Origin of the sequence: Plesiocystis pacifica SIR-1, assembly GCF_000170895.1 — a bacterium.
GTDB lineage: Bacteria > Myxococcota_A > Polyangia > Nannocystales > Nannocystaceae > Plesiocystis > Plesiocystis pacifica.
Genome location: NZ_ABCS01000035.1, coordinates 1 through 57671 on the forward strand (window position 1 = coordinate 1; position 57671 = coordinate 57671).

At 69.6% G+C, this 57671-nt stretch carries 45 protein-coding genes (1 of these 45 running past the window's edge); 27 read left to right on the top strand and 18 right to left on the bottom strand.

Going from position 1 to position 57671, the window contains the following annotated elements; translation table 11 throughout:
* Positions 1 to 20: 20 nt before the first annotated feature.
* The 3 genes from PPSIR1_RS18775 to erpA all read right to left on the bottom strand — a co-directional run bounded on the left by PPSIR1_RS18775 (position 21) and on the right by erpA (position 2087).
* Positions 21 to 911 (bottom strand): hypothetical protein, encoded by an 891-nt coding sequence (locus PPSIR1_RS18775; protein ID WP_157595705.1) that lies wholly within the window; start codon positions 909 to 911, stop codon positions 21 to 23.
* Positions 912 to 1086: 175 nt separating this feature from the next.
* Entirely contained in the window at positions 1087 to 1677 is a 591-nt protein-coding gene (locus PPSIR1_RS18780) for an NUDIX hydrolase (protein ID WP_006972700.1), read from the bottom strand.
* 5 nt (positions 1678 to 1682) lie between these two features.
* Complete coding sequence (erpA, locus tag PPSIR1_RS18785) at positions 1683 to 2087, bottom strand: iron-sulfur cluster insertion protein ErpA (protein WP_006972701.1); 405 nt, start codon at positions 2085 to 2087, stop codon at positions 1683 to 1685.
* Positions 2088 to 2526: 439 nt separating this feature from the next.
* Here erpA and PPSIR1_RS18790 point away from each other — a divergent pair, with 439 nt between their 5' ends.
* The 3 genes from PPSIR1_RS18790 to PPSIR1_RS18800 all read left to right on the top strand — a co-directional run bounded on the left by PPSIR1_RS18790 (position 2527) and on the right by PPSIR1_RS18800 (position 6738).
* Positions 2527 to 3963 carry a hypothetical protein gene (locus PPSIR1_RS18790; RefSeq protein ID WP_006972702.1) on the top strand — a complete coding sequence of 479 codons (1437 nt, stop codon included), beginning with the start codon at positions 2527 to 2529 and terminating at the stop codon, positions 3961 to 3963.
* Positions 3964 to 4059: 96 nt separating this feature from the next.
* Positions 4060 to 5661, top strand: coding sequence for an IgGFc-binding protein (locus tag PPSIR1_RS18795; RefSeq protein ID WP_086001486.1), 1602 nt, complete (start codon positions 4060 to 4062; stop codon positions 5659 to 5661).
* Positions 5662 to 5724: 63 nt separating this feature from the next.
* A complete protein-coding gene (locus tag PPSIR1_RS18800) occupies positions 5725 to 6738 on the top strand; it encodes a CE1 family esterase (protein WP_086001471.1) in 1014 nt (337 codons plus the stop codon).
* Positions 6739 to 6757: 19 nt separating this feature from the next.
* Here the strand turns inward: PPSIR1_RS18800 and PPSIR1_RS18805 are convergent, their stop codons facing one another.
* From PPSIR1_RS18805 to PPSIR1_RS18815, 3 genes are all read right to left on the bottom strand, one after another.
* Positions 6758 to 8152 carry a DUF1552 domain-containing protein gene (locus tag PPSIR1_RS18805; protein ID WP_006972705.1) on the bottom strand — a complete coding sequence of 465 codons (1395 nt, stop codon included), beginning with the start codon at positions 8150 to 8152 and terminating at the stop codon, positions 6758 to 6760.
* On the bottom strand, positions 8149 to 9771 hold the full coding sequence (locus PPSIR1_RS18810; RefSeq protein WP_006972706.1) for a DUF1592 domain-containing protein: 1623 nt from the start codon (positions 9769 to 9771) through the stop codon (positions 8149 to 8151). The genes PPSIR1_RS18805 and PPSIR1_RS18810 overlap by 4 nt, the downstream gene beginning before the upstream one ends.
* A 388-nt stretch (positions 9772 to 10159) precedes the next feature.
* Positions 10160 to 11461 carry an alkaline phosphatase family protein gene (locus tag PPSIR1_RS18815; RefSeq protein ID WP_045116298.1) on the bottom strand — a complete coding sequence of 434 codons (1302 nt, stop codon included), beginning with the start codon at positions 11459 to 11461 and terminating at the stop codon, positions 10160 to 10162.
* A 111-nt stretch (positions 11462 to 11572) separates the two neighbouring features.
* Here PPSIR1_RS18815 and PPSIR1_RS49410 point away from each other — a divergent pair, with 111 nt between their 5' ends.
* From PPSIR1_RS49410 to PPSIR1_RS18855, 8 genes are all read left to right on the top strand, one after another.
* The gene (locus PPSIR1_RS49410; protein WP_198154546.1) at positions 11573 to 12541 is read left to right on the top strand and encodes a hypothetical protein; all 969 of its coding nucleotides are present in this window, start codon (positions 11573 to 11575) and stop codon (positions 12539 to 12541) included.
* Positions 12542 to 12551: 10 nt separating this feature from the next.
* A complete protein-coding gene (truD, locus tag PPSIR1_RS18825) occupies positions 12552 to 13679 on the top strand; it encodes a tRNA pseudouridine(13) synthase TruD (protein WP_006972709.1) in 1128 nt (375 codons plus the stop codon).
* Between the two features lie 196 nt (positions 13680 to 13875).
* Positions 13876 to 14541 (top strand): MotA/TolQ/ExbB proton channel family protein, encoded by a 666-nt coding sequence (locus tag PPSIR1_RS18830; protein ID WP_006972710.1) that lies wholly within the window; start codon positions 13876 to 13878, stop codon positions 14539 to 14541.
* Positions 14541 to 14990: an ExbD/TolR family protein gene (locus PPSIR1_RS18835; protein WP_006972711.1), complete on the top strand. Its 450-nt coding sequence runs from the start codon at positions 14541 to 14543 to the stop codon at positions 14988 to 14990. The genes PPSIR1_RS18830 and PPSIR1_RS18835 overlap by 1 nt, the downstream gene beginning before the upstream one ends.
* Positions 14991 to 14997: 7 nt before the next feature.
* Positions 14998 to 15930, top strand: a complete 933-nt coding sequence (locus PPSIR1_RS49415) for a TonB family protein (protein WP_006972712.1) — start codon at positions 14998 to 15000, stop codon at positions 15928 to 15930.
* Between the two features lie 9 nt (positions 15931 to 15939).
* Entirely contained in the window at positions 15940 to 18750 is a 2811-nt protein-coding gene (locus PPSIR1_RS18845) for a TonB family protein (protein ID WP_157595707.1), read from the top strand.
* A 4-nt stretch (positions 18751 to 18754) separates the two neighbouring features.
* Positions 18755 to 19930, top strand: coding sequence for a hypothetical protein (locus tag PPSIR1_RS18850; protein ID WP_157595708.1), 1176 nt, complete (start codon positions 18755 to 18757; stop codon positions 19928 to 19930).
* 61 nt (positions 19931 to 19991) lie between these two features.
* The gene (locus tag PPSIR1_RS18855; RefSeq protein WP_006972715.1) at positions 19992 to 20588 is read left to right on the top strand and encodes a hypothetical protein; all 597 of its coding nucleotides are present in this window, start codon (positions 19992 to 19994) and stop codon (positions 20586 to 20588) included.
* 13 nt (positions 20589 to 20601) lie between these two features.
* On the opposite strand, the gene sppA is transcribed toward PPSIR1_RS18855, so the two are convergent.
* Positions 20602 to 22653 carry a signal peptide peptidase SppA gene (gene sppA / locus PPSIR1_RS18860; RefSeq protein ID WP_006972716.1) on the bottom strand — a complete coding sequence of 684 codons (2052 nt, stop codon included), beginning with the start codon at positions 22651 to 22653 and terminating at the stop codon, positions 20602 to 20604.
* Between the two features lie 145 nt (positions 22654 to 22798).
* Between sppA and PPSIR1_RS18865 the strand changes: the two genes are divergently transcribed.
* Entirely contained in the window at positions 22799 to 23365 is a 567-nt protein-coding gene (locus tag PPSIR1_RS18865; RefSeq protein WP_045116300.1) for a hypothetical protein, read from the top strand.
* On the opposite strand, the gene PPSIR1_RS18870 is transcribed toward PPSIR1_RS18865, so the two are convergent.
* From PPSIR1_RS18870 to PPSIR1_RS18880, 3 genes are read right to left on the bottom strand one after another with little or no spacing between them, the layout of a single operon-like run.
* Positions 23362 to 24186, bottom strand: a complete 825-nt coding sequence (locus PPSIR1_RS18870; RefSeq protein ID WP_045116301.1) for a nucleotidyl cyclase domain-containing protein — start codon at positions 24184 to 24186, stop codon at positions 23362 to 23364. The two genes, PPSIR1_RS18865 and PPSIR1_RS18870, sit on opposite strands and share 4 nt — an antisense overlap.
* A gap of 41 nt (positions 24187 to 24227) precedes the next feature.
* Positions 24228 to 25850, bottom strand: coding sequence for an MFS transporter (locus PPSIR1_RS18875; RefSeq protein WP_006972719.1), 1623 nt, complete (start codon positions 25848 to 25850; stop codon positions 24228 to 24230).
* 46 nt (positions 25851 to 25896) lie between these two features.
* Complete coding sequence (locus tag PPSIR1_RS18880) at positions 25897 to 27327, bottom strand: hypothetical protein (RefSeq protein WP_006972720.1); 1431 nt, start codon at positions 27325 to 27327, stop codon at positions 25897 to 25899.
* Positions 27328 to 27650: 323 nt separating this feature from the next.
* On the opposite strand from PPSIR1_RS18880, the gene PPSIR1_RS18885 reads away from it, so the two are divergent.
* Together PPSIR1_RS18885 and PPSIR1_RS18890 are read left to right on the top strand one after the other, a co-directional pair.
* On the top strand, positions 27651 to 29201 hold the full coding sequence (locus tag PPSIR1_RS18885) for an SLC13 family permease (protein ID WP_045116309.1): 1551 nt from the start codon (positions 27651 to 27653) through the stop codon (positions 29199 to 29201).
* A 234-nt stretch (positions 29202 to 29435) separates the two neighbouring features.
* Entirely contained in the window at positions 29436 to 31163 is a 1728-nt protein-coding gene (locus tag PPSIR1_RS18890) for a thiamine pyrophosphate-binding protein (protein ID WP_198154547.1), read from the top strand.
* Positions 31164 to 31247: 84 nt separating this feature from the next.
* Here PPSIR1_RS18890 and PPSIR1_RS18895 read toward each other — a convergent pair whose 3' ends face one another.
* The 4 genes from PPSIR1_RS18895 to PPSIR1_RS18910 form a co-directional block, all read right to left on the bottom strand.
* A complete protein-coding gene (locus PPSIR1_RS18895; protein WP_006972723.1) occupies positions 31248 to 35684 on the bottom strand; it encodes an ATP-binding protein in 4437 nt (1478 codons plus the stop codon).
* Positions 35685 to 35775: 91 nt separating this feature from the next.
* A complete protein-coding gene (locus PPSIR1_RS18900; RefSeq protein WP_006972724.1) occupies positions 35776 to 36648 on the bottom strand; it encodes a sensor histidine kinase in 873 nt (290 codons plus the stop codon).
* Positions 36649 to 37119: 471 nt separating this feature from the next.
* Positions 37120 to 38262, bottom strand: coding sequence for an NAD-dependent epimerase/dehydratase family protein (locus PPSIR1_RS18905; RefSeq protein ID WP_086001480.1), 1143 nt, complete (start codon positions 38260 to 38262; stop codon positions 37120 to 37122).
* Complete coding sequence (locus PPSIR1_RS18910) at positions 38255 to 39481, bottom strand: GNAT family N-acetyltransferase (protein WP_006972726.1); 1227 nt, start codon at positions 39479 to 39481, stop codon at positions 38255 to 38257. The genes PPSIR1_RS18905 and PPSIR1_RS18910 overlap by 8 nt, the downstream gene beginning before the upstream one ends.
* A 553-nt stretch (positions 39482 to 40034) precedes the next feature.
* Here PPSIR1_RS18910 and PPSIR1_RS18915 point away from each other — a divergent pair.
* From PPSIR1_RS18915 to ychF, 11 genes are all read left to right on the top strand, one after another.
* On the top strand, positions 40035 to 41594 hold the full coding sequence (locus PPSIR1_RS18915) for an aminotransferase class I/II-fold pyridoxal phosphate-dependent enzyme (RefSeq protein WP_006972727.1): 1560 nt from the start codon (positions 40035 to 40037) through the stop codon (positions 41592 to 41594).
* Complete coding sequence (locus PPSIR1_RS18920) at positions 41591 to 42571, top strand: ACP S-malonyltransferase (RefSeq protein ID WP_006972728.1); 981 nt, start codon at positions 41591 to 41593, stop codon at positions 42569 to 42571. The genes PPSIR1_RS18915 and PPSIR1_RS18920 overlap by 4 nt, the downstream gene beginning before the upstream one ends.
* Positions 42556 to 43101: a 3-hydroxyacyl-ACP dehydratase FabZ family protein gene (locus PPSIR1_RS18925; protein ID WP_006972729.1), complete on the top strand. Its 546-nt coding sequence runs from the start codon at positions 42556 to 42558 to the stop codon at positions 43099 to 43101. Before PPSIR1_RS18920 ends, PPSIR1_RS18925 begins: the two co-directional genes overlap by 16 nt.
* Before the next feature lie 49 nt (positions 43102 to 43150).
* Positions 43151 to 44452: a beta-ketoacyl-[acyl-carrier-protein] synthase family protein gene (locus PPSIR1_RS18930; protein WP_006972730.1), complete on the top strand. Its 1302-nt coding sequence runs from the start codon at positions 43151 to 43153 to the stop codon at positions 44450 to 44452.
* Positions 44453 to 44459: 7 nt separating this feature from the next.
* Positions 44460 to 45215 (top strand): SDR family oxidoreductase, encoded by a 756-nt coding sequence (locus tag PPSIR1_RS18935; RefSeq protein WP_006972731.1) that lies wholly within the window; start codon positions 44460 to 44462, stop codon positions 45213 to 45215.
* Positions 45216 to 45238: 23 nt separating this feature from the next.
* A complete protein-coding gene (locus PPSIR1_RS18940) occupies positions 45239 to 46501 on the top strand; it encodes a hydroxymethylglutaryl-CoA synthase family protein (RefSeq protein ID WP_006972732.1) in 1263 nt (420 codons plus the stop codon).
* A 3-nt stretch (positions 46502 to 46504) separates the two neighbouring features.
* Positions 46505 to 47305 (top strand): enoyl-CoA hydratase/isomerase family protein, encoded by an 801-nt coding sequence (locus tag PPSIR1_RS18945; RefSeq protein WP_086001481.1) that lies wholly within the window; start codon positions 46505 to 46507, stop codon positions 47303 to 47305.
* Positions 47302 to 48117 (top strand): polyketide synthase, encoded by an 816-nt coding sequence (locus PPSIR1_RS18950; RefSeq protein WP_006972734.1) that lies wholly within the window; start codon positions 47302 to 47304, stop codon positions 48115 to 48117. The genes PPSIR1_RS18945 and PPSIR1_RS18950 overlap by 4 nt, the downstream gene beginning before the upstream one ends.
* Positions 48118 to 48142: 25 nt before the next feature.
* Complete coding sequence (locus PPSIR1_RS18955) at positions 48143 to 49855, top strand: SDR family oxidoreductase (RefSeq protein ID WP_006972735.1); 1713 nt, start codon at positions 48143 to 48145, stop codon at positions 49853 to 49855.
* A gap of 114 nt (positions 49856 to 49969) precedes the next feature.
* Positions 49970 to 50233 carry a phosphopantetheine-binding protein gene (locus tag PPSIR1_RS18960; RefSeq protein WP_006972736.1) on the top strand — a complete coding sequence of 88 codons (264 nt, stop codon included), beginning with the start codon at positions 49970 to 49972 and terminating at the stop codon, positions 50231 to 50233.
* Between the two features lie 125 nt (positions 50234 to 50358).
* Positions 50359 to 51459, top strand: coding sequence for a redox-regulated ATPase YchF (ychF, locus tag PPSIR1_RS18965; protein WP_006972737.1), 1101 nt, complete (start codon positions 50359 to 50361; stop codon positions 51457 to 51459).
* A gap of 389 nt (positions 51460 to 51848) precedes the next feature.
* On the opposite strand, the gene PPSIR1_RS18975 is transcribed toward ychF, so the two are convergent.
* The 4 genes from PPSIR1_RS18975 to PPSIR1_RS18990 form a co-directional block, all read right to left on the bottom strand.
* The gene (locus PPSIR1_RS18975; protein ID WP_006972739.1) at positions 51849 to 52292 is read right to left on the bottom strand and encodes a hypothetical protein; all 444 of its coding nucleotides are present in this window, start codon (positions 52290 to 52292) and stop codon (positions 51849 to 51851) included.
* Positions 52289 to 54868 carry an alanine:cation symporter family protein gene (locus PPSIR1_RS18980; protein WP_045116303.1) on the bottom strand — a complete coding sequence of 860 codons (2580 nt, stop codon included), beginning with the start codon at positions 54866 to 54868 and terminating at the stop codon, positions 52289 to 52291. Before PPSIR1_RS18980 ends, PPSIR1_RS18975 begins: the two co-directional genes overlap by 4 nt.
* 101 nt (positions 54869 to 54969) lie before the next feature.
* Complete coding sequence (ribA, locus tag PPSIR1_RS18985) at positions 54970 to 55572, bottom strand: GTP cyclohydrolase II (RefSeq protein ID WP_157595709.1); 603 nt, start codon at positions 55570 to 55572, stop codon at positions 54970 to 54972.
* Position 55573: 1 nt separating this feature from the next.
* Positions 55574 to 56308, bottom strand: a complete 735-nt coding sequence (locus PPSIR1_RS18990; protein WP_006972742.1) for a Fic family protein — start codon at positions 56306 to 56308, stop codon at positions 55574 to 55576.
* Positions 56309 to 56538: 230 nt separating this feature from the next.
* Here PPSIR1_RS18990 and rsmH point away from each other — a divergent pair, with 230 nt between their 5' ends.
* Together rsmH and PPSIR1_RS19000 are read left to right on the top strand one after the other, a co-directional pair.
* Entirely contained in the window at positions 56539 to 57513 is a 975-nt protein-coding gene (gene rsmH, locus PPSIR1_RS18995) for a 16S rRNA (cytosine(1402)-N(4))-methyltransferase RsmH (protein ID WP_086001488.1), read from the top strand.
* A gap of 29 nt (positions 57514 to 57542) precedes the next feature.
* Positions 57543 to 57671 carry the start of a hypothetical protein gene (locus PPSIR1_RS19000; protein ID WP_006972744.1) on the top strand. Its footprint extends 435 nt past the window's final position, so only the first 129 of its 564 coding nucleotides appear in the window; the start codon lies at positions 57543 to 57545; its stop codon lies beyond the right edge, outside the window.

Genomic DNA, 57671 nt, shown 5'->3' on the forward strand with positions numbered 1-57671 from the left:
GCGCCGGTCGATACACACGCTCAGTTTGGCGCGTCGGTGGTGTTGGTGATCCAGACCTCGCTGATCGCGATGCTCTCGCGGTAGCCGAGGGTCAGGGTGTGCGCGCCGGCGTCCCAGTCGGCCGTCCACGGATCCTGCTCGTACTCGCAGGGCCCGCCGTTTTGCTGGTCGCGCCAGTTGAGCTCGACCCACTCGTAGGTCGACTGCTGCGGTCCGCCGGTGCAGTCGAGCTCGAAGATGGCGTCGGGGTTGGGCTCGCCGTCGAGCTGGGCGAAGTAGGAGTCGTCTTGGCCCTGCTCCCAGCCGCGGACCCAGATGTGCCAGGTGTCGTCGCAGGGGATGTCGATGGTCCAGGTCGCGGTCGCGTCGTTGGTCTGCTGGTCCCAAGCGAGGATCTCGCCCTCGCCGAGCATGCTCGTCTCTTCGGTCCAGCCGTCGAGCTCGGCGGAGTAGAGCTCGACCTCGATGAACTCGTCGCCCATGCAAGCCCCGCCGCCGCCGCCGGTCGTGGTGGTCTCGCCCTCTTCGGTGGTGCCCTCCTCGGTGGTGCCCTCCTCGGTGGTGCCCTCCTCGGTGGTCTCGCCGGCGTCCGGATCCGCCTCGGTGCAGGTCCCGCCCTCGCACATCAGGCCCGGGTCACAGCCGCCGCCGGGGGTGCAGGGGCAGCCCTCGGCGCCCACGGGGCAGCCCTCGTCCTCGCTGCTGCTGGAGTCGGAGCTCGTCGTCTCGCCGCCGCCAGAGCTCGAGCTCTCCTCGCCGACCTCGTCGCCGACGGTGTCTCCGTCTCCAGCGGTGTCCCCGGCGGTCTCGCTGCCGCCCTCGGCCTCGGTGGTGTCGTCGCTACATCCAAGGCTCAGGCTGAGGCAGAGGACAGAAGGAATGATTGCAATTGAAGTGTGGCGCAGAAACATGATGAATACGAGCTCGTGCTGTTGCCAATCCAAGCTGGGGGGCCTGGGTGTCGATCGCGGGCGACGATACAGCAAAGCCGTACTGCGGGCGTGGCCCGTCAACACGTACTGAAAAGCGAGAGAGCCCTGCTACGCAGCCTTCCAGGCCGCGCGGCGTGCTCGCAACGCACGCAGCTCACGCACCTTGGATGCGGGTGATCAAGTCCCAGACCATCCGCGCCGTGGCGCCCCATAGCGGGGGTTTGCCAATGGCGTACTCGTGCAGGTCGTAGCGCCGGCCTTCCCACATCGCCGAGCCGCGGCTGCGGTAGACGCGGGGATCCATGAGCTCGGCCATGGACGGGGTCAGCAAGCGCGCGACCTCCGGGCTGGTCTGCTCCGGCTCCCAGGTCGTGCGCACGCGTCCCACGAAGGGAACGATCAGGTAGCCCGTCGGCGTGGGCACGGGGCTGAGCCGGCCGGCCACCTGGACGTGCTCGCGGGGCAGGCCGACCTCCTCCCACGCTTCGCGCAGCGCGGTGTCGAGGAGGTCGCGGTCTTCGTCCTCGGGCTTGCCCCCGGGGAAGGCGAGCTGGCCCGCGTGTTGGCGCAGCCGGCTCGAGCGCTCGATCAGCACCAGCTGCGGATCGTGGGCCTGCGTTCCGGCCTCGCCCTCGAGCAGCAGGCCAATGACCGCGGCGAAGCGCAGCGAGCCCGGATCGGGGAGCGACTCGTGGACGCCGTCGAGGCGTCGACCAAAGTCCGTCGGGAGCAGAGGCTCGAGCACGGAGCTCAGACGGAGAAGCTGCTTCCGCAGCCGCAGCTACCCGTGGTGTTCGGGTTCTCGAACTTGAAGCCGGCGCCCTGCAGCCCCTCGACGTAGTCGATGGTCGTGCCCATGAGGTACATGAAGCTCATCTGATCGCAGACCAGCTTGACGTTGTTGCTCTCGAACACGTTGTCGCCCTCGGCCTGCTCGTCGAAGAACAGGTCGTACTGGAAGCCAGCGCAGCCGCCACCGATGACCTTGACGCGCAGGGCGTAGCTGTCCTCGATGTCCTCGGCCTGGCGGATCTCGACGACCTTCTCCGCGGCGTTGGCCGTCATGTTGAGCGGCCCTGCCATGGTCATGCCGGCCGACGCGTCCGCCAGTGCGCTGTTGGTCTCGGTGCTGGTCTCGGTGCTGGTCTCGGACATCGTGTTTCTCTTCTCACGTGCGCGGGAGAGTCGAGCCTCGCCCTCGGGCTCCGTCGGGCTGGCCTCGATGCGCTGTTGGACGGCCCGGAATTGGTGAGAGCATGGGCCCCAGCGGCATCGGGGTCAACTAGCCAAATAGCGGAAATTCGCCCGCAGAGCCGGTCAAAACGGACCTTTGGGGAAGTCTAGGGGAGGTTGCGGATCGGGCGCGGAGTGGGCTCGATGGTTTCGCTCATGGGCTGCTTTGCGCTGTCTTCGCGCCGCTGGAGCTTGGGTTTTCGGCGGATTTATCGGTTTGACAGCGCGGACGGCGTCCGCCTAGGGTGAAGCGGCTCAGGCGTCGCGAGAGCCCGTCGGCGCCGGCAGTTCCCTGGATCTGGAGACGACTCCCCCGATGTACCGGCTACGAATTCCCGCGATTGCGCTCCTCCTGTCCGCGATGACCCTCAGCGCCTGTGGCGAGAGCCGCGAGGAGGCCATGCGCCGCCAGATGGGCTACGGCGACGACGAGGGCAACCCCGCCGACGCGGTGCCCAAGATCCCCGCCGATCCCATGCGCGACAAGCTCGCGCCCCTGCTCAACGAGCTCTACGCCGCCGACTCGCTCCCCGACGTGCGGGAGGGGGAGGTCGAGGGCGAGGGCAACTACTCGATCAGCAACCCCGGCGTCCTGGCCATCGTCGAGCTCCGCGCTGGCCTCTCGGACGGCGATCGGGCGAAAGCGATCATCGTCGGCGTGGCCGAGGCCGACGCCTTCGCCGTGCGCAACGACGCCGAGAAGTACTTCCCCGAGCAGCTCAACTCCATCAAGTACTCCTTCGGCGAGGACCAGCGCGATCTCATCCGCTCGGTCTACGCCGACCTGCGCCTGCTCGAGTTCTTCGCCTCGGAGCGCTACGACGCCGCCGTGGCCAAGCTCGACGGCGACCTGGCCGCGGCCGCCAACGAGCTCGAGGCCGACTACACCGGGCGCAAGGACGAGATCTGGGCCAAGTGGATGGGCGTCAAGATGTACGCCCGCCGCGTGGTCGCCTACGACCAGCCCTTCAAGCCCCTGCTCCGCGGCCTGCGCAAGCAGTTCGGCATGAAGGAGCCCGAGAAGATCACCTGGGAGGCCGCCCACGACGCGCCCTTCAAGGGCTGGGCGTCGCAGATCGACAAGGACGAAGAGCTGTTCAAGATGGTCAACAACGTGGCCGATCTCCAGGCGCAGACGGAGTTCCGCCTGGACACCCACGCGCGCTGGGCGATGGAGGGCTCGGACATGATCCCGGCCGCGGCCAAGGACGTGGAGATCGACGAGGAGGTCGGCTACGGCCTGCACCGCGAGGACCTCGGCGGCGGCTACCAGGAGATCACCTTCATCTTCAGCAAGAAGCTCAAGGGCAACAAGCTCAAGGAGGCCTACCTCCGCTCGCTGATCTACCGCCAGGTGTTCTCGGATTTTGCGACTCTGTCGGCCGCTGGCGGCGACTTCGAGGGCGGGCAGGTGCCCGACGAGAACGATCCCGACTACGCCTACTGCGCCTCGCGCATGGCCCTCGACGGGATGATCAACGACTTCAGCGACGACAAGCCGCTGCTCAAGGGCCTCGAGGCCCAGCAGACCGACGAGGACAAGCTCGTCACCGAGGCCGTCGAGTGCATCCTGGTGCGCATCGACGAGGGCATCAACCGCGGCTATCCCGGCGACGAAGCGCGTCCCCCGGCCCCGGCCACGCGCAACGCCTTCTTCCAGATGCTCGCGCGCTTCACGAAGGTCGACGTCAACCTCGACAACATGCGCAAAGATACGGAGAAGTCCCAGGATGTCCTCGACGCCGAGGCCTTCCTCAAGGACTTCGACGACGAGCGCAAAAAAGAGATGCGCCAGTAGCTCGGCCAGTCGCTCGGCGCAGCGCGCCGCGCACGGAAGGCCTCGTACGGTGACGTACGGGGCTTTTCTCGGTTTTCGGGGCGTATGATGTCGCCCATGCATCGTCGCTTGTTTGGCTCGCTCTCGCTCGCTCTCGTCTCCCTGTCGGCTTCGGCGTGCGGGGACTCGGGGGGCGAGGGCGACGACGAGCTGGGCATGTCGACGACCCTGGGCACGACGGAGTCGGGCATCGGTACGGAGGACTCGGGCACGAGCTCCTCGACCGGCGACGGGGAGGACAGCGAGGCGGGCTCGACCACGGACGCGGGCGAGGAGGAGGATCAGGGAGAGGACCGCGGCGAGGGTCCCAAGTTCGACCTCGGGGGGGTCCCCGACGGCGGCGCCGAGGGAGGCCCCGTGCTCCCGCCCATCCCCGAGAACTGCGCCCAGGCCCTGCTGGTCGAGAGCACCGTGGGCTGCTCCTTCCACGCCAACAAGATGCAGAACTTCATCGAGGAGCCGACCTCGCTGGTGGTCGGCAACGTCTCGGAAGATCAGACCGCCACGGTCCAGCTCTACCAGGGCGTGGGCGGCAACGAGCAGGCCGTCGGCGGCCCCGTGTCGGTGGCCCCGGGCCAGGCCCACGAGTTCGTGCTCAACAGCCCGACCCAGCCCGGGGACGTGTCCGTGCTGCGCGTGGGCGGGGCCTTTAGGGTCGAGTCGGACGTGCCCCTGGTCGCCTACCAGCACTCGCCGATCGACGCCGAGGCCCACAACGACTCCTCGATGCTGATCCCCGACGCGGCCCTCGGCCAAAACTACATCGTCGCCGCCTACGACACGAACATCGGCAGCGACTACTCCTACTTCGCCGTGGTCGGGATCCACGACGGCACCGTCGTCGAGTGGAGCACCCCCGAGGGCACGCAGGCAGGGTCGGGGGTCCCGGCGGTCAACGGCGGCGGCTCGGCCATGGTCACCGTCAACCACTTCGACATGCTGCAGGTGACCTCGGGCACCGACGTGTCCGGCACGGTGATCACCACGAGCGAGCCGGCCTGGGTCGTGGGCGCGGTGCCCTGCGTCAACGTGCCGCAGAACATCACCTTTTGCGACCACATCGAGGAGCAGATGCTGCCCCTGGACTACTGGGGTCAGGAGTACGTCGGCGCCCACGCCCCGCAGCGCGGCAGCGAGGACTACTACTGGCGGGTCTACGCTGGCGACGACGCCGTGACCATCTCCACCGATCCGCCCCAGCCCGGCACGCCGGTGACCCTCGACCAGGGCGAGTGGGTCGAGTTCTCGACCACCGAGAGCTTCATGTTCACCGGGGACGGGCCGTTCATGCCCGTGCAGTACCTCGAGGGTCAAAACGGCGGCGCGGGCACGGGCGACCCGGCCTCCTATCAGATGGTGCCGACGGAGCAGTACCTGCCCCGCTACGTGTTCGTGACCGGCACGGGCTACAACCTCAACTACGCCCAGATCATCCGGCCCATCGGCGGCGCGGACGTGTTCGTGGATGGGCAGCTGGTGACCGGTTATGAGGTCGTGGGTAACTTCGAGGTCGCGGACTTTCCGATCACCGAGGGCGCGCACCTGGCCGAGAGCGATCAGGCCTTTGGGCTCTTGCAGATCGGCTACACCAACGTGACCTCCTACGCCTACCCGGGCGGCCTGCGGCTGGCGACGATCAACCCGCAGCCCCAGGGCTAGTTTTCATCGTCGTCCTTGGGCGATCCGTTGCCCCCGAGGGAGGGTTGCGCGCACCATCGGAGCATGCGTGCGCGTCCGAGTTCGTGGTCCCTCCTGGCTTGTCTGCTGTGCGCGCCTGTGTTGACGGCGTGCCCCGGCGCGTCGGAGGACGAGGGCGGCGACGAGGCGGGCAGCGAGACCAGCGGCGAGGTGGGCGAGGACACGGACACCGAGGTCGGCGAGAGCTCGGAGTCGGGCGAGAGCGACGAGACGAGCTCGGAGGAGTCTTCGTCGGACGGGGAGTCTTCGGAGTCGACCGAGTCGGAGTCGACCGAGTCGGAGGAGTCGAGCGAAGCAGAGTCGAGCGGCACGGGCGGGAGCTCGGGCTGCGGGGCCGCGCCAAACGTGGGCTCGAGCGTGGAGGTCGGCGGCGAGGAGCGGACCTTCGTGCTCGCCCTGCCGGACAACTACGACCCCGATCAGGCCTACCCCCTCGTCTACGCCATCCACGGCCTCGGCGGCAGCGGCTCCCTGGCGTCGAACTACTTCGGCCTCGCGGGGGTCATCGGCGACGACGCGATCGTGGTCTACCCTGACGGCCTCCCGCTCCCCGAGTTCGGCAACCAGCCCGGCTGGAACCTCATGCCCCAGGGCAACGACGTGGCCTTCTTCGACGCCCTCCACGAGGCCCTCACGACGCAGCTGTGCGTCGACGAGGACCGGGTGTTCGCCACGGGCCACAGCTTCGGCGGCTACATGTCGAACTCGCTGGGCTGCTATCGAGGCGATCGCTTCGCGGCCATCGCCCCGGTCGCGGGGGGCGGGCCCTTCTTCGGCGCCTGCGACGGGCCGATGGCGGTGTGGATCACCCACGGCAGCGCCGACGATGTCGTCGAGCTGTCCGAGGGCCTGAACTCCCGAGACACCTGGGCCGAGCTCAACGGCTGCGACGACGGCTTCGGCGACGTCCCGCCCGATGGTTGCGTGTCCTACGCGGGCTGCGAGGCCGCGCTGCACTGGTGCGAGCATCCGGGGGGCCACGAGTGGCCGGCCTTCGCCCCGGCGGCGATCTGGGCCTTCTTCGAGGCCCAGGGCTGACGCCTGATCGGGGTCGGCTTCAGGCGAGGATCGCCGACAGCGGCGTGTTCGAGTAGCCCAGCGTCCCGCCGACCTCGGTCGCCTCGGGGCACACGGTCTGCAGGCAGCTCAGGAGCACGTCCGAGGTGTTCTGCGCCGAGGGCGAGCGGTAGTGGATGCCCGGGTAGGCGAGCGCGCCCCCGCCGCCCCCCGCGACGATCAGCGGCAGGTCGAAGGTGCTGTGGGCGAGGCCGGAGGCGCAGTCGCTGCTGAGCAGCAGGCAGCTGTTGTCGAGGATGTTGCCGGCCCCCTCGGGGATGTCGCGCAGGGCGACGAGCCACTCGGCGAAGCGCGCCATGGCGTAGATGGTGGTCGCGTCGATGTCCTCGTTGCGGGCCGACTCGTGGGACATCGCGTGGTGACCGGCGCTGAGCTCGAGGTCGCTGAACACGGTGCCGCCGACGGAGCCGCTGAACTGCACGCTGGCGACCCGGGTGATGTCGCAGGTGAAGGCGAGGGCGAGCAGGTCGCTCATGACCTGGTTGACCGCGATCAGCGGCTCGACCCCGTCGATGTCCGTGTTGGTCTCGCCGGGCAGGGGCGGCGTCATGCACTGCGGCGCGATGGCGTTGATCTGGGTGCGGATCTGGGCGACGGACTCGAGGTGCGCGTCGAGGCGGTGCCGGTCCTCGCTGCCCACGCGCATGCGCAGGGCCAGGGCGTCCTCGCGCACGGCGTCGAGGGCCGCGAGGCGGTGGGGCTTGGTCGGGTCGTCGGAGGGCGTGAAGCCGCCAAAGAGCTTGTCCCAGGCCTCCTGGGGGTCGGCGATCTGGGGCAGGGGCTGGTCGGGGCCCTTGTGCGACAGGTACTGCAGGGTCGGGCCCTCGCCCTTGACGATGCGCTTGGACACCTGGAGCTGGATGGAGGGCAGGAAGGTCTCGCCGCCGATCGCCGCGGCCGCGACCTGATCGATGGTCGGCCCGCCCGACTTCGACGAGTAGTTGCTCCCGCCCGCGGGCAGCTCGATGAAGGGGTAGCCCGAGAACACGGTGCAGCCGTCGTGGTGCCCGCGGCGGTGCTCGGCCGCGGCGCCCACGTCAAAGCCCGAGCACAGCGAGCAGTAGTCGAGCACCCCGGCTTCGAACAAGGGCGCGAGCTGGGGCGTGACCTCGTAGCCCACGCCGGTCGAGCTGGGCCAAAAGCGCAGCCCGCTGTTGACCTCGCCCTCGACGTTCAGGGCCACGCCGTTGCCGAACATCCAGGTCACGAGGCGGCGCGGCAGGGGCGTGCCGTTGGCCAGGGCCTCGCCGTGCTCGTCGAGCATGATGTCGAGCACGGGCAGGGCCAGGCCGACCGCGACGCCGTTGACGGCCCCGCGCAGCAGGGTCCGACGGCTCAGGGGCTTGGAGCGGATGATGGGTGCTTTGGCGGTCATTGCAGCTCTCCAACGAGACGGAAGGCGTCGCTGGCCACGAGCTCGACGAGCAGGGCCCGGAAGGCGTGGCCCTCGGCCGAGAAGGCGTCGTCGACCGTGAGCAGGGAGTCGACCTCGCCCCCGGACTCGATGTGCCCGGTCGCGTGGCGGTAGAGGTTGGCGACGCTGCAGTAGGTGAAGCGCGGGCGCTCGCGGATGACCGCGCCCAGCTGCCCCGAGCCCTCGAAGGGGTCGCCGTCGAGGTCGCTGAGCGCGTCGATGGGCTCGCCGTTGTCGAGCTCGCGGTAGCGCCCGACCCCGTCGAAGTTCTCCAGCCCCAGGCCCGGCGGGTCCATGATCGAGTGGCAGCCCGCGCACTCGGGCTCTTGCTGGTGCAGCGCCAGGCGCTCGCGCATGGTCTTGGCCTCCTCGGTCGAGGGCAGATCCGTGACCACGCCCGGCGGCGGCGGCGGGATGGTGAAGCACAGCAGGCGCTCTTGGACGAACTTGCCGCGGATGGTCGGGGAGGTGCTGTCGACGTGGGACAGGCTCGACATCAGCCCGGCGTGGCCGAGGATGCCCCCGCGCTTTTGGCCCTCGGGCAAGGCGACGCGCTGGAAGCCCGCGGGGCCGGGGTAGGCGACGCCGTAGTGGTCGGCGAGGGCCTCGTCGACGAAGGTGTAGTCCGCGTCGAGGATGTCGCGGAAGTCCCGACCCTCCTCCCAGATGACCTCGCTGACCAGGGCCAGGGTCTCGCCGCGCATCGACTCGGCGAGCGCCGGCGACCAGCCCGGGTAGGTGCCCCCGTCCTTGGCGACGGCCTCGAGGTGGTCGATGTGCAGCAGCTCGGCGAAGTAGCCCTCGAGGGCGGCCTGGCTGCGCGGGTGGTCCATGAGCGCGAGGGCCCAGGCTCGGACCCCGGCCTCGTCGTCGAGCTCGCCCGCCTCCGCGGCCGCGAGCAGCTCGCGGCTCGGGGTGCTGTCGGTCAAGAAGAAGGCCATGCGCGTGGCCAGCTCGTGGGGCTGGAGCGCGCGCCGCTCGACGCCCGCTGCCCCCAGGTCGGCCACGGGCTCGCCGCGCTCGACCTGGTAGACGAAGTAGGGCGACTGCAGCATGCCCGCGACGACGAACTCGAGGCCCGTCTCGAAGTCGCCGAGGTCGACGGCCGCCTCCACGCCCACGGCGACCCAGCGCGCGAGCTCGGCGTCGTCGAGGGGGCGCCGCCAGGCGAGGTAGCCGAAGTCCGCGACGAACTCGGTCATGCAATTGGCGTCGGCGAGGTCAGCGGGCTCGCAGCTGTAGAAGTCGCCGAGGGTGTCGGCGGCGCGAGCAGCAGCGGCGGCGGCCCGGGCCGAAGACTCGAAGCGGTCGATGTCGTCGTCGCTGAGCGCGAGCTGAGCGGCACCCACGGCGACGAAGCCGTTGAGCGCGACGTCCGTGCGCGGGTCGACGGCCTCGCCCGCGGCCGGGCCGAGCAGGTCCGTGACCGCGTTGACGTATTGCCGGCCCAAGAGCACGCGCAGGCGCGGCTCCGCGTAGGGCCCGAGCTCTTCCTCGCCTCCGTCCGCGCCCGAGTCGGCCGCGGAGTCGTCGCTGCCCCCGTCCGCCTGGGCGTCGTCTTCGACGAAGTCGATGCCCACGTAACAAGCCGAACAGAGCACCGCCCCCGACACCAGCGTGGCCCTCGATATTCGTACCATCGAGGTTCACGCTTTCACATCGTGGGGCATTAAACAATCACATTAATCGTAGCATTCGTTCGCGGATCGAGCCTTACACAATGGTCTGTTCGAGCATCGGCCCAAGGTCACGAAACGACCGTCACGGGCGAATGGCACGGAGGGCTGGCACCCGGGCCCTTGCGCAGGGGCGTCGCTCTGCCCTTGGCTGACGAATGTTAATGAGTGGTCGGCGCTGAAATGGATGACTTTGAAATGCGGCCCCATTCCCGGCATCTCCCCAGCGGTCTAACCATTATGGCGGCGAAGGGCAGCGTCGCAATCCATGCATGGCCTTCGCTGCAAGCCTTCAATCGCGGCCGAAGGCCATCGCCAGCAGGGGGATCGCCATCTCGGCCGAGGCCAGCCCGCCATGGTGGCCGCGCTTGTGTTGCTGGCCCTCGCCCTCGCCCCACCAGCCGATCATCTCGCCCGCGTCGCCGCGGTGCGCAGGCAAGACGGCGATCTCGCCGAGGCGCTCGAGCAGGCGCGGGCTCGGCCGCGGGCCGAACACGCCGCGCGCGACGAGCTCGCTCGTGCGCAGGACCTCGGCGCGGCCGTCGAGGGCGGCCTGGAGCGCGCCCAGGGCCTCGTCGACGCGGTGCTCTTCGACGTAGAGGAAGAGATCGCGGGGGCTCCCGCCGGGACGCAGCGGTCGGCCGCGTCCGTCCCGGCGCATCCACTCCCGGCACTGGGGCAGGAGCTGGTCGAGGTAGATCGTGCGCTCGGGGTCGACGCGCAGCTGGCCGTGGTCGGCGGTGACGAGCACGAGGGTCCGCGCCTTTGAGCGGGCCAGGGCGGGGAGCAGCTCCGACTCGAGCGCGCTGGCGATGTGGCCGAGCACCTCGGTGTGCTCGGGCGAGCCCGGCCCGTGGCGATGCCCCGCGCCGTCGAGGTCGTCGAGGTAGAGGCAGGCGTAGTCGGGGCTCGGGTCTTTGCTCGAGCGCGTCGCCTCGGCGAGGCGCCGGGCGACCTCGGGCACGTCGGCGTAGCCGACCCGTCGCGCCCCCCGGCACACGCTGCGCGAAAAGGGCGAGTCGACGTAGCGGTCGCGCTGGAGGCACGCCGAGCTGCGCCCGTGCTCGGCCAAGAGCGTGTAGAAGGTCCGCGCCGGGAACAGCGGGTTGGGCTCGGGGGCCGCCGCGAGCGGGGCGGTCTCGCTGCCCTCGACGCTCGCGTAGACCAGCGGCAGGAACAGGCGCTCGAGCTGGGGCTCGTAGTAGACCCACTCGAACACGCCGCTGCGCTCCACGGGCTCGCCGGTGTGCAGCGTGGTCACGTGGGCGGCGGTGGTCGAGGGGAACTGGGCGCTCAGCTGGGAGCACACGCCGCGCTCGACGAAGCGGCGGAAGAAGGGGAGGGCAGCCCCGGCGGCCTCGAAGCTGGTCCAGCCCAGGCCGTCGACCAGCAGGGTGATCACGCGATCGTAGCGTCGCGGCAGGGGGCCGAGCGCGGCCTCGGGCAAGGTCGGCGCGAGCTCGAGCTCGAGGCCCAAGCTCGCGCCCACGAGGCTCGGGATCCCGGCGAAGTTGTAGGGGGTCCGGCGCGGGTGGACCCGGTCGTCGCGGCCTCGGGCGGCCGCGAAGGCGCGCAGCGAATCTTCGTTGATCATAGTGGCGTTGCTCCCTTCGAGCGGCCATGGGAAGGTGCTCGGGGGCATCCCGAGGTGCAAGGACACGATTTCGGACATGGGCCCGGACACGGCGTGGGCTGGGGGGCGCTGGTGCAGGCCCACGTCGCGGAATTTGGCGGCTACGCGGCGCTGGCGGACGAGCTGGTCCATCGCCTGTCGGCGGTCCCCGACGCCCCGCGGGATCGCCAGACCGTCGAGAAGGGCCTGCGTCGCCTGGCCGGGCGGGGCTCGAAGGCGGGCGGCCAGTACGGCCGCTGGGTCCTGCGCCACCTGGGCGTGCCGACGGATCTGCGCCGCTGGCTCGCGTGGCTCGGGCAGTACCACAGCCGCTTCGCCGACTTGCCCACGGGCCTGCGCATCGAGCAGCTGCGGCTGTGGGATCGGCCGCCCATCTCGGAGTCCGCCGAGCTCGCCTGGGTCCACGTGGGCCTGGCCTCGGCGTGGCTGCGTTTGCGGGATCGGGAGCGCTGCGAGGCGCAGCTCGAGCGGGCCGAGGCCCTCGCGTTGCGGGCGGGGCTCGCCGCCGAGCTCGAGGTGGGCCTGCTCCGGGCGCGCCTGCTCGCCGACGCCGAGGCGGGCTACGGGCCCGCGCTCGCGGCCCTCGACGCGGCCGACTCGCGCCTGAGCGGGGGCGCGCTCGAGACCGAGGAGCGAGCCTGCTACCGGGCGCGCATCGAGGGCCAGCGGATCTACCTGCGGCTGCGCCCGCGCGCGCCGGGTGCCGAGCCCGAGCTCGACGCGGCGCGGGCGAGCGCGGCGGCGATCCCCGAGGGCACGGGCCTGCCCTTCGTCGAGTTTCGCCGCGCCGAGTGCATGGCTGAGTGCGCCCGCGTTGGCGGGGAGCTCGAGCGCGCCCGCGCGCTGGCCCGAGAAGCGGCCGAGCACGCCGCCGACGGAGGCTACGTCCGCTTTCGAATCATGGCCCTCGAGTGCTTGGCCAAGGCCTGGCCGCCGGGCTCCGAGGAGCGCGCGCGAGCGCGGGCCCACGCCCAGCGCCTCGCCCGGGCCCTCGCCGACGAGGACCTGCTCCGGCGGACGAGCCCTCGATCTTCGGGGTAGGGTCGCCGCCGTGAAGCCTCCCTTCGATGAGCCGCGCCTGCGCGAGGCCGCCCTGAACCCGCCGCGGACCCTCGCGTCGATCCCCGAGTGCGCGTCGCTGGCCGGGATCGGCGGGCAGATTCGGTCGCGCCCCGAGGACTTTCGCGTCCACGAGCTCCCGGCCTATCCCGCCGACGGCGGCGGCGAAGGCGAGGCCAGCCACTGCTTCGTCGAGCTGACCAAGCGCGAGCTGACGACGGAGGAGGCGGTGCAGATCCTCGCTCGGGCCGTGGGCGTGCCGGCGGCGGAGATCGGCGTCGCCGGCCTCAAGGATCGCAACGCCGTGACCACCCAGCGGGTCAGCGTGCCGGCCCGGGCCGCGCCGGCGCTGAGCCGGGTGCGCCACCCCAAGCTCAGCCTCGGCGAGGTCGAGCCCCACTCGCACAAGCTCCGCCGCGGGCACCTTCGCGCCAACCGCTTCACCCTCGTCATCCGCGAGCTCGGCGAGGGTCCTGCGCTGGACGCAGCGCGCGAGCGCGCGGCGCTGTTCGTCGAGCACCTCGCCCGGGTCGGCGTCCGCAACACCTACGGGGCGCAGCGCTTTGGCAAGGACGGGGCCAACCTCGGGCCGGGCCTGGCCCGGCTGCGTGCGCGACGCAGCCGAGGGCGCGCTCGGCCGGGCAAGCGCGACACCTTTTTGGCGAGCGTGGGGCAGTCCGCCCTGTTCAACCTCTACCTCGTCGAGCGGGCGCGACGCGGCCTCGAAGATCGGGTCCTGCGCGGGGACATCCTGCAAAAGCGGGCCACCGGCGGGCTGTTCGAGTGCAGCGAGCCCGAGCTCGATCAGGCCCGACTCGACGCGGGGGAGCTGGTCCTCACGGGTCCGATGTTTGGCTCCAAGATGCGCGCGCCCGAGGCTGGCTCGCCCGCCGGCGCGCTCGAAGCCGAGATCCTCTCGATCGCCGGCATCAGCCCCAAGGACCTCGCGGCCCTCGGCAAGCGCGTGCCCGGGACCCGACGTCGCGCACGCGTGTGGCCCGAGGGCTTCGCGCTCGACCTGTCACCTGCTGTCGATGGCTTCCAAGCGGGCCTGGAGCTGCGTTTTTGCCTGCCTCCAGGGAGCTACGCGACCACCGTGCTCCGAGAGTTCACCGGCTGAGGACCGCGCGAGCCCGCATCTCGCGCCGTGGTTAAGGTTCGTCCAGTGGTCGGTGTGTTCAACAAAAAAAGGACCGCTAGATCGGCCAGAACGTCAAAAAGCACCTTGAACCCTGGTTCATGGTCTTGTTCTCGGCTACGTTGCGCCCGGTCGAGACAGTCGCCACGGCGTAGCTGTCTCAGGCCCGAGATTCGAGATGAACCTTCAAGAAGCCTTCCTCCAACTCGCGCTGTTGGGCGCCAACTGGGTGCTCTGGATCTTGGTCGCCCTGAGCGTGGGCAGCGTGGCCATCGTCATCGAGCGCTTGATGTTCTTCAGCAGCATCAGCAAAAAGGACGCCGGCTTGATGAAGGGCGTGGCAGACAAGCTCGCCAACGACGACATCGAGGGGACCGCGAAGCTGGTCGAGAACCAGCCCTCGCCCGGCGCCCGCATGCTCGGCGCTGCCCTCGAGGTGGCCGACCGGGGCGCGCCCTCGGCCAAGGCGGTGCTCGAGGGCAACCGAGCCTCCGAGAAGCTCCGCCTCGAGCGCAACCTGGGCTTCCTGGGTACCGTCGGCAGCAACGCCCCCTTCATCGGACTGTTCGGCACCGTGCTCGAGATTCTGCGCGTGTTCAACAAGCTCGGCGAGTCGGGCGTGACCACGGGCGACGAGGCCAGCGAGATCATGACCGGCATCTCCGAGGCCCTCGTGGCCACGGCCATCGGTCTGCTCGTCGCGATCCCGGCGGTCATCGCCTACAACGCCTTCCAGCGCCGCGTGAAGCGGCAGCTCGCCGAGGCCGACGGCCTCACGGGCATGGCCCTGGCCCAGCTCAGCGCCCTCGACCGCGACCGCGGCGACGAAGGGGACGAGGACTGATGGCGTCCGGCGGACTCGACGACGACGGCGAGATCACGGGGATCAACATCACCCCGATGGTCGACATCATCCTCGTGCTGCTGGTGATCTTCATGGTCACCACCACGACCATCAACGAGATCGAGGGCATGGAGGTCGACAAGCCCGACGCCGCGTCGGGCAAGAACGTCGACGACATGCCGCTGAGCATCATCTTGATGTGCCGCGGCGAGGACGAGTTCGCCATCGACGGGACCCCCGTCGAGGGCGCCTCGCAGCAGATCGTCGACGACAAGATCGCCAAGGCGATCAAGGCGCGCGTCGCTCAAAACGCCGACTTGCAGGGCATCGTGCAGTGCGACACGGAGGCCCAGGTCGGCGCGATGGTCCACCTCATCGACCTGCTGCGAGAGAACGGCGTGAGCAAGTACGCGATCGCCACCGAGCAGCCCAAGCGCGGCGAAGGTTGAGGCGAACATGGGCGCGGTGCAGCTGTTGTCGATGATCCAGGCCCCCTCGCTGTGGGTCTGGGAGATCACCATCAACGGCATCTCCTTGCCCATGTACGTGCTCGCGGGGGCCGTCGTGGTCCTCAGCGCGCTGTTCTACGCGACCTCGCGGGAAGAGGTCGGCCACGGCATCGCGGCGATCCTCGGGGGCATCGGGGCCCACGCCCTGTTCATCGCCGGGGCGATGGTCCTGCCCTACTTCATCGACTTCGAGCCCGCCACGCAGGAGCTCATCGAGTTCGAGGTCGCCGAGGTCCAAGAGCCGGAGCCCGAGCCTGAGCCTGAACCCGAGCCGGAGCCCGAGCCCGAGCCCGAGCCGGAGCCTGAACCCGAGCCTGAGCCTGAGCCCGAGCCGCAGATCAAGCCCAAGGAGCCCCCGCCCAAGGCTCCGCCCAAGCAGGCCCCGGAGCCTCAGTCGGAAGAGCCCCCGCCGCCCATGCGCTTCGACGCGTCCAACCTCGCCATGGACGGGGGCAGCAGCGGCGTGGTCGTGCAGCAGGGCACCGGCGGGGTCCCCGGGGGCACGGGCCGCCCGGACAGCAAGGGCACGGGCAAGAAGCCGGCGGGCGACCCCAAGGGCGAGCCCGAGGGCAAGGCGGCCAAGTGGGAGCCGCGCAGCGAGCTGTTCATCAAGACCATGCCCCTGCCCACCAAGGTGCCCAAGATCGAGTGCCCCGCCACGGCCGAGCTCGGGGTGCAGGGCGACGTGATCCTCAAGGTTCAGATCCAGCGCGACGGCAAGGTCCGCAAGGTCACGGTGGTCAAGGGCATCGGTCAGGGCTGCGACGCGGTCGCCAAGAAGGCCCTCAAGAAGGCCCGCTTCAAGCCGGCCATCGCCACCAACGGCAAGGCCGTCGACTTCGAGCTGCGCTACGAGTACGCCTTCCGCGTCAAGGACTGACTCGCTCCCGTGACCCTGCTTCGCTCTGCATGCGGCCTGCTCCCGGCCGTGGTGATCGCGTCCGCTCTCTCCCTGGGCTCGAGCCCGGCGTTGGCGGCTCCGCCCGCTGAGGAGGGCGCGGAGCAGCCTGCCCCGGACCTGATCCCGCCCAAGGCCCTCGGCCCCGTCGAGTTCGTCTACCCCGCCGAGCTGCTCGAGCTCGAGTCCCCGCCCGAGGGTCGCATCGTGCTCGAGTACGTCGTCGGCACCGACGGCGTCCCCTTCGAGATCACCGTGCTCGAGAGCCCCGACCCGGCCCTCGACCCCCACGCGATCGAGACCGTCAGCAAGCTGCGTTTCACGCCCGGCACCTACAAGGGCCAGGTCGTCGAGATCAAGCTGACCCTGGCCTTCGACGTGGCCGCGCCCATCCCCGAGCCGCCGCCCGAGGAGGACCCCGAGGGCGCCGAGGGGGACCCCGAGGGCGTCGAGGCGGGGGAGGGCGAAGGCGAAGAGGTCAGCGAGGCCGACGCGGGCCCGGTGCGCATCCTCGGCAAGATCCGCGAGGCCGGCGATCGCAACCCCATCGAGGGCGCGACCGTGCTCGCCGTGCCGGCCGGCGACCTGCCCGTGGGCGAGGTCAAGGGCACGCGCTACGAGGACCCCAGCGGCCCCGCGCCCGAGTGGACGGTTCAGACCCTGACGGCCTCCGACGGCACCTTCAGCCTGCGCGGCGTGCCCGACGGGAAGGTCCGGCTGATCGTGCTTGGTTCGGGCTACGAGCGCAGCGATCGCGTGCTGATGCTCGAGCCCGACAAGCAGATCGAGATCAACATCTGGCCGCGGCGGACCGCCTCGAACCCCTACCGCACCGAGGTCACGACCGAGCGCGAGGCCATGCCCGAGGTCGTCGAGCGCAGCCTCAAGGTCGAGGAGATCACCAAGATCCCCGGGACCCAGGGCGACGCCCTCAAGGCCGTGCTCAACTTCCCGGGCGTCGCGCGGGCGCCCTTCAACACCGGCACCCTGGCGATCCGCGGCGCGGCCCCGGAGGACTCCGCGGTCTTCTTTGGCTACCACGAGATCCCGATCCTGTTTCACTTCGGCGGCCTGCGCTCGGTGTTCGCCTCGGAGATCCTCGCGCAGATCGACTTCATCCCCGGCAACTTCGACAGCCGCTACGGCGACGCCATCGGCGGCGTGGTCAACGTCCAGCCCAAGGCCGGGCGCAAGGACGGCTACCACGGCTACATCGACGTCAACGCCTTCGACAGCGGCTTCTTGGCCGAGGGCCCGCTGACCAAAAAGGGCAAGGGCAGCTTCGCGATCGCCGGCCGGCGCAGCTACATCGACTTCCTGCTCCCGCGCGTGCTGCCCCAGGACGCGGGCATCAACTTCACCGTCGCGCCGCGCTACTGGGACTACCAGGCCTTCGTCGACGTGCCCGTGTCCGGCGGCGACCTGAGCATCCGGGCCTTCGGCAGCAACGACCAGAGCAAGCTGGTGTTCTCCGGCGCCAACGAGGACGAGGAGGACGTCGACGCGGCGCGCAGCGGCATCGAGACCGGGCAGTATTTCTCTCGCCTCGACGCCGTCTACCGCAAGCGCGTGGGCCCGTGGGAGTTCCTGGTCACGCCCGCGTTTCGCTTCAGCACCACGGAGCTGGACATCTTCGACGTGCTCAAGCTCGACGTCGACAGCTACGACTACACCGGCCGGGCCGAGATCAGCCGCCAGCTGAGCAAGCGCATGCGCCTGCGCGTGGGCACCAACGTGGTCGCCACGCAGTTCATCGTCGACGTGACCTCGCCGGTGACCTCCGGCGGCGGCGGCGGTCCGCCGGCGGGCGGCGGCGGCGGTGGCGGCCAGGGGGTCGACGCGTCGACGGCGGTGACCCGCCGCGTCGACGGCATCTTGTTCCGCGGCGGCTTCTACTCCACGCTGACCATCGCGGCCACGGACAAGTTCGTGCTCTACCCCGGCGTGCGCCTCGAGTACTACGCCGAGCCGACCAACCGCATGACCGTCGATCCGCGCTTGCGCGGGGTGTTCAAGCTGACGGACTCGACGGCCTTCAAGGGCGCGGTCGGCCTCTACTCTCAAGGCATCCAGCAGCCCGTGCAGCTCGACTTGGTGTTCGGCAACCCGCGCCTGGGCCCGCAGCGCTCGGCCCACGCCAGCTTGGGCATCGCCCAGGACCTGCCCTGGGACTCCTTCATCGAGCTCACCGGCTTCTACAAGAACCTCTGGGATCTGGTCTCCCCCTCGGGCGAGATCGTGACCAAGATCGACGGCTCGGTCGGGCCCGAGACCTTCGCCAACACGGGCACCGGCGAGATCTACGGCGCCGAGCTGCTGCTGCGCAAAGACCTGACCGACAACTTCTTCGGCTGGGTGTCCTACACCCTCTCGCGCAGCGTCCGGCGCGACGCCCCGGGGGAGGCCCAGCGGCTGTTCGACTTCGACCAGACCCACATCCTCACGCTCATCGCCAGCTACCGCTTCGCCCGGGGCTGGCAGTTTGGCGCGCGCTTTCGGCTGGTCTCGGGCAACCCGACCACGGACATCACCGACGGCATCTACGACGCCCAGCTCGCCGACTACATCGCCGTCGACGGGCCGATCAACGGCGGCCGCCTGCCCGCGTTCCATCAGCTCGACCTGCGCCTCGACAAGACCTGGACCCTGCCGGTGCTCGAGATTACGGGCTACATCGACGTCCAGAACGTCTACAACCGCCAGAACATCGAGGCCTTCAACTACGCCTACGATTTCCAGACCTTTTCGACCATCAACTCCTTGCCTATCATTCCAAGCATCGGCTTCCGGGTGGAGCTGTGACGCCATGACCGCCGCCTTCCCACGCCTGTCAGCTCTGTCCCTGCTCGCCCCCAAGCTCGCGGTGGGTTGCGGCGCGGCGTTGACCGTTGCGATGACGACGGGCTGCGCCATGGAGCTGCCCGACCCGCGGCTGATCATCAAGCACCGCGTGCTCGCGATCCGCACCGAGGTCACGGGCGCTTTGTTGCCCGAGGATCCGGAGCTCGCCGACCGGCCCAAGGCCGAGGCCCTGCCCTTCGAGACCGTCACCCTCGATCCTTTCATCGTCAACGCCGACGGGCCCGTCGACCCCGAGAGCCTCGACCTGGTGTGGATCGCCTGTCAGCTGACCCCGGGCCAGGGCCTGTTCGCGTGCTTGCAAGACGCGATGCCCTTGAAGCTGGAGGACATCCCGGCCTGCGAGTCCCCGGGTTTTGCCGACATCGACTTCTCCGACTTCGAGAACCTGCCCGAGGTCGACAGCCCCTGCGTCATCGGGCGCGAGGGCACGCCCGAGTACGACGTCCCGATCTCGGCCAGCGTGTTCATCAGCGGCAGCATCGAGCTGACCATGATCGGCGGCGTGCCCGACGGCACCGACACCGACACCTGCGCCCGGGAGCTGCTCCGCGGCGAGTTCGACCTGCCCAACGACTGCCTGTTCGCGGTCCAGCGCCTCAACGTCGGCCCCCTCGAGCAGCTCGCCCTGCTCGCCGAGATGTTCGGCGCCGAGATCCCCGGCCTCGAGGCCCCGGATCCCGAGGACGTCCCCGAGGCCGATCGCCACCCGCGGATCTCCGAGATCCGCGTCGGCTCCGTCAACGACGAGGGCGAGCAGGTCGGCAACGCCCAGACCATCGTCTCCGGCGACACCGTCAGCTTCCCCCTGGGCGCCACCTTGCAGGTCGAGGTCGACTCCCCCGAGGAGGACCTCCAGACCTTCCTGATCCCCGTCAACAACGGCGAGAGCTTCGAAGAGCGGAGCGAGGGCTACGCCGGGGACTGGTTCCTGACCTGGGGGCTGCTGCTCGCCGGGACCAGCGACGACCCGTCCAGCTACAACCAGTGGACCCTCGAGCAGGGCAGCCAGGACGAGGACGAGCGTCCGCCGAACGACCGGGCGCGGATGTACTACGTGGTCCGAGACGGTCGGCAGGGCGTGAACTGGTTTTGGTTCGAGGTCGAGGTGACGGACCCCTGAGCGCGCTCGGGGTCCTGGACAAAATCCCCCCACTCGAGGTCGGGTTGTGGCACCGTGAGAGGTGTACGCTCCCGGCGAGAGCCCCTTCCACGCCCGCGGCGCCACCTATTTGGGGATCGGCGCCTACGCGAAGGAGCGGGTTCCGGGCGGGATGGAGGCCGTCGCGGCGGCGCTGCCCGAGGGCGCGCACCGGGCCTTCGTGACGCAGAGCTTCAAGCCCAAGGAGTGGTACGGCGCGCTCCCGCTGCGGCCGATCACCGAGATCCTCGCCAAGCTCGAGGGCCAAGCCTGGGAGCGCTCGGTGTCCGCCCACGCCGAGCAGCTCGCCCACGCCGACGTCGGCCTGTTCGGCCGCATGCGCCTGCGCTCGCGTCGCTCCGAGCGAGTCGTCGAGCGCCTGGTCCAGGTCGCCTTCGAGAACTTCGACTTTGGCGAGGCCGAGATCCTCGAGCAGGGGGCGAGCGACGCGAAGATCGTGTTCCACGGCGTGCCTCAGCCCCTCGGCTCGTGGTTCCTGGCCATGAGCCGGGGCTACGCCAGCGCCCTGCTCTCGGGCTCGGGCGCGAGCGAGCCCGAGGTCGAGGGCCGGATGATCCCCAAGGGCGCGCGCGAGGGCGTGGCCCTCGTCGACGTCAGCTTCCGCGTGTCCTGGAAGTGAAGCGCAGCGCGCCTCAGCGTGGTGGGGCGATCCACTCGACGCACCACAGCGTGGTGCCCTGGAGGTGGAACAAGGTCGAGAGGCTGCGCTCGACGGCGCCGAGCCAGGCCTGGGCCCCGGGCGCGTCCCCGAGCCCGAGGGCGAGCTCGTCGAGCATGAGCTGGGCGCTCATGGGCAGGCGGGTTCCGGCGCTCGCCTGGGCCATGCCCGCCGCGCCGCCGAAGGAGCCGAGCAGGTCCTTGAGGGTGGGCTCGCCCGGGTAGACCTCGTAGCCCGGCTCGCCCTCGACCTCGCCGAGCTCGGCGGCCTTGGCCAGGGCGACCTCGATGCCCCCGAGCTCGTCGACGAGGCCGCGCTCTTTGGCGTCGGCGCCCGTCCACACCCGGCCCTGGGCGATGGCGTGCACGCCGTCCCGGTCCATGCTGCGGCCGGCGGCGACCCGAGACAGGAAGACCTCGTAGGTCTCCTCCATGGTCGCGTAGATGGCCGCGCGCTCTTCCTCGGTCCACGTGTCCATGGGCGACCACAGGTTGGCCCGGGCGCCCTTTTTGACGGTGAAGGTCTCCACGCCCCAGCGCGACAGGGCCTCGCCCATGGCGAGCTTGCCCCCGACCACGCCGATCGAGCCCGTGATGGTGTTGGGCTCGGCGACGATGTGGTTGGCCCCCGCCGAGATGTAGTAGCCGCCCGAGGCCGCGACCCCGGCCATGGACACGACCACGGGCTTGTTGGCCTTGAGGCGCTCGACGGCGTGCCAGATCTGCTCCGAGGCCAGGGCGCTGCCGCCTCCGGAGTCGACGCGCAGGACCACGGCGGCCACGGCATCGTCGGCGGCGATGCGGTCGAGCACGGGCACGAGCTGGCCCGAGGCGATCTCGCTGGTGGCCCCGAGGGCGCCCTGGCCCTTGCCGTCGATGATGTTGCCGACGGCGTAGACGATGGCGACGTGGGGCTCGGTGGGCCGCTTGGGCGGGGCCAGGCCGATGAAGCGCTGGAGGGCCATGGGGTCGTCGAGCATGTCCGAGGCCTCGGCGCCGACGCTGGCCTTCTTCCAGCCCAGGGGCGTCTCGAGCCCGGCGTCGGTGCCCGCGGCGTCCGTGGCGTCGGCGAGGTAGCGCTCCCACACGTCGACGCGGTCGATGAGCCCGGCCTGCTTGGCCTTCTCGGTCGTGTACAGGGCCTCGTCGATCCACGCGGAGACCTCCTCGGGGCTGCGCTTTCGCCCGCTGGCGATGCCCTCGACCATGGTCCCGTGGGCTTTGTCGATGACCGCCTCGAGGGTCTCGATCATCTCGGGCGAGGGGGCGTCGCGGGTCAGGGGCTCGGCGGCGCCCTTGAACGCGCCGACGTGGAGGAAGTCGGGCTGCACGCCCAGCTTGTCGAGCAGGCCCTTGAGGTGGATCGGGGTGGCGATCGGCCCGGGGATGGCCACGGTGCCCACGGGCGCCATGGACAGCTCGTCGCAGGCGCTGAGCAGGTAATAGCTCGCGTTGTCGAGGGTCTCGGCGTGGCAGTAGATCGAGCGCTCGGTGGCCTTGAACTCGAGCAGGCCCGCGCGCAGCTCCTCGGCCCGGGCCATGTCCATGCCCAGGTTGCCCACGCGCAGGATCAGCCCGCGGACCTCGTCCTCGGCCGCGAGCTCGTCGAGCTCGTCGAGCAAGGCGCGGGTCTGCAGGGTGCTGCCGCCTCCGCCGAGGACCATGGCCAGCGGATCGACGCCCTCGACCTCGGCGACGCTGCCTTTGAGGGTCAGCACGCGCAGGTGCGGCTCGTCGGCGTCGAAGCCGTCGGACTGCTTGGGCGGGTCGTAGGGTCCGGGCTCGCTGAGCTTCTTGCCGAGCAAGGCGGCGAAGGGGTTGTTGGCCATCCCGGCGAAGGGGTTGGCGACCGCGTCGTCCTCGTCCTCGCGCGCGGTGTCGTCCCCGCCCTCGCTGTGGCTGGCCTCCTCGGCGGGCTCGCCTTCGCCCTCGCTTGGTTTGTCGCACGCCAACGGCGCGGTGAGGCAGAGCGTGAGGGCAGCGAGGGACAGGGCGGTGGGGATGCGGAGTCGGGGGTTCTCAGCCATGGGTGTCCTCATGGAGGCGTGATGGTCGCGGGTAGTTTCGCACGGGGCGAGCTCGCTCCCATGTGTCGGCAGGGCGCGCTTTGTCTCGCACTCTTTTGCGGACAGCTCGGGCTGGAGCGGAACCATCGCTGCGCTAAGCTCGAACATGGTGGCAGTGTCGGCCCAGGCCCAACGAGACCCGCGCAGCGTCGCGATCGCGGCGTGGGCCGTCGGCGGGGTGGCGCTGCTCTTGGGGCAGGCGATCGTGAGATTGGCCCCCCGGGCCCTCGAGCCGTGGGCCGCGGTCCTCGACGGGGCCAGCGTCGAGCCAGCGGTGGTCCTGGCTTACCTCGGTGCCATGGCGGGCCTGGCCTACTTCGAGGGCTACCGCGGCTTTCAGCAGCGCTTTTCGCCCCGGGTGGTGGTCCGCGCCCAGCACCTGGTCCGCCACCCGACGGCGCTCACCGTCGTGCTCGCGCCGCTGATGGTCATGGGCCTGATCCACGCGACGCGCCGCCGCTTGATCGGCTCGTGGGGCCTGATCGTCGGCATCATCGGGCTCATCGTCGCCGTCGCGCAGCTCGACCAGCCGTGGCGCGGGGCCATCGACGCGGGCGTCGTCGTGGGGCTGAGCTGGGGCTTGATCGCGACCTTGGCCCTCGCCTTTCGCGGGGCTCGCGGACAGATCCCGGACGTCGATCCGGACCTACCGGAGAGCCCCGGCCCGGCTTAGACCAAGGCCACGGCGAGGAGCAGGCCGCCGCCCTTTTCGAGGGCCTGGGTGCAGGCCTGATCCGCGCGCTCGACCGCCGCGCTGCCGGCCTCTTCGTCGCCGACCTGGGCTACGCCGATCGCCACGCGCTCGAGCTCGAGCTTGCCCAGCCGCGCCTGCACGCGCTTGCCCACGACCTCGGCCCCAGCGATGGGGGTGTGCGGGAGCACGAGGACCCAGTGCTGGGCGTCCACGCGGCCGAGGTCGTCGACGCCGCGGACGCTCGACACGAGGGTGTCGCTGACGGTGGAGTAGAGCGAGGCGTCGGCGCTGGCCTGGGCCTCGACGCGGATCGCCACGATGCTGACCGGGTGGCGGTAGCGACGGGCCCGCATGATGGCCTCGTCGAGGCGGCGGGCGAGCTCGGCCATGGACCGGACCCGGGGGCGTCGTGGCTCGCGCTCGCGGGCGGCGAGCTCGGCCTTGAGGTCGTCGATCTGCCGGCCCAGGCGGGTCTGGGTCCGGCGCAGGCGGGCCTCGCCGCTGCGGTCGATCAAGATCAGGTGGACGCCCGCGCGGGCGGCCGTCAGCTCGCGCCCGACCCCGTCGGCGCCGACGTGGCGGAACATCGCCGCGTCCGCGCTCGCGCGCTCGGGGAGCTCGGCGAGGGCCGGGAGCTCGGGGACCAGGGCGTGGGGGGTCTGCCCGCTCGGGTCCCCCTCGAATCCGGCCAGGCTCAGGAAGCCCGGCGACGCCGCTTCGATGGTCTCGTCCGCGCCCAGGCGACAGCAGCCGCCCCCCGTGGCGTCGATCAATTCGAAGACTAGCTCGACCTCGCTCATGACCCGAGGGTAGCGCAACTCGGCCGCTCGCCGAGCCCGAATCAGCTCCCTTCGCGGCCGTCGAGGTGGGGCACGAACGCGATCAAGATCATGCTCGGAATCGTGGCCGCGAAGGTGAACCCAAAATAGGCCGAGAAGCCGATGGCGCCCGCCAAGAAGCCGCTGAGCACCCCCGCGAAGGTGAAGCCCAGGCTCATCAGCGCCGTCACGATGGCCATGTGCGCGGCTTTGTGACTCGGGTCGCAAGTGCGCATGATGTAGACCATGAACACGGCGGTACCCAGGCCGGCGCCCGCGTGTTCCGCGAGCACGACGGCCGTGAGCGGGAGCCAGGCCAGCGCCGAGGCGTCGTCACCAGGTGCGAGGATGGTCGGGTCGGGCAGGGAGGCCACGCCCATGTAGAGGAGGTTGAGGAGGTTCTGGGCCAGGATGAACGGCCAGATCCACTTGCGCAGGCCGTCCCGGGCGATCAGCCGGCCGCCGATGATCGTGGCCAGGAACGAGGCGAACACGCCCGCGGTGCCGTTCATGATGCCGTAGACCTCGAGGGGCAGGCCGACGACGTCGTCGAGGAAGGGCCAGCGCATCTTCTGAAGGAAGGACTCCCCCGTCCGAAACAGCATCACGAAGGCGAGCATGACCCCGACCCGGCGCTGGTCGAGGAAGCTGACGAAGCTCGCCGCGTAGTCGGACACCTCGCCGCGCTCGCGGGCGGCCTCGAGCCGGCGGCGCAGCCAGGGCAGGGCGGCGAGGATGGCCAGCAGGGCGACGAGGAGCCCGATGCTGACCCACGCGCCGACGCCGAGGTTGGCGATCTTGGACAGCACCGGGCGGTGGTCCACGGCCGCGCGCGCGTCGGTGAGCCACCCGCCCATGCGCGCGCCCAGGCCCAGCCACCGCTCGAGCCCGAACACCGCCGCGGCGAGGATCAGGGCGATGGCCGCCCGGGGCTTCAACACAGCGCGGAGCAGCTGCGTCGCGGGGCGCTTGCGGTCCTCGACCTGGGGCAGGGCGAAGGCGTGGTAGGCCAGCATCAGGCCCAGGGCGCCGGCGCAGCCGAGCAGCCCGACGGTCCACCCCGCCCACGCGCAGAAGGTCACGATCGGCCCGCCGACCAAGAGCATGGCCAGGCGGTAGGCGGCGGCGCGGTAGCCCACGAAGCGCGACTGCCCGTCGGTGTCGAGGGCCTCGAGGTAGTAGCCGTCGATGGCGATGTCGTGGGTCGCCGAGAGCACGGCGAGGACCAGGAAGCCGGCCGCCAGCGGCATGAGGTTGCCGCCCGGCCCGGCGACGCTGGCGAGCAGCGCGAGCGCGACGATCAAAGCGACGAGCACGATCTCCGTGCCCACCAGCCAGCGGCGCTTGGTCTCGTAGCCGTCGACGAAGGGCCCCCACAGGAACTTGAGGTTCCACGGCAGGTGGAACAGCGAGGTCAGCCCGATGACCTGCAAGCTCGCGCCGAGCTCCTTGAACAGGATGTCGGCGAGGTTGTTGACGATGGTGTAGGGGAAGCCCTCGGCGAAGTAGGTGCTCGACACCCACAGGTGCGGGCTGCTCAGGGCGCCGCGGATCCGCGAGGTCGTCGGGGCCTCGGCTCGCGCGCCGCCGGAGCCCGCCGACGCCGGCTGCTCGGCTGCGGTCTCGGCTGGCGTTGGCTCGGACACCTTCTCCGGGGGCTAGCACGAAAGCGCCGGGGCCCAGAGTTTTTGGTCAGCGCGGAGCTTGGTCGGGGGGAGCCGCGCTCGCGCCCTCGTCCGCGTTTTCGTCTTCGCGCTCGCTCGTCGCCAGCAGCGTGGCCAGGGCGACCACGCACGCGGCCCCCAGCCCCAGCTGCGCCCGCGCGAAGGCCTGGGCCTCGTGCCAGCCCAGGAAGTGGCGCCAGACCAGCACGGCGGAGGCCCCCGCGAGGGCCACGAGCACGACGCGGAGGACCGTCGACTCCCGGGCCCAGGCCCAGGCCAGGCCCACGCAGGCCAGGGGCAAGAGCGGGACGAGGTAGCGGTGGTCGAGGGTGCCGCCGCCCCAGGGCGTGCGGTGCAGGGCGACGGCGAGGACCCAGGGGAGCATGCACAGCGCCGCGATCGCGACCCCGCGGAGCGTCTCGGAGGGCGCCTCGCCGCGTCGAATTGCGGAGGCCACGGCGGTGACCAGCGCGGCCACACCAGCCAGGCTCAGCGGGCTCTGGGCCAGCATCCCGGCCCCCTTGCCCAGGCCCCAGGTCACCCACAGGCCCTCGCCCATGGAGCCGGAGAAGGTCGAGCCGCGTTCACGGGCGAAGTCGAAGTTGGTCTGGAAGTCGTAGCCGATCGCCAGGGGGTGGCCGAAGGCCGCGCCGTGGTAGGCCAGCGTCGCCGCGGCGATCGGCGCGGTCCCAAAAAGCACCAGCGGCCAGCGACGCCAGGGGACGAGCGCGAGGGTGGCTGGAACGACGGCGAGGATCAGCGCGTAGTCGCAGGCGATCGCCCACGCCCCCGCCAGGCCCGTACCCAGGGCGATCATCACGGTTCGCCGGTCTCGGCTGTCGGCCGCCGTCGCGCGCAGCCCCGTGGCTCCGAGCACGAAGGCCAGCCACGCCGTCCCAGCGCTCACGTGGGCGAACAGAGCCGTCGAGTAGGGCCCCCACAGCGTCGCCAGCCCGAGGCTCGCGCAGGCGAACAGCTGCGCGCCCTCGTCGAAGCCCGCCCGCGCGACCAGACGTCGGAGCAGGACCAGGCCGAGGAGCCCGACCAGCGCGGCGTGGAGGTTGATCAGCACGGAGCTGGCGATGCGATCGACGAGCGAAGCACCGCGGCCCTGGGCGCGGGCGCTGTAGGTCTGCACGTAGAGCTCCGGGCCCGGGAGGGGATCGACCCGCTCGCCGGCCTTGGCTTGCTCCACCGCGCGGGCGCGGGCGATGGGGTCGAGGCGATCTCCAATCCAGATCGCGGGGACTGCGGCGAAGGCCGTCCCCGGCGGTCGATCCGAGTACGCGTGCCCGCCTCGCTCGGCGAGATCGACCTCGAGGGTCAGCGCCCGATCGGGGTCGATCGTAGCTTCCCCGCGCAGCGCGAGAGCGCGCCCCAGGGCGAGGTGCGAACCATCGTTGCTGCTGAGGATCCCGCCCGAGTTGGCGACCCACACGAACACGCAAGAGGCGAGCACGACGCCCCCACCGAGACGCCGGAGCAAGGAGCGCTTGGCGTCCGCTGGTGTGGGAGAAGGGGTGCTCACAGAGAGGCTTGGATGTTCAGTGCCGATCGCGGAGGGTCGGTCACATCAACGCGATGGAGAGCCGCGAGCTGCGCGGCACTTTGAGGGCATCTTGGCGGAGCATCTCATTGCAAATGTAAATCAATTCATCATAGTTTTCCCGGTTCAGTTTGGGATGGTCGGGGCATTTCTCCCCACACATTTTTCCAGGTACTGTCTCGTCGACATTCCGTGCATTCTTCCCGACGAATGTGGCCGGAGGCAGTGAGCAGGCCGTGAGCGAAACTTTCGAGCGTGATGCGGGCGTGACTCCTCCCCCGTCAAAATTCGATCGAATTCGCGCACAGGTCGGCGCCGGTCTTGCACCTGTGGTGTTGGCGACGCTCCTGCTCGTCCCCACGCCGGGGCTCGAGACGCCCGCCCACCGGCTCCTCGCCGTCGTCGCCTTCACGGTCATTCTGTGGATCTGCGAGACCATTCCCCTAGCCATCACGGCCCTGCTCGGTCCTGCGCTCGCGGTGGCTCTCGGGGTTGGACCCGCCAAGGAGATCTTCGCCCCCTTCGCCCACCCGCTGATCTTTCTATTCGTCGGCGCCTTCATCCTCGCCCGCGCCCTCTCGGTCCACGGCTTCGACCGCAGGGCGGCGCTGTGGCTGTTATCCCGGGGTTTCGTGGCCGGATCGCCCCAACGGGCGATGACCGCCGTGGCGGTGACGGCCTTCTCATTCTCGATGTGGATCAACAATACGGCGACCACCGCGATGATGATGCCGATCGTCCTGGGGCTGTGCGCGAGCATCCGGGAGGCCTGTCCGGACGATCCCAAAGTGCTGGAAACGCATGGTCGCTACGCCGAGGGAATGTTGATCTGCACGGCCTACGCAGCCTCCCTCGGAGGCATCTGCACGCCGGTAGGCACGGCCCCCAATCTGATTGCAATCGCGGCACTCGATCGATTTGCTGGGGTTACGATCGATTTCTTCCAGTGGATGAGCTTCGGTGTACCAATCGGCAGTGCCGCGTTAATCGCATTGCTGGTTTTTGCGCGGTTTTACTGGCGACCGGCGGTGTCCGAAGTGACCGAGCTCGACACTCGGGTGCGTCGGGAGTTCGCCGAGCTTGGGCCCATGAGTCCAAAGGAACGGCGTTCCGTGGCGATCTTTGGCCTGGCCGTGGTTGGCTGGTTGGTGCCCTCGTTGATCCGGCTGGGATGGGGACCGAAGTCGGAATTGGCCCTTTGGGCAAAAAGCTCACTACCGGAAGGGGTAGTGGCGATTACAGCGGCGGCCTTGCTCTTCGTGGTAGGCCGAGGAGCCCCCTCGAACGGCGCTTCCCCCCAGCCGCTCATGACCTGGTCGGAGGCCCAGCGCATCGACTGGGGTACCGTCTATCTGCTCGGAGGTGGCCTCGCGCTGGGCAGCGCGACGGTCAGCACGGGCCTGGCCGAAGCCGTTGGAAACGCGGTTGGAGCGGCCCTTGGCGGCGCTCCGCCGCAGTGGTTGTTGATCGTCGTCGTGTCGATCCTGGTCATCTACCTGACCGAGCTCGTCAGCAACACGGCGACCACGAACATGATGCTTCCAATCGCCATCCCATTGGCGCTTGCGGCGGGGCATCATGCCCTCCCGGTCGCCCTCGCGGTGGCGCTGGCGGCGAGCTTTGCGTTCATGTTGCCGGTGTCGACTCCACCCAACGCGATTGTATATGGATCGGGCCTCGTCGAGCTCAAGAGCATGCTCCGCGCAGGTATCTGGATGAACCTGTTGGCCCTCGCGTTGCTGATTTTCATGGGTATCTGGGTGTTGCCGGCCATCCGGTTTCAGTGAGTCACCGTGCCGCTTCGGTCGATTCGCGACATTTCGCTACAGGCCCACAATTCGTCAGGCATGCCTACATCTCGTTTCGAGAGTCGAGTTGGGGGCACAAATCATCACAGCACGCGGCAAAGATCTGGTCTTTCGAAGCAGAAAGCGATACGCTGACTACAACGGGTATCGCCCTAGCGGCTGAGTTCGGCGTCGATTGAGGTGACCGGGCCACCGCGGATGACGGAGAGAATCATGAGTATCAACTCGTCCCACAAGCTGACGCCGCGGGCTGTGCCCGAGCGGCGGGAGACCCGGGTCGCGGATCAGATCGCCGAGGTCATGATGCGGCACCGCATCGACCGCGTGTTCGGGATCCCTGGCGGAACGATCTCGCCGGTCTTCGACGCGCTCTACGGCGCGGGCATCGAGTTGGTCACTTGCCAGCACGAGACCATGGCGGTCTACGCCGCGGCGGGCTACGCCCGGGCGACGGGCTGCCCCGGCGTCGTCGCGGTCACCTCGGGCCCGGGCGCACTCAATGCGCTCACGGGCCTCGCGGCGGCCTGCCGCGACGAGCTCCCGGTGCTGATCCTCTCCGGCGAGGCGGACATGCGGAACTTCGGCCGCTCGCCCCTCCAAGACGGCAGCGCCTCCGGCCTCGACCTCATGGCGATGGTCCGCCCGATCACCAAGTACGCCGAGCTCGCCCTCCGTCCCGAGCGCGCCCCCGTGGTGGTCGATCAGGCCCTGTCCGTCATCAACAACCCGCCCTTCGGCACCGCCTTCATCTCCCTGCCCATCAACCTCACCCACTCGAGCGTGCTCCCGGCACGCATGCCGGTGATGCTCTCGCGGGGCCACGAGCCCGACATCGGGACCTGCCGCCGCATCGCCAACATGCTCGCCGGCGCCTCGCGGCCCGCGATCTTGCTCGGCGTCGGGGCCAAGCGCTCGGAGATCGGCAACGTGATCCTCGAGATCGCCGAGACCCTGCGCATTCCGGTCATCACCGACATCGAGGGCAAGGGCGTGTTCCCGGAGACCCACCCCCTGAGCCTCGGGGTGTTCGGCATCGCCAGCCGCGGTGCAGCCAACGCCTACATCGACGAGTCCATCGACCTGCTGCTGACCATCGGCTGCCGCTTCGACGACACGAGCACCGGCGGCTACGCCGACGTGCTGCGCCCCAGCTACGGCCAGCTCATCCAGCTCGACCACGACCCCGAGCGCATCGGTCGGTCCTACGCGCCCGACGTGGCCATGTGCGCCGACCTCGGCCGGACCCTCCAGCTGATCCAGGAGCACCTGCCCACCCCGACGCCGCAGATGATCCTCCACCGCGACCGGATGATCCGCGAGGTCCAGCCGGAGATCATCGAGCCCGAGGTCAACGAGGACAGCCAGGCGCCCCACGACCCGCGCCTGCTCGCGCCGCTGATGCGCGACATCTTCGGGCCCGAGGCGGTGTTTTGCTGCGACATCGGTAACCACCTGCTGTTCACGGCCCAGAACCTGCTGGTCGAGCGCCCTGACGGCTTTTGGGTGTCCTACGGCCTCGGCGGCATGGGCTCGGGCCTGGGCACCGCGATCGGCATGCAGCTGGCCTACGGCTACCTGCGCCAGGTCGTGTGCATGATCGGCGACGGCGGCCTGCTGATGACCGGCAGCGAGCTGGCGACCTGCGTGCGCTACCAGATCCCGCTGGTCACCGTCGTGTTCGACGATCGTCGCCTGGGCATGGTCGACGACGGCTTCAACGTGCTGTTCGGGCGAACGCCGACCTTCTCGACCCCGGACATCGACTTCGTGACCTTCGCCCGCTCCATGGGCCTGGCCTCCGAGCGCATCGAGCATCTGTCTCAGGCGCGCGAGGTCATCGAAGCCAACAAGGGCAAGCCCCTGCTCCTGGTCATGCCCACGGACCAGAACATCAAGCCCTACAACCCGCGCATCGAAGCGGTCAGCGGCGAAGACGGCTGAGCGGCTCCGGCTTCGCTACAGGCCAAGTCAAGAGCGCCGCGCACGGTTCGTGCGGGGCGCTCTCGCGTTGGGTTGCTCGCCTCGCTACTCGTCGCCCTTCAAGAGGGCCTCGATCTCGTTGACCATGAAGGGCACGCGCAGGCAGGCGCGCTGGTCCGCGGTCACGGGGTCGACCCCGCGCTTGACGATCTCGACCATGCGCGCCTCGACGAGGGGCTCGAGCACCTGGTGCTTCCGCAAAGTCTCGCCGTCGGCGAGCATCAAGGTCGCGCCCTCGAGCAGGCCGGGCTCGAACTCACGGGGCGCCATGCACAGCGGCTCGACGTTGAGCTGGGCGAGGGTCGAGCGGACCGTGTCTCGGATCGCGACCTCGGGGTGGACGACCAGGACCTTGCCGTAGTCCTCGGACTCGTCGATGGTCGCGTCGACCTCGAGGGGGATGCGGCCGAGCAGCACCGTGCGGGCGCGGCCGGCCGTGGCCGTGAGCTCGCCGTTCATGGGCCGGATCAGGGCTTCGCAGGTCTTGAACCCGCCGATCACGGGGACGTGGGTGCCGGACCCGCGGGCGAGGACGCGCAGCAGCAGGTAGCGGCCGGGGTTGAGGTTCGCGGAGTCGCGGTTGCGGCGGATGTCGCCGCTGAGCTCCTCGAGCTCGAGGTCGAGGCTGATCTGCGGCTGGTCGCCGACGGCGTCGCGGCTCGACAGCACCAGGTTGATGATCAACACCTGCAGGTCGCCGGCGGACACGGGCACGACGATGTCGGGGTTGGAGCAGTTGATGTCGAACACCGAGCCGGGCAGCTGCGGCGCGAGCACGTCCTTGAGCGGCCCGACGACCTCGCGGAGCTGGGACTCTTGCACGGGCTCCGAGCCGATGCCCCAGTCGTCGAGGATCTCGGAGTGATCGCTGGTCATCTCCATCGACATGTTGGTCATCGACAGCTGCGTCGAGGCCTCGTCGAGCAGGCCAGCTTGGGGCAGCTTGGGCGCGTCGAACAGGAGGTTGGGCTGGATGTCCTCGACGAGCGAGGAGTCGTCGAACTCGAAGGGGTTGTCCTGGGTGCGGCTCGACAGCCCGAGGCGCTTGCCGAACTTGCTGGCGATGTTCTCGTGCTCCTTGGCCGCGCTCACGTTGTCGACCATGTTGATCTGCGCGAGGGTGCGGTGGGCCTCGCGGGCGCCGAACAGGTCGCCGTGGCTGTCGAGGCCGGCGATGATCTCCGAGGCGTGCTTGCGGGCCGTGTCCGGCTTGCGGTCGACCATGGCCTTGCGCATCAGCACGACCTGGTAGTGCACGGTCAGCCGCGGCGAGGCGGAGGCGGCCGACTTGAGCTTGCGGATGGTCTTGCGCAGCAGCTTGCGCTCGTCTCGGGAGGGCAGCTGGTGGTCGAGGATGATCATCGCCGTGGCGAAGTGGTGCTCGAGCAGGAACTCGGGCACGCCCGGGACGCTGGCGATGATCGCCTGCCCGGCGAGGGCCTGCTCGTAGCCCAGCTTGCGCTCGCCGCTGTAGAGCGCGGCGAGGGCCAGGCTGGTCTGCGCCAACAGCCGATCGAGGTCCTCGATCTCGGGCTGCTTCACGCGCTGGGCGAGCTCCTGGATGCGCAGCGAGACGTCGGTCCGACCTTGGCGGGCGAGCACGCACACGCGGATCGACTCGAGGGTCGCGCTGAGGGCGGTCTTGCCGTTGCGCTGGCCCATGGCGATGGCCTCGTCGAGCCAGCCGAGCACCTTGTCCGCGCGCTCGTGGTTCTTGCCGTAGAGCGCCTTCATCAGCAGCGAGAGCACGGCGACGGACATGTCGCCGGTCTCGCGGAAGGCCGCGATCGCGTCGTCGAGGAGGTCCTGACCCTCCTCGTAGCGCAGCGAGGGCAGGTAGAGGGTGTGCGCCCGGGTGTGGCAAGCGATGCCCCGGGCCCAGGGATCGCCGGAGTCCTTGGCGATGTCGGTGAGGTTTTGGAACCGCTTCTCGGCCGTCGAGAAGTGACCGATGGTCGCGCGGATCGAGGCCTCGAAGCTCAAGGTCAGCGCGGCGGAGGCCGTGCGCAGGCCCTGGGCCATCCACCGGCCCCGGTAGATGCACACGAAGCTCAGCAGCGGGTCGGTGCCGAGGTTCTTGACCACCATGTGGGGGTAGAGCCCGCACAGCGCGTCGCGGATCTCGGGGCCGTGCGGCGGCTTGCGCAACGTCGCGTTGATCAGCGAGCTGATCACCGAGAGGATCTTGCCGAAGGTCGTGCGCGGGGTCGGCTCGCCGACGACCTCGAGGGCCATGTCGCCGAGCACCTGGGCGTCGTCGGCCCGCGACTTGAAGAACAGGTAGTGGACGGCCTTGGCCCCGGCCCGCACGGCGTGGGCCGGATCGGTGCCCGCGATCAGGGCCGAGAACATCTCGATGGCGTTCTCGAAGTCGTCGCTGAGCAGGTAGACGTCGGCGAGGGCCTCGGCGGCGAGGGAGCGCTGCTTGGGGTCGCGGCTGCGCTCGAGGGCGCACTCGAGGTGCCAGCGCGCGCGCTCGAGGTCGTAGATCGCCAGGCGCTCGTGGCCGGCCTCGACGTGGAACACCGAGAGGCGGTCGAAGTCCTCGAGCGTCGCCGTGTCGGCCTCGAAGCCGAGCTCGCGGTGGTAGGCGATCTGGGCCAGGGGGGCGTCCTGCTCGAGCAGCAGCTGGGCCGCGGCGCGGTGCGCCTCTCGGCGCTGGCTCGCGTCGACGGACTCGAGCACGAGCTCGCGGATCGAGTCGTGGGGGAAGCTGACGCCGATGCTGGTCGGGGTCAGGATGCCGCGGGATACGAGGTCTCGGATGGCGCTGTTGACGTGGTCTTCGTCGTCGGCGGTCAGCGAGTGGAGCTCGGCGGTGGTGATCGACAGCCCGAGCACGGCGGCCCGCAGCGCCAGGGTGCGGACCTCGGACGCCGCTCCGGCCAGCCGGAAGCCGAACAGATCGCGGACGTCGGGCTCGTGGTCGATCTCCTCTTGGAGGGAGCGGCGCGCTCGCCAGGTCGAGTCGCCGACCTCGTGGATCAGCAAGCTGCGATCGATCCACGCCCGCAGGTTCGCCCAGATCGCCAGGGGGTAGCCGCCGCTGACCGACATCAGGGTCTCGGCGAGCAGGTCCTGATCGGCGATGGTCCCGAGCAGCGTGCGGTTGAGCAGCGTGTTGATCTCGTCGATCTGCAGCGGCCGGAGGTCGCGGACCTCGGTCTCGAACTCGGGCTTGTAGCGCTGCTTCTCGTCGCGCAGGCCGGCGATCACCAGGGTGTGGTGAGCCGGGCGCAGCTGCGTGAGGATCTTGAGCACCGCGAGCGAGCGCGAGTCGGCGTTCTCGAGGTTGTCGAGGACGAGGACGAGGGGCCGCTTTTGGCTGCCGATCGCCCGGAGCAGATCGGCGATCACCGAGGTGTGGCGGTTGAAGTCGCCGCTGAGCTCGAGGGGCGGGAGCTCCTCGATGACGCGGAGCAGGCTGCCCAGGGAGGGCGCGCTGCGGGTCACGATGGCGCCGAGGTTGCGGATCGATCGGTTGATGCGTCCGCGGACCTGCTCGCGCTCTTCGGGCTCGAGGGTGCGCAGGGCCTTGGTGACCTGCTCGATGGCGCCGAGCAGGCCGCCGCGGGTGTCGGCGCTGCGCGGCTGCCAGGTGCCCGCGAGCACGAAGGCGTCGCCAGCCTCGAGGCGCGCGCTGATGAACTCGCGCAGCAGCCGAGACTTGCCGACGCCGCGGTTGCCTCGGATCACGACCGCCGTGGGCTGGGCGATGCGGGCCCGAGACAGCCCGTCGGTCAGGAAGGACATGGTCTTCTCGCGGCCGACGAAGGGCGGCTCCGAGGGCAGCTCGATGGTCTCGAGCTGGCGCTCTCCGGCCATCGAGCGGATGCGCTGAGACAGCTCGTGGGCGTTGCTCGGCGCCGGCCGAATCATCGGCCACGCCGAGCTGCCGCCGACCTCCTCGAGGAAGGCGCACAGCTGGCGCAGGTCGTTCCTGTAGTCGTGCTCCTCGGTGAACAGGTGATCGTAGTTGGCGAGGAAGTAGCGGCCGCCCTCGACCCGCAGGGCCTCGCGGCTGAACTGGACGCCGTAGATCTCCTGGGCGTGGAGGCGAACGAGCAAGGTCGCCAGGGCGCTGCCGAGGTGCAGCAGCTCTTGGCTGTCGAGGGTGTCGCCGCGGGTCTCCCCGCTCATCAAGGTGATGGCGCCGGTCAGCACCGGATCGCCGGCCACGGGGTCGCAGACCAGCACGAACTGCTCGCCGGACTCGAAGTCCGCGTGGGCGCGGGGCTGGGTGCTGCGGTGCTGGCTGTTGCGGTCGAGGTTGTAGGCGCGGTGCAGCCGAGCGCGGTCCTCCTGGGACACGTAGGTGTCCCGAGAGCGCCGCGGGATGTGCAGCTCGACGCGGTGGCTGGGCCGGTGGCCGTACTCGCGCTGGAGGTCCGTGACTGGGACGACGAGGCTGTGCGCGCTCTCGACGACCTCTCCGACGACGCAAAAGCGCTGCCAGAGGATCATGCCAGCTTCGAAGTCCATGACGCTGGCTTCAGCTAGGCGGCCGAGGCTATTGGGCGAGAAGCTCCGCGTGGCCATTCGGGATGCTCAATCCCGGGGAGCCGCGCGGGGCTCAACCGCGGGGCACACCGAAGGTGAACTGAGTCGTGAACTGGGCGTTCGAGCCGGGACGCGACTGGACCTGCAGCGTACCACCCCACTCCTCGACGAGGCGACGACAGACCGGGAGACCGACGCCCGAGCCCTTCTCCTTGGTGGTGAAGAACATGTCGAAGATCTTCGGCTGCATCTCCTCGGGGATGCCGGGGCCGTTGTCGGCGACCTGGACGAACACGTCGTCCGTGGCGACCCAGGCCGAGATGGACACGCGGCCCTCAGGACCCTCTGGGATGGCGTCCAGGGCGTTTTTGATGAGGTTGGCCAGGACGCGGAGCAGCGCGCCACGAGGGGCCAGGATGTCGACGCGGGGGATGTCGGCGAGGACCAGGCGGCCCTTCGCAACGCGTCGATGCATGCGCAGCGTGGTCTTGAGCAGATCGGGGAGGTCGACGATCGCACCCGCACCGGCAGCGCGCTGAAGCGCGACGCCGTCGCGGGTGATGTTCACCATGGTCGCAGCCACCAGGCGAGCTTCGTCGAGGGTGCGCAGCACTTCACGGGCAGGCCCGGCTTGCCCCGAAGTCGCCGCCATTCCGAGCACGCCGTTGCGCGAGTGATCGATGTGAGCGACGAGCACCTGTACGAGGGAGCGCAGGTCGTGCATTGCACCTGCTGCCAATGTGGCAGTGGCGGCGCGGTCGAGCTGCTCCGCGATCTGCTCGGCGACGTTGGTCGACTCGCCCTCGTCCCTGACCTTTCGACCGAGCTCGTCCAGGAAGGACAGCAAGCTGCGCCCAAATGCGTTGGGGTCTTGGGATTGGTCGTAGAGTCGCTCGAGCTCGGCCTTGAGGTCGACGACGCTTTGGTCAAGTGCGGTCTGAGACATGACGTTGCTGCTCCGGATACGTCAGGAAGAATACGGCTGCGTCCAATAGGATAGATCGAAACAAGGACTGGCAAAAGGTCGAACGACCAGTTTGGTGGTTCTTGTGCCAGGCGCAAAGCGGACAAAGCTAAAAAGCTCTCAAAGCTATCATGAGCTGCGCGGCCTGCGACCAAACCCTCGTTTAGTCCGGCGACATGAGGCATTTCTCCCCATGGGTCGCTCGATAGCGCCCGCAGCAACGGGCAGCGCGTGTTTCCAGGGGGTTCGAGTCCGAGGGCCGAGAGGTGATCGGACGACCAAGGCGCCCGGTCGCCCGGAGGGTGACGGGCCCCCCATTGGTGGCGCGCGTGAGACGCTGCTCGCCTTCACGCGATCTGCGGAGTCTGCCGATGCGAGATCTCGCGCCCCTGCGTGCCCCATCCGTTGGTTGGATTGGAGGCGAGCCGTGGGATCGCCGCGAGGACGCGCAGCTCAGAGCTGACCGCGATCACGCAGCCAGCGGATCGTGTCTTCGAGTCCGCGCTCGAGATCGAAGTGTTCGGACCAGCCCAACTCGGTCCGCGCTTTTGCGTCGTCGCACCACCAGCCCGGAGACAGACTCGCGCGGGCCTTGTCGGCGGTCAGTGCCGGCACCTTGCCGCGCGCGCGGCCGATGCCCTGGTTGAGCCACCCGACGGAGCGCACGGCGACGGCTGGCAGCGGGAGGGTGAGGGCGCGGCGACCCATGGCCGCGGCCGCGACCTGGCCGAACTCGGCGACGCTGCTCGGCCGCCCGTCGGTGAGGTAGTAGATGCCGAGGCCGCGGGGGTCACCGATCGCCCCGGGGATCGCCGGGTCGAGGCCGCCTCCGCCGAGCACGTGGCGCTCGTCCTTGGCTTGCTCGCGGGCGTCGGCGCGGGGCAGGGGCTGGCCGCGCTCGCCGACCAGGGCGATGCCGCGGGCGAGGTCTCGGCCGTGGATCGCCGACATCCAGGTCGGGCGCAGGCCCGGCTGGGCGACGACCCGCATGCCGGCGGACTTGATCATCTGCAGCACGTCCTCGTCGCGCGGGCCGTAGACCAGGGGCGGGCGCACGATGATCAGCTCGAGCTCGCTCGAGCGCGCGGCGACCATGACCCGCGCCTCGCCGGCGAGCTTGGAGTCGCCGTAGTCGGTGAACCCGGCCTCGTGGCGGTGGTGCTCGCGGCGGCCGACCTTGGGGTGCGAGGGCCCGGCGGCCATCAGCGAGGACACGTGCACGAGGCGGCGCGGGCCCTTGCCCTCGCTGGCCCGGGCGCGCTCGATGGCGGCGATCAGGTTGTCGACGCCGGCGACGTTGGTGCGGTCGAAGCCGACGCGATCGAAGGCGGCCGTGGTCCCGGCGATGTTGTAGACGACCTCGACCCCGCGCACGGCTTCGGTCAAGGCGTCGACGTCGTCGAGGCTCGCGTAGGCGAGCTCGAAGGGGATCACCCGGCCGCCCTCGCGGGCCGCGTCCTCGAGCTTGGCGAGCTTCGAGGTCTTGCGGACCATGGCCTGGACCGCGTGGCCGCGCTCGCGCAGGACCTGGCACAGGTGGCTGCCGATGAAGCCGCTGGCCCCGGTGACCAGCACGCGGGCGCGCGCGTCAGTCATCGCTGGCCTCGCCTGCCCCAGCTGCTTCGGCGGGCTCGCCCGCGTCGGCCTTGGCCTTGGCCTTGGCCTTGCCGGTGAGGTCCTCGGTGTAGATGCGGTAGTTGGCCACGGCCTCGCAGCCGAAGTTCTCGATCGCCCGGTTGACCATCACGTTGTCCTCGAGGGTCCAGCCGATCTCGCCGCCCCACCAGCCCAGGGCCTTGGCGCGCTGGGCCATCTCGAGGAAGAGGATCGAGTCGAGGCCGCGGCGGCGGTGCTCGGCGCGGATGCCCAGCAAGATCAGCCGGCCCGAGTCGACGCGCTGCTTGACCTTGAGATCCCACAACAGGCGCAGGGCCCCGAAGGGCAGCAGCTTGCCGTCGAGGGGCTTGAGCAGGGGGTTGAGGTTCATGATGATCAGCGCGAAGGCCACGGCCTCGCCGTCGATCTCGGCCACGAGAGGCAGCGAGGGGTGCAGGACCAGCTTGAGGTCCTCGGCGATCTGCCGGAACTCCCGCTCGGTGACCGGCACGAAGCCCCAGTTCTTCTCCCAGGCCTCGTTGTAGATCTCGAAGGTGCGCCCGACCTCGGCGTCCCAGTCGTCGAAGCTCATGGCGCGCACGCGGATGCCCGCGCGCTTTTTCATCTTCTCGGCGATGCGCACGACCCGGGGCGGGATCGGCGTGGCCAGGTCGATGCCCCACTGGATCAGATCCTTGGCCTTGCTCAGGCCCTGGCCGAGCAGCAGCTCGTCGTACCACGGCGGGTTGTAGGGCATGTTGATGCACGGCTCGCGGTCGAAGGCGTCGAGCAGCACGCCGCACACGTGGTTCGTCGACAGGTCCATGGGCCCGATCATCTCGTCCATGCCGCGGGCGCGGAGCCACTTGCGGGCCTGGTCGAGCAGGGCCCCGGCCACGGCCGCGTCGTTGGGCGCGTCGAAGAAGCCGAAGTAGCCGGTCTTCTCGCCGTGGAAGTCGATCCACGAGCGGTCCTCGATGGCCGCGATGCGGCCGATGTCGCGGCCGCCCTTGCGGGCGATCCACATCGCCATCTCGGCGTGCTCGAAGAAGAGGTTCTTGTCGGGGTTGAGGAACTCCCGGCGCTCGAGCATGAGCGGCGGCACCCAGACCTCGTTGGGGTAGGCCTCGCGGTGGATGAACCACTGCACGCGAATGAAGCGGTCGAGCAGCTTGCGGTTGCTCGCGTGGACCCGGATGACTTCGATGTCGGAGCTCATCGGCGTGGGCCGCGAATAGCCCGGCAGTGCGCGAGCCGTCCAGGGCTCGACGGCCTGAACCATCCAGGTGGGTCGGGAGACCAAGCCAGGTCGTGAATGAACTTCACCGAGCGCGTCCCCCGAGACGCCAACGAAGCTCCCAAGGCTGGGCACAAGGGTTTGAATTCAAAGCTTTTTTTTGATCAGGTGGGCTTGCTTGCTTGACATGAATCTCGATTCATCTGATGAACGGCTGCACCGCGAAGTGTGCGTGGGTCAGCTCTCGGAGCGTCGCAACACTCACGCCGCATCCGAGGTCACACCCTCGCCCCTGCGGGTCTTTGATTCACGAGATGCTGCCCCCAGCCACCCTCCGTCCCGCCGTGCCGAGAGTCCAAGCGAGATCCGTCCGTGGAGCCTCGACCTGGAACGAGCCTGGAGCCGATCGCTCGTGCGTTGCAGCCTGCAACACCGCAGGCGCCACGGCGCTGATCCCACCGGTCTTGAAATCCCGTTCACCCGTGACAGGGCGCCATCTTTGGCGTACTGAGCCCCCCGACCCCCGGTCCTGCTCATGAGTAGCGAAGCCCAGTACAGCCTGGCCGATTTCTACTTCACCGACACCGACGATCCGATGGTGCCGCCGCCGGAGTTCGGCAAGTGGGTCCAGGATGGTGCCTGGGCCTTCGAGCTGTTCGAGCCCGAGATGCTCGGCGCCGTCGAGCCGGTGATGCGAATCCACCGCGCCGGCAAGGACCGGACGGTGGTGAACCTGTCGTCCTACAACTACCTCGGCCTGGCCGCGCACCCCGAGGTGATCGAGGCCGGCAAGAAGGCGCTGTCGCGCTACGGCACCGGAGCCTGCGGCTCGCCCATGCTCTCGGGCATGACGGACCTGCACCGCCAGCTCGAGCACGAGCTGCGCAAGTTCACCGGGCACGAGGACGTCATGCTGTTCAACAGCGGCTTCGGGGGCGGCATGGGCACGCTGACCGGGCTGCTGCGCAAGGGCGACGTCGCGATCCTCGACGACAAGTGCCACCTGTGCCTCATCGACGGGGTCAAGCTGGCCAAGGCCAAGCTCAACTTCTTCACCCACAACGACCCGGCGGCCCTCGACGAGGCCCTGCAAAAGACCGCCGGGCGTCGGCGCGTGGTCGTGCTCGAGGGCGTCTACTCCATGGACGGCGACACGGCCAACCTGCCGGCGCTGCTCGAGGTGACCGAGCGCCACGGCGTCGGCGTGATGCTCGACGAGGCCCACTCGATCCTCGCCCTGGGCGCGCGCGGGCGCGGCTGCGCCGAGCACTACGGCCTGCCGCCCTCGGCCATCAACCTGCAGTACGCGACCTTCTCCAAGTCCTTCGCCCACACCGGCAGCTTCGTCGCGGGCAAGAAGGAGCTGATCAAGTACCTGCGCCACTACGTCAACGGCTACGCGTTCAGCTGCGCCCTGCCCCCGGCGATCGTCGGCGGCGTGCTCAAGGCCCTCGAGCTGGGGACCCGGGACAACAGCCTGCGCGAGAAGCTGTGGCGGAACGTCCAGCACTTCCGGGCCGGGGCCGAGTCCCTGGGCCTGGACATCGGCGAGGCCGACTCGCAGGTGTTCCCGATCATCATCGGCGGCGACCGGCAGATGCTCTACGAGCAGTGCATCGCCATGAACGACGCCGGGCTCTTCCTCGCCCCCGTCGACTTCCCCTCCGTGCCCGAGGAGTCCCTGCGCTACCGCGTGGCCGTGACCGCGGGCCACGAGCTCGTCGACCTCGACCGGGCCCTCAACATCCTCGAGGACACCCTGGTCAAGGCGCTGCGCGAGGCGGGCACCCTCGGCGAGGTCCGCGAGCCGCGGCCGGGCGCCAACGGGGTCAACGGCACGGGCTACACCAAGGCCGGCGCCTCGGCGAGCTGGCAGACCATGGCCAAGTTCATGTACCGGCAGGCCTCGGCCATCGCCAACTCGTCGAACAAGCGGGCGCGCATCGCCCAGCTCTCGTCCATGGCCTACGACCACTTCGTCGAGCGGGCCCGGGACCCGTCCACGGCCTACGACCGGCTGATCCGGGCGACCAGCGAGCTCAACCTGCGCGACGCCGTCTCGACCCTGCGGGAGATCCGGAGGGAGCGCGCGTGAGCGTGGTGTTCATGTTCCCCGGGCAGAGCTCGCGCTACCCGGGGATGCTCGACAAGCTCGTCGACCTCCACCGCCCCAACGCCGAGCTGCTCGCGTGGGCCTCGGACGTGCTCAACCGCGACCTGCGCGGCCACTTCGCCGAGTCCGCCGGCGAGCAGGCCTTCGCGCGCAACGTCGACGTGCAGATCAGCGTGTTCCTGGCCAACCACATGGTCCTGCGCGCGCTCGAGGCCGAGGGCGTGCGCGCCGAGCTGTCCCTGGGCCTGAGCCTGGGCGAGTGGAACCACCTCGTACACATCGGCGCCCTCGACTTCGAGCAGGCGCTGCGCGCCGTCGAGTTCCGCGGCCAGTGCTACGACACGGGGCCGCGGGGGTGGATGGCGGCGATCCAGCCCATCGACGGCGAGTCCCTCGAGGACATCGTGCGCGAGGCCAGCAAGGTGGGGACCATCGAGATCGTCAACTTCAACTCGCCGCGCCAGCACGTGATCGCGGGCGAGCGCGCGGCCGTCGAGGTCGCCGTCGAGCAGGCCGAGGACGAGCACTACGCCCAGGCCCACATCATCGACCGCAACGTGCCCATGCACAGCTCGCTGTTCGAGGTCGTGGGCGATCGCTTCGCCGACTACCTGCGCGGCCTCGACTTTTGCGTGCCGCGGCGCCCCTACCTGCCCAACCGGCTCGCGCGCTTCATCGACGCCCCGACCCCCGAGCAGTTCGTCGAGCTGCTCTCGACCCACGTCCACGCCCCCGTGCTGTGGCGCGAGTCCATCGAGGCCGTGGTCGAGCGCTGCCCCGAGGCGGCCTTCGTCGAGGTCGGGCCGATGTCGGTGCTGCACAACCTCATGCACCGCAAGTGGGTGCGCAACCGCAAGTTCCGCGTCGACAGCCGCGAGGACATCCACGCCCAGTTCGTCGCCACCGTCGACGGCCTGCGCGGCGCCGACCCTGGGAGGCAGGCTTGTACACCAAGCTGATCAAGTCCGGGCGCCGGCGCTCGCTGTTCACCGCCGCCGAGACCACCCAGCCCGCCCAGCTCGGGCGCGCGGAGCTCGAGCGCATGCTGCCGCACCGCGACCCCTTCTTGCTGCTCGACGGCATCACCCGCGTCGACCTGGTCCAGGGCCTGGTCGAGGGGCGCCGCGAGGTCCGGGCCGACGACCCCGTGTTCGCCGGCCACTTCCCCGGCGACCCGGTCTACCCCGGCGTGCTCTTGCTCGAGATGGTCGGCCAGCTGGGCATCTGCCTGCAGCACCTGCTCGACCGCTGCACCCCCGGCGCGGACGTCCGCATCGCCGCGGACGACAAGCCCCGGGCCCTGCGCCTGCTCAAGGTCCAGCACGCGATGTTCCAGGGCGCGGTGCGCCCCGGCGATCAGCTGACCTTGGTTGCCAAGTCCGTCGAGAACAGCGACTACGTGTCGGTGTGCGCCGGCCAGGCGATGCTCGGCGACGCCGTCCAGGCCCTCGCCATCTACGAAGTCTTCATGCTCGAGGACGAGGGCTAGGCCCCGCCCGTCGAGACTCCCCCAACCACCGAATTCTGGAGCCGCAGCCTTGTATCGAGAAAAGCGCATCGTCGTCACCGGGATGGGCATCAACACCCCCATCGGCGACACCCTCGACGCCTTCTACGCCAACCTCCTCGCCGGCAAGTCGGCGATCACCAAGTGGACCTTCATGGAGAACCCCGAGGTCTACTCCAAGGTCGGCGGTGACCTGAGCAACTACGACGCCAAGGCGCGGGTCAAGGGCCTCAAGGAGGTGCTCCAGCCGAGCATGCACAAGCGCCTGCGCCAGCTGGTCAAGAAGGCCCCCTTCTCGACCAAGATCTCGGCCATCGTCGCGGCCGACGCGTGGATCGACGCGGGCCTGGTCGGCAAGGAGGAGACCCTCGACCCGACCCGCCGGGCCACGCTGATCGGCGGCCACAACCTCAACGAGCGCTACTTCTCGTCGAACTACGAGACCTTCCTCGACGAGCCGGACTACATCGACTCGATGGCCGCGCTGCTCATGCTCGACACGGACCACGCCGGGACCGTGAGCGAGGTGCTCGGCAACCAAGGCGCCGCCTACACCCTCGGGGGCGCGTGCGCGAGCGCCAACATCGGCCTGCGCAGCGCCATCGACGAGATCCGCCACCACGACCACGACATCGTGGCCCTCGTGGGCGCGGTCCTCGACTTCTCGCAGATGGGCCCCCACGCCATGGCGATCATGGGCGCCATCACCTTCCAGAGCTTCAACGACACCCCCGAGCTCGCCAGCCGCCCCTACGACTCGCGGCGCGAGGGCTTCGTGCCCAGCCACGGCGCGGCCTGCCTGGTGCTCGAGGAGCTGGGTCATGCCCTCGACCGCGGCGCGCGGATCTACGGCGAGGTGCTCGGCTGCACCTCGACCTCGGACGGCTCGCACCTGCCCTCGCCGTCCACCGAGGGCCAGGCCCGGACCGTCGCGCGCCTGCTCAAGCGCTGCGAGATCAAGCCCGAGCAGGTCGACTTCGTGTGCGCGCACGCGACCTCGACCCCGCTGGGCGACCTGAGCGAGGTCAACGCGCTCAAGAAGGTGTTCGGCGACCACGCCTACAAGCTCAAGATCAACGCGCCCAAGTCCATGCTCGGGCACACCTGCTGGTCCGCGCCGGCGGTCGAGACCGTCGCCGGGCTGCTGCAGATGCAAGGCGGCAAGCTCCACCCCTCGATCAACATCGAGAGCCAGGACCCGGCCATCGACCTCGACGTGTGCGCCAACGAGGCCGTCGATCACCAGATCGACATCATGCTGAAGAACTCCTTCGGCTTCGGCGGCCTCAACTGCTGCGCGCTGTTCAAGCGCTTCGACCCCAACTCGCTCTGAGGCCACCATGTTCTACTTCGTCACCGGAGGGTCCCGAGGCATCGGCGCGGGCATCGTCGAGTACGCGGCCGCCCGCGGCCACCACGTCGCGTTCACCTACGTGGCCAACAAGGACGCGGCCGAGAAGTCCCAGGCCGCCGCGCTCGCGGCCGCCAAGGCGGCCGGCCACGAGGTCCAGGTCAAGGCCTACCAGCTCGACGTCAAGGACGTCGCCCAGGTCGAGGCCGTGTCCGACGCGGTGCTCGAGGACTTCGAGACCATGGAGGTCATCGTCAACTGCGCGGGGGTCAACCGCGACAACCTGCTGATCTCCATGAGCGACGAGGAGTGGCGCGAGGTCCTGGCGACCAACCTCGACGGGCCCTTCTACGTGTGCCGGCAGTTCCTGCCCGCGCTGATGGCCAACCGCTTCGGGCGGATCATCAACATCTCCTCCATCCAGCACAACGGCGGCTCCGGCCAGGCCAACTACGCCGCGGCCAAGGCCGGGCTCCACGGCCTGACCAAGACCCTGGCCAAGGAGTACGGCCGGCGGGGCATCACCGCCAACGTGATCGTGCCGGGCTTCTTCGACACCGACATGACCCGCGAGACCATGCCGCAGGTCAACAAGGACTACTGGAAGAAGTACTGCCCCATGCCCAAAGGACGCATGGGCAAGGTCTCCGAGCTCGCCGCGACCGTCGAGTTCCTGGCCGCCCGCGACTCGTTCATCAACGGCCAGGTCATCGACGTGACCGGCGGCCTGGGCTGGACGACCTGACCGAGAGCACCCGAGCGAAGCGCATGGCCGAGATCATCCAGATGCGTCAGAACCGGGTGGGGATCGAGAAGATCTTCGCCTACCCCTGCACCCTGAGCCTGGACATGGTCGCCCTCGCCGAGGCCCGCGGGGTCTCGCCGGCGCACCCCCTGGACGAGCTGTGGGTCGAGTCCCGCTCGCTCAACCCGGTCTGGGAGGACCCGGTGACGATGGCGGTCAACGCCGCGCTGGGCCTGCTCAACAGCGGAGACAGCGAGATCGACCCCAAGCAGGTCGAGATGATCGTCGTCGGGACCGAGTCGAGCGTGGACTTCGGCAAGCCGATCTCGAGCTGGGTCCAGCGCCTGTCGGGGGCGAGCGCCAACTGCCGCAACTTCGAGACCAAGCACGCCTGCTACGGCGGCACCGGCGGGCTGATGGCCGCCGCGCACTGGGTCGCCAGCGGCTTCAACCGCGGCAAGAAGGCCCTGGTGGTGTGCGCGGACCAGAGCCGCATGCACCTGGGCAAGCCCTGGGAGTTCGTGCTCGGGGCCGGGGCCACGGCGATGCTGATCTCCGACCAGCCCGACTTCCTCGAGTTCGAGCTCGACAAGAACGGCTACTGGACCAACGAGATCAGCGACACCTACCGGCCGACCTCGCGCGACGAGGTCGGGCACGCGGACACCAGCTTGTTCGGCTACCTGGAGGCCGTGGAGGGCTCGGCCGAGCACTTCATGGAGGTCGCCGGCGAGCCCGACTACGACAGCTTCGCGCGGCACATCTACCACGTGCCCTTCGGCGCCATGACCTACCGGGCCCACCGCGCCGTGGTCCGTCGGTGGATGAGCCTGCCCAACAAGCAGATCCGCCCGCACTTCGAGCGCAAGAGCAAGCCGGGCCTCAAGTACAACCGCCGGCTCGGGGGCACCTACACCTCGGCGACCTTCCTGGCCATGATGGGCACGATCAGCGCCGCCGGTGACGAGCTGAGCGCCGGCGATCGCATCTCGGTGTTCTCCTACGGCTCGGGCTCGTGCTCGGAGTTCTACCCCGTGCGCGTGGGCCCCAAGGCCAAGGCGATCGTCGACGCGGCCGACCTCGACGGCCTGCTCGACGCCCGCCGGGCGCTGACGGTCCCGGAGTACGAGGCCGTCGAGAAGGCCCGGGCGACGACCGTCGACAACGCCAACTTCACCACGGACAAGGGCAGCCCCGCCGGGCTGTGGGAGGCCGCCTACGAGGGCAAGGGCCGCTGCGTCCTCGACGGCGTCGACGGCTGGGAGCGCCAGTACCGGCTGAGCTGAGCGATGCGGGTCCGCTGCGAAGCTCGAGAAGGCCCCGTGTGGCGGGTGCACCTGTCCCCGGGGGAGCGCGGCGAGGTCGCGCTGACGGGGGAGGGCATCGCCGAGCTCTCGGGCCTGATGGCCGCGGCCGAAGAGTCCGCGCGCTGCCGGGTGATCGTCATCGACTCGAGCCCGGGCGTGTTTTGCAAGGGCATGGACCTCGAGTTCCTCGTCGCCCACGCGGGCGAGGACCAGACCGAGAAGCTGCTCGACTACGCCCGCTGCATGGAGGCCCTGCGCGCGTCGAGCAAGGTCGTGGTCTGCCAGGTCGACGGCCAGGCCATGGGCGGCGGCGTGGGCCTGGTCGCCGCCGCGGACGTCGTGCTGGCCACGGCGCGCTCGAGCTTCGCGCTGCCCGAGTGCGTGTTTGGGCTGATCCCTGCCATGGTGCTGCCGCTGCTCTACGAGCGCATGCCCGTGCAAAAGGCGCGCTGGATGGCGCTGTCGAGCCGCGGCATCAAGGCCAGCCAGGCCCTCGACCTGGGCCTGGTCGACGAGCTCGTCGAGGGCCCGATCCAGCTCGAGCAAGCCACGCGCAAGATCCTCAAGCGCCTGTTGCGGGCGAGCCCCCGAGCCGTCGCTCGACTCAAACGCTACGCCAGTGAGATCGCCACGGCCAGCCGCGTCGAGGGCCTCGAGCTGGGGGCGCAGCGCACCGCGGCCGATCTCCTCGACCTCGAGACCATCGCCGCGGTGAAGGGCTTCATGGCGGGGGAGGTGCCGCCGTGGTTCGAGCGCTATCGTCCCGGGGGCAACAAGCGATGACCGACGCCGCCGAGAAAAATGTAGAGACCTCCGAGGTTGAGGCCGAGCCGGCCCCGCGCGTCGCGCTGAGCGTGAGCGACGAGGGCGTCGCCGAGCTGTGGATGCGCGACGAGGCCAACAGCAACGCCTTCGGCCGGGACTTCGTCACCGAGCTCGTCGAGGCCATGGCGGCCGTGGGCCAGGACCCGCGCGCCAAGGTCTGCATCGTCCGCGGCCTGCCCGAGGTGTTCAGCGCCGGCGGCGATCGGAGCGTGCTCTTGGACCTCGCCGACGGCCGGATCGCGCCCTACGACCTCGAGCTGACCCGCAGCCTGCTCGAGATCCCCGTGCCGACCATCGCCGCCATGGAGGGCCACGCCGTGGGCGGCGGGCTGGTCTTCGGCCTGGCCTGCGACATGGTCGTGATGGCCAGGGAGAGCCGCTACGGGACCAACTTCATGGACCTGGGCTTCACCCCGGGCATGGGCACGACCAAGCTGATCCAGTTCGCCGTCGGGGAGTACATCGCCGCCGAGATGATGTTCGGCTGCCAGTACTTCAAGGGCAGCCACTTCGAGGGCCGGGCGCAGGTCAACTACGTCCTGCCCAAGGCCAAGGTGCTGGCCCGCGCGCGCAAGGTCGCGACCCGGCTCACGGACAAGCCGCGCTTCGCCATCGAGCTGCTCAAGCGCCAGCTGGCCCTGCCGCGGCGCCTCGCCTTCGAGCAGGCCCGGACCGCCGAGGCGGCGATGCACCAGGTCTGCTTCCAAAACCCCGAGACGCGCCAGCGCATCCGGGAGAACTACGACCTCGCCAACTCCAGCGAGGGCTGACCCGCGACCGCGACTCCACTCCGACATGACCGAGACCGCTCTGACCCTCCACGACTACCGCGACAAGGTGGTGCTGATCACAGGCGGCACCAAGGGCATCGGCCGCGCCTGCGCCCTGGCCTTCGCCCGCATGGGTGCGCGCTGCTGGCTGACCCACCGCTGGGGCTCCGCCGACGAGGATGAGCTGCGCCAGGCCTTCCTCGACGTCGGCGGCCACCCGCCCGTGGTCGTCGAGGCCGACGCGTCCAAGCGCAAGGAGACCCAGGCCCTGCTCGCCAAGATGAAGGAGGCGGGGGTCGAGGGCGTGGACGTGTTCATCTCGAACGTCGCCGTGGTCGTGCGCGGCCAGGGCCTCGACGCCCACCAAAAGCGCTCGCTGACCAAGAGCCTCGAGTACAGCGCGTGGCCCTTCGTCGAGTACCTCAAGCGCATGCACGAGACCTTCGGGCGCTACCCGAGCTACGCCGTGGCGATGAGCTCCGACGGCCCGGACCAGCACTACCCGCAGTACGACTACGTCGCCGTGGCCAAGTCCGTGCTCGAGACCTTCGTGCGCTACATGTCGACGCACCTGCGCGACGAGGGCTGCAAGGTCAACGCCCTGCGCACGCGGCAGGTGCCCACCGACAGCTACGCGCAGATCTTCGGCGAGGCCAACACCGCGATCGCGGCCCGCTTCGCCGAGTTCGCCGTGACCCCCGAGGAGGTCGCCGCGACAACGGTGGGCATGTGCTCGGGGCTGTTCGACAGCTTCTCCGGCCAGGTCTTGCAGCTCGACCGCGGGGCGTCCTTCGTGGACAACATCATGACCATGGGTCAGCGCCTGCTCGGCGGGCAAGAGGGCGAGGAGGTCCAGGCCGAGCGCCCGCCCGTCGAGACCCCGACCATCCTCGCGCCCAAGGACGGCCCCGGCGCGGGCACGTTGACCGCCATGCTGCGCGAGCGCTTCGAGGGCAAGGGCGTGGTCATCACCGGCGGGACCAAGGGCATCGGCCTGGCCTGCGGCCTGGCCTACGGCGCCTGCGGGGCCCGGACCTACCTGACGAACCGCTGGGGCAGCGCCGACGAGGGCCCGATCCGCGCGCAGTTCGAGGCCGTCGGCGCCCCGCCGCCGGTCATCCTCGAGGCCGACGTCAGCAACGACGAGGACACCGAGGCCTTGATGAAGCGCGTGAAGGAGGAGGTCGGCAACCTCGAGGTGCTGATCGCCAACGTGTCCTTCGCCCACATCAGCCAGCACCACTCGGACCTGACCTTCAAGGGCCTCAAGCGCTCCCTCGAGTACAGCTCGTGGCCCTTCGTCGCCTACCTCCAGCACGCCAAGGCGAGTTTTGGAAAGCTTCCCCGGTACGTCCTGGGGATGTCCTCGCGCGGCCCGGAGTACTTCCTTCCTGGGTACGATTTCGTCGCGGCCTCGAAGGCGGTCATGGAGACTTTTTGTCGTTACCTCACGAGTGATCTGCTCGACGAGGACATCCGCATCAACGTGCTCCGCGCAAATCCCGTGGAGACGGACTCTCTCGAAGCCACTTTTGGGCCGGAATTCGCCCCGTTTTGCAAGAAATGGTACAGCGAGGGCTTCTTCATCCAGCCGTCCGAGGTCGCCGAGGCCGCCCTCGCATTGAGCAGCGGGCTCATGGACGGTGTCCGAGGTCAGGTCCTGCTACTGGACAGGGGCTTCGGATTTTCCGACAACGTGGTCCGTCTCTTCACCGAGCGCGAACGCTACGGACTCTGAAGCGACCTCATCCTCCGGGATGTCCCCCGCGCCACCCAGGCGCACTCCCCGCTACGGACCCCCTTCCGCCCACGGACTTCCGGGGCAGCAAACGAAACGAGAACAGGAGAACCAATGACCCGCGAAGATGTGCTCGAGGTCGTCACTCGTCACCTTCAGGACACCATCGAAGAGCTGGAGGACGTCGAGATCGACCCCGCGAAGTCGATGAAGGATCTCGGGGCCAACAGCCTCGATATCGTCGAGGTCGTGTCCTGCAGCATGCGTGAGCTCAAGGTCAAGGTACCGCGCTCCGAGCTGAACAAGCTGGAGAACATCAACCAGCTCGTCGATCTGCTGCTCGACAGCGTCGAGAAGCGCGACGCCGCCGCCGGCTGAATCCAGCCCCCAACCCATCCAAGAGGCGAGCCCCACGGGCTCGTCTTTTGTTTTTGGCGCGGGCGAGGTCGGGTTTCGAGCTCCGGCGTTTCGAGCCTCGGGGAAACGTGTTAGGCAGCGCCGACATGGCTCTCTCGGTCGGAATCGTCGGTCTGCCCAACGTCGGCAAGTCCACCCTCTTCAACGCCCTGTCCAACGCCGGGGCCGAGGCGGCCAACTACGCCTTCTGCACCATCGAGCCCAACCACGGGATCGTGCCCGTGCCGGACAAGCGCCTCGACGAGCTCGTCCGGGTGATCGAGCCCAAGAGCACGGTCCAGACCACCGTCGAGTTCGTCGACATCGCGGGCCTGGTCGCCGGCGCGAGCAAGGGCGAGGGCCTCGGCAACCAGTTCCTCGCCCACATCCGCAGCGTCGACGCCATCGCCCACGTGGTCCGCTGCTTCGTCGACGACAACATCCAGCACGTCGCCAACAAGGTCGACCCCCTCGACGACATCGAGACCATCGACACCGAGCTGATCCTGCGCGACATCCAGAGCCTCGAGAAGCGGCTCGAGCGGGCGCGCAAGCAGGCCAAGAGCGGCGACAAGACCGAGAAGCTCGCCCTCGAGCTGTGCCCCCGGATCATCGAGGCGATGAACGAGGGCAAGTCCGCCCGCGAGCTCGAGTTCACCGACGCCGAGGTCGAGATCCTCGAGGCCCTCGACCTGCTCACGGCCAAGCCCGTGTTCTACGTGGCCAACGTCTCCGAGGACCAGCTCGGCGACGGGCTCGAGGACCCGCTGGTCAAGCGCGTCGTCGACTACGTGAGCCCCAAGGGCGCGCAGGTCGTGGTCATCTCGGCCAACATCGAGGCCGAGATCGCGGCCCTCGACCCCGACGAGCGCGCCGAGTTCCTCGCCGACGTCGGCCTCGAGGAGGCGGGCTTGAACAAGCTGATCCGCACCGCCTACGAGCTGCTCGAGCTGATCACCTACTTCACCGCGGGCGAGAAGGAGTGCCGGGCGTGGACGATCCGCCGGGGCACGAAGGCTCCCGGGGCGGCGGGGGTCATCCACACGGACTTCGAGCGCGGGTTCATCAAGGCCGAGGTGATCGCCTGGGACTTGCTCGTCGAGCTGGGTAGCGAGGCTGCGGCGAAGGCTGCCGGGAAGCTGCGGATCGAAGGCAAGGAGTACGTCGTCAGCGACGGCGACGTGATGCACTTCCGCTTTAACGTCTGAGCTTGGCGAGGGTCGTGGGTGTTGGCCTGCGGTGCTCGGGCTCGGTTGGCTCCGACGGTGCACCGCGGCCTATTGCCTGTCTCCAAAACGCCTGCAGCAGGGGTCGAGCCACCACCACGGCGCCTCACCCCCGCCAAAACATTTCCCCTCGCCGCCCCGTGACCGGAGCCGCAGCGAGCGAAGCGAGCGTGAGGTGGATGAATCGCGCGCAGCGAAGCGAGCACGATTCATCGTCGGGGCGGACGCTGTCGAGGGCCTCCCGATAGCACCTCATGGGGAAAACCAGCCTGTCCTCCAACCCGGGCTGCATGCAGCAGTGGTTGGAGAACCCCGCCGCATGCAGCAGGTGCCCGTAGAACCCCGCCGCATGCAACACATGCAACCGCTCCTCAGCGCGCCGGCGCCCTCAACCAGATCTCCCGCTCACTCCGGCCGTAGCGAGCATCCTCCGGCAGCGTAAACGGCCCCGGCTGCAACCAGCACGGGATCATCTCCCCGCAGCCGTCCGCCTGGCAGTGATGCTTCACCAAATCAAACACCGGCGCCACCGCGTCACCCTCGGGGTCCACCGGCGCGTCCGCCTGAAACTGCAACATCAGCGAGCACGAGTTGCAGCACTCCCCGGCGGGGCAGGCTTCTTCCGTACACACGGCCGAGGCCTCGATCACCCCGGTCATCCCCGCGAGCTCGAAGGGCGGGCCCTCGTGCGGCGTCTGCCCCTTCCGGTCGGCCGTGGGTGGCTCCTCGTGCGGCGCCTGCCCCTGCCGGTCGCCCTTGGGCGCGCAGCCCAGGGCGACCCCGGCGAGCACGCACAGCAGCAGCCGACGGGTCACTTTCGGCCCTCCTTGCGGACTTGCAGCGTCCCCAGAATCAGCGCCACGCCGTTGAGCACGACCAGGACGATCATCGCGTGGTCGGCCACGCGCAGGATGCTCTGGGCCGAGGCGCCCACGGCGAGGATGCTGCCGATGACGAACACGACGCGGTAGCCGATGCCCGCGCCCTGGCCGAACACGAAGTCGGCCGCGCGGGCGCCGTAGCTGGACCAGGCGACCATGGTGGTCAGGGCGAGGATCAGCACGCACACGCCGAGCAGGATGTCGCCGCCGTGGTCGAGGCCGTGGGCAGCGGCGGCGGCGAGGTGGTTGGCGCCGACGGTGATCCGGCCCGAGGCGCTGAGGTAGGGGCCGTCCATGAAGGGGGCGACCTCGGCGGGGTGGGGGTCGTAGAGCTCCCGGCGCGAGCCCATGGCCTCGAGCTCGGGGTGGACGGCGACGAGGGCCCGGCGCTCGGCGTAGGGGCTGGTCAGGCCCTGGCGCTCGAGGCCCTTGCGGTCGAGGTAGGCCTGGGAGGCGGGGACCCGGACGGCGCTGTGGACCTCGACGTCGAAGGCGTAGGCGGGGGCGTCGAGGTAGGGGCCGGTGTAGTCGCGCCAGCGGGCGGCCTTGGCGAAGTCGGCGGTCTTGGGGTCGCCGCTGAGGAAGTGCAGGTAGCCGTTGCGGAACTCGACCGTGACGGGGATGCGGATGTCCTGGGCGGGGTCGGTCTTGTGGCGCAGCACCGCGTGGGTGGTGTCCATCAAAAAGCGCCACGGCGGGGTGATGTACTCGCCGGAGGCGAGCAGCTGGCCCACGTCGAGGCCGCGGCTGGGGCTGCGCAGCTCGACCGGCAGGCGGCTGCCGATGGGCGCGTCGAAGCCCTCGCGGGCGACCATGGCCACGGGCGGCCGGGCGCTGCCGTCGTCGAGGTAGGGCCCGCGGTACGAGGGCGACTCGACCGTGGTGCGCAGGCTCAGGGGGCGCCACTCGTTTTGATCGGCCGCGACCACGGCGTCGTGGTTGCCCCACTTTTGGTGGAACATGCGGACGATCCGGGCGCCGAAGGTGAAGTCGCCGTAGACCACGTAGGGCCCGTCGCGGACCTTGGACAGGCGGTAGAGGTCGATGTCCTCGTCGACGGGGGTGAGGCTCATCCACTGCGCGTTCTCGGGGCCGGCGACCTCGGTGGTCACGGCGACGCGGATGTCGTAGGCGGCGAGGTTGCGCCGCTTGGGGTCCTTGTCGCGGAACACCACCTCGGTGATGCCCTCGGCCTCGGGCCCGTAGCGGATGATGATCTTGTTGATGCCCTCCTTGACCGGCATCTTGGTCCCGCGCGGGCTCGAGCGCATGACCATGGGGTAGACGTGGTCGCGGCGCAGGCCCGCGGCGTCGGCGGAGGCGTCGGCCTCGATGGCGACGTCGGTGGGCAGGATGACGGTCTGCCCGGTCTGCAGGCTGCCGGCGGTGCCCCGGGACTGGGGCAGCTCGAGGGGGATCCACGCGGCCTGGACCTTGAGCGCGTCGGCCTCGTCGAGCTGGGTCACGTCGCCGTCGGCGAACAGCTCGGCGAGCTCCTCGAGCTCGGCCTCCGAGGCCACGCGGGCGTCGGCGGCGGGGCGGCGCTCGCCGGGCTCGTCGATGCGCAGGGCCGAGGGCGCGGTGGTCAGCACGGCGAGGGCGGTGATCGTGGGCACGAGCGCGCCGCTGACCAGGGGCACGAGCATGACCGAGGCGGCGGTGCGCTCGGGGTCGCGGGCGCGGTCGGCCTCGGGGGTGAAGCCCGAGCTGCCGAGGCCGGCCTCGGTGGCCAGGGTCGCGCGCAAAAAGCCTGCCTGCAGGGCGATCAGCACGCCGCCACCGGCGGCGCCGCCGAGGGCCGCGTCGCTGCCCGTGAACCCGCCGAGGATCGAGGCCAAGGCCTCCCCGGGGCTGCCGGGCGCGCGGGCGATGATCAGCACCAGGGCGACGACGTAGAGGGCCACGGCCACGGGGCCGATGGCGGCGACGAGGGTGCGCAGGCGCGGCACGGCCATGCCGATCGCCGCGACGCCGGCCAGGCTCATGACGACCCAGCTCGGGTCGACCATCAGGCCCTCGAGGATGAACGCGCTTTGCTGGGTCTGGAGCACGGCCCCGGCGGACACGCCGAAGATCATCAGCGCGAGGCAAAAGAGCGCGGCGAGGGGCCGACCGAGGGGCGCGGGCAGGTACTCGGTGAGCACGGCGGCCGCGTCGGCCTGGACCGGCGCGTCGTCGTCTCGCCGCTGCTTGCGACGTTTGAGCTCGAGGCGGACGCTGAGCCGGACCTCGGCGTAGATCAGCGCCATGCCGAGCAAGGAGGCGACCCACATCCACGCGATGGCACCGGGTCCGCCGAGCTCGAGGGCGAGCATGGACCCGCCGACGCTGCCCATGCCGACGCTCGCGGCCAGGAAGCCGCGCCGGCTCAGGGCGTCGCTCGCCTTGCCCTCGAGGGCTCGAGGGAGCTCGCGCAGCTGCGCCGCGCCCGTGAGCGCCGTGATCAACACGCCGATGGCGAGGACCGCGTAGACCAAGATCGCCTGGGCGATGGGGCTCATGTCCATCATCCCGGCGAAGGTAGCGAGCTTTGTGGGAGAACAGAAGACAACGCCGTTGGCAGGAACTCACCCGCCAACGGCGCCTCGGAACGCTGTGGGCCTCAGGGGAGCTACAGGATGTGACCCATCTTGGCCTTTTTGGTCATCAGGTAGTGCACGTTCTCTTCGCGCGACTCGCTGATGATGGCCTCGCGCCGCTCGACCTCGACGCCGTTGGCCTGGAGGCCCTCGACCTTCTCGGGGTTGTTGGTGAACAGCACGACCGAGTCGACCTCGAGGGCCTGGATCATCGAGGCGGCGACCTCGTAGCTGCGCAGATCCCCGTCGAAGCCGAGGTGGACGTTGGCCTCGAGGGTGTCGAGGCCGCTGTCTTGGAGCTCGTAGGCCCGGACCTTCTCGGCGATGCCGATGCCGCGGCCTTCCTGGCGCATGTAGACGATGAGCCCGACGCCCTCGGAGCAGATGCGGTCGATGGCCAGCTCGAGCTGGTCGCGGCAGTCGCAGCGCAGCGAGCCGAACACGTCGCCGGTCAGGCACTCGGAGTGCACGCGGGTCGGGACCGCGGACTTGCCGGTGATGTCCCCGGCGATGATGGCGATGTCGTCGATGCGTTGGCCGTCTCGCGTAGTGAACGAGACGATCTCCAGGTCACCGTGGCGCGAGGGCAGCTTGGCCCGGGCGTAGACGCGCACCATCGGGTTGATGGATAGCACTTCAGAATCCTCGGCTCGAATCGACGATACCTTGATAGAGCTTGTTGCTTGCAACCATTCCCTCGCGGATGGATTCAACTACGAGTTCCAGTAGCTCATCCTGGTCGCGCTGCAAGGTGTCGTAGTAGCGCTGGCGATCGACGTGGTGGACGATCGCGGGCCAGTAGCTCTCGTTCACGAGGATGTGGTTCATGGCCAAGCGTGCCACGCGACCGCTGATCTCCGGCCAGGGGAGGATGCGGATCACCTCGCGGTGCACTTCGCAGGCCAGCTCGATCGGGTGGGCGCGCTTGCACTCCTCGGTCCGGAACCAGTCGGTCAGCTTGCGCATGCGGTAGCTGATCTTGTCGGCCTGGGCCAGATCGTGGAAGTACATCCGGTGGATCGGGTTGTCCTTGCGGTACTGGACCTGATCCTTCTTGTCCGCGGGCAGCAGCAGGTGGTGGAGGCGCTTGAGCCAGTCGAGGTTCAGCGTCAGCCGCTTGCCGCGGGAGCCCAAGATGGCGTTGATGCCGTCGTAGAGCGAGGCGATGTGGTTGTACGAAGGGATCAGGTTGGGCGTGGAGATGATCTCCGGGTCGATCGCGGCCTTGATCTCGGCGACGGTCAACACGGTCCCTTCGAGGGCGAAGTCGTGGAAGATCCACGACATCAGGAACAGCTCGTCGAAGTTGGCCCGCTGCTGCGGCCCGAGCATGCCGAGCTTTTCGAGCAGTAGCTCGGAGGACTCGTGCAACTGGCGAAAATTCCTCGTTCGAGGCGGCATCGGGCTCCTTCGTGGGTTGCCGGGGCGATCGAAAAGCAAGCCCTTTCGACCCTCCGGGGGGCGGAAGCTACTCGGTGGATCCGGGCATGGTCAACCGCGTGGGCCCCACGACCCCCGCGCATCCGCTGCAAACTCGCAAATTTTGACCGCTCCGAGGGGTACTGGCAGGACATACAGGAGTGGTCGACTTCCACGAGAGCGTGCTCGCCGAGGCCGTGGTCACCGCGCTGGTGCCCGCCATCGATTCGGTGCCCGAGGGGGCCCTGGTCGACGTGACCTGTGGCGCAGGGGGCCATACGGCCGCCCTGTTGGCGCGTTGCACCCCCAATCGGGTAGTCCTCGTCGACCGCGACCCGGCGGCGCTGGAGCACGCCCGGCGTCGGCTTCACGGCGCGGCGTGCACAGTCGATTTCTGTCACGCGCCCTTCGCAGACTTCGCGGCCGAGCTCGATCGGCTCGGTGTGGGGACAGTCAGCGCGCTCATCGCAGACTTGGGAGTGTCCTCACACCAGTTGGACACCGCCGAACGGGGCTTTTCCTTCCGCGCCGACGCGCCCCTGGACATGCGGATGGATCCGACGCGAGGCGAGACCGCTGCCGCGCGGCTTGCGGCGATGACCGTCGATGAGCTCGTCCGGGTGCTGCGGCGCTACGGCGAAGAGGCCGAGGCGGCCCGCATCGCGCCGGCGATCCTCGCCGCCCGACCGCAGACCACCAAGGTCCTCGCCGAGGTCGTCGAGCAGGCCATGAGCGCCCGGTCGCGGCGGGCGCTGGGCAAGCGCATCCACCCGGCGACGCGGACCTTCCAGGCCCTGCGCATCCTCGTCAACGGCGAGCTCGACCAGCTCGACCGCTTGCTCGAGGACGGGCCCGCGCGCCTGGCCGTCGGCGGGCGCATGGGCGTGATCAGCTTCCACTCCCTCGAAGATCGTCCGGTCAAGCAGCGCTTCGCCAAGCTGTGCCGGGCCCCCAAGCTGCCCGCGAGCTTGCCCCTGACCACGGCCGAGCTCGAGGCCCGCGGCTTCCGGGCGCACTTTGGCGTGCCCGCCGAGATCTCGCGCAAGGGCGTCGTCGCCGACGAGGCCGAGCGCGAGCGCAACCCTCGATCGCGCTCGGCCCGGCTGCGGGCGATCGAGCGCCTGCACCCCGGCTGGGCCCCGGAGCCCTCCGCCTAGCCCTCTTCTCCCATCGCCGAGCACCACCGATGTTCCGTCGCTCCTCCGCCTCCGAAGCTCCGCGCTCCTCCGCAGACCCCACGCCGTCGGGCCACGGGGCTCCGCGCTTTGAAAACGGCGTCGTCAGCCTCCCGCGATCGCGGCGGGGCTCCGACCTC

Excerpts from the sequence above, each read along its gene's own strand:
- PPSIR1_RS18835 (WP_006972711.1), top strand. The coding sequence starts at position 14,541 with ATGGCGTCCGGCGGACTCGACGACGACGGCGAGATCACGGGGATCAAC.
- PPSIR1_RS18790 (WP_006972702.1), top strand. The coding sequence starts at position 2,527 with ATGACCCTCAGCGCCTGTGGCGAGAGCCGCGAGGAGGCCATGCGCCGC.
- PPSIR1_RS18870 (WP_045116301.1), bottom strand. The coding sequence starts at position 24,186 with ATGAGCGAGGTCGAGCTAGTCTTCGAATTGATCGACGCCACGGGGGGC.
- sppA (WP_006972716.1), bottom strand. The coding sequence starts at position 22,653 with ATGGCTGAGAACCCCCGACTCCGCATCCCCACCGCCCTGTCCCTCGCT.
- PPSIR1_RS18910 (WP_006972726.1), bottom strand. The coding sequence starts at position 39,481 with ATGAGCTCCGACATCGAAGTCATCCGGGTCCACGCGAGCAACCGCAAG.
- PPSIR1_RS18830 (WP_006972710.1), top strand. The coding sequence starts at position 13,876 with ATGAACCTTCAAGAAGCCTTCCTCCAACTCGCGCTGTTGGGCGCCAAC.
- PPSIR1_RS18980 (WP_045116303.1), bottom strand. The coding sequence starts at position 54,868 with ATGATGGACATGAGCCCCATCGCCCAGGCGATCTTGGTCTACGCGGTC.
- PPSIR1_RS18815 (WP_045116298.1), bottom strand. The coding sequence starts at position 11,461 with ATGATCAACGAAGATTCGCTGCGCGCCTTCGCGGCCGCCCGAGGCCGC.
- PPSIR1_RS18900 (WP_006972724.1), bottom strand. The coding sequence starts at position 36,648 with ATGTCTCAGACCGCACTTGACCAAAGCGTCGTCGACCTCAAGGCCGAG.
- PPSIR1_RS18905 (WP_086001480.1), bottom strand. The coding sequence starts at position 38,262 with ATGACTGACGCGCGCGCCCGCGTGCTGGTCACCGGGGCCAGCGGCTTC.
- PPSIR1_RS18805 (WP_006972705.1), bottom strand. The coding sequence starts at position 8,152 with ATGACCGCCAAAGCACCCATCATCCGCTCCAAGCCCCTGAGCCGTCGG.
- PPSIR1_RS18890 (WP_198154547.1), top strand. The coding sequence starts at position 29,436 with ATGAGTATCAACTCGTCCCACAAGCTGACGCCGCGGGCTGTGCCCGAG.
- PPSIR1_RS18945 (WP_086001481.1), top strand. The coding sequence starts at position 46,505 with ATGCGGGTCCGCTGCGAAGCTCGAGAAGGCCCCGTGTGGCGGGTGCAC.
- PPSIR1_RS18950 (WP_006972734.1), top strand. The coding sequence starts at position 47,302 with ATGACCGACGCCGCCGAGAAAAATGTAGAGACCTCCGAGGTTGAGGCC.
- PPSIR1_RS18915 (WP_006972727.1), top strand. The coding sequence starts at position 40,035 with ATGAGTAGCGAAGCCCAGTACAGCCTGGCCGATTTCTACTTCACCGAC.
- PPSIR1_RS18795 (WP_086001486.1), top strand. The coding sequence starts at position 4,060 with ATGCATCGTCGCTTGTTTGGCTCGCTCTCGCTCGCTCTCGTCTCCCTG.
- PPSIR1_RS18935 (WP_006972731.1), top strand. The coding sequence starts at position 44,460 with ATGTTCTACTTCGTCACCGGAGGGTCCCGAGGCATCGGCGCGGGCATC.
- PPSIR1_RS18955 (WP_006972735.1), top strand. The coding sequence starts at position 48,143 with ATGACCGAGACCGCTCTGACCCTCCACGACTACCGCGACAAGGTGGTG.
- PPSIR1_RS18775 (WP_157595705.1), bottom strand. The coding sequence starts at position 911 with ATGTTTCTGCGCCACACTTCAATTGCAATCATTCCTTCTGTCCTCTGC.
- PPSIR1_RS18895 (WP_006972723.1), bottom strand. The coding sequence starts at position 35,684 with ATGGACTTCGAAGCTGGCATGATCCTCTGGCAGCGCTTTTGCGTCGTC.
- PPSIR1_RS18865 (WP_045116300.1), top strand. The coding sequence starts at position 22,799 with ATGGTGGCAGTGTCGGCCCAGGCCCAACGAGACCCGCGCAGCGTCGCG.
- ychF (WP_006972737.1), top strand. The coding sequence starts at position 50,359 with ATGGCTCTCTCGGTCGGAATCGTCGGTCTGCCCAACGTCGGCAAGTCC.
- PPSIR1_RS18850 (WP_157595708.1), top strand. The coding sequence starts at position 18,755 with ATGACCGCCGCCTTCCCACGCCTGTCAGCTCTGTCCCTGCTCGCCCCC.
- PPSIR1_RS18940 (WP_006972732.1), top strand. The coding sequence starts at position 45,239 with ATGGCCGAGATCATCCAGATGCGTCAGAACCGGGTGGGGATCGAGAAG.
- erpA (WP_006972701.1), bottom strand. The coding sequence starts at position 2,087 with ATGTCCGAGACCAGCACCGAGACCAGCACCGAGACCAACAGCGCACTG.
- PPSIR1_RS49415 (WP_006972712.1), top strand. The coding sequence starts at position 14,998 with ATGGGCGCGGTGCAGCTGTTGTCGATGATCCAGGCCCCCTCGCTGTGG.
- PPSIR1_RS18800 (WP_086001471.1), top strand. The coding sequence starts at position 5,725 with ATGCGTGCGCGTCCGAGTTCGTGGTCCCTCCTGGCTTGTCTGCTGTGC.
- PPSIR1_RS18960 (WP_006972736.1), top strand. The coding sequence starts at position 49,970 with ATGACCCGCGAAGATGTGCTCGAGGTCGTCACTCGTCACCTTCAGGAC.